Consider the following 55,872-nt stretch of genomic DNA (forward strand, 5'->3'; position numbering starts at 1 on the left):
CCCGCAGGGTCACGTGCTCGATCAGGTGCTCGGCGTAGACCCAGTCCACGGTGTCGTCGGCGACCGGCAGCGGGCCGGTGATGTCCATCTCGGCGAAGTACGCGCTGCCGTCCACGCGGTACACCTGGCCGGGCCCGGTCTTCGTGCCGTCGGCCGCGGTGAGCGAGACGAGGTCGGTGCCCAGCCCCTGCGGGTGGCTCGTCTTGAACGCGGCGAACTCGATGCCGGTCAGGCCGAGCCGGTCGAAGTGCGAGCGGTCGAGCACCTCGGCCTCGAGCTCGGGGGCGAGCTTCTCGACGCGGGCCAGGTCGTCGGTGAACGAGTCGACCGTGGCGGCCAGCTCCTGCGGGTCTTCCCAGTTCCAGGGGCGTAACGCGGCCTCAGACATGCGTCGATCTAAACACCTCGAACTCTTGCGGACAAGGGAAGATCCTTGTCCCGCAACGGGGTTTCGGGCGGCGGCGCGCGCAGCCCGAGCTCGTCGAGCCAGGCCACCAGCCGCTCGTGCACGGCGACCGGGCCGCGCAGCTCGGCCGAGGGCATCGGCCACTCGGCCGGGTGCACCAGGATCGCCTCGGTCTGCCAGCCGCCGATGCCGCCGTGCGAGCCGACCAGCTCCTCGAACGCGGCCACCTCGTCGGTGCCCGCGTCGACCCGGCTCACCACAACCAGGTCGCCGACGTGGGCCATGCCCTGGTGCTCGAGCAGGTCCGCGGCCGCGGCCGGGCCGTAGGGCAGCAGCGGGTCGTCGCCCTCGACGCGCCCGTCGCGCAGGTGGTGCCGGCCGGCCGGGCCGATCGCCACCGGGCCGTCCGCGGCCGCGGCGACGACGAGCCCGATGCCCGGGTGCTTGGCCAGCCCGTCGACCAGGCCGGGGCGCAGCGCCTCGACCGCGTCCAGGTCGGCGCGGCCGGGGACGCCGGTGAGGTACAGCATGGCCAGGTTCCCGGACGCGATCGTGATCACCTCGCCGCGCGGGCCGACGGTCACCGGGCCGCACGAGCGGGTCTGGTGCGACACGCCGGCGAGCAGGGTGTTGGCCCGGCCCCAGTCCTCGTCGTCGGGGCCGCTCATCGGCTCGGAGCCGTTGCCCGCGAGGTCGCCGACGAGCTGCTCGAGCGTCACGCCGTACCGCTGGCTGAAGGTGGCCCCCTGGCTCTGCCCGTGGTCGGAGAGCACGACGATGCGGTAGTCGCGGGCCGCGACCCGGGCGAGCTTGTGCAGCGTGCCCAGCACCCGGTCGAGCCCCTCCAGCGTCTGCAGGGCCTCCGGGCGCAGCGGCCCGGCGTGGTGGGCGACCTCGTCGTAGTCGACGAAGTCGCAGTAGACGACCGGGGCGCCCCGGCTCATCTGCTCGGCGATGAGCGAGACGTTCAGGTCGCGCAGCAGCACGTTGGTGACCGCGCGCAGCGCGACGTACGCGGCCGTGCGCGGCACCCGCGGGTACACGTTGCGGAACCGCTGGCGGCGCGCCTGCTGGATCTCCTTGAGCATCTCGCCGACGGAGAGCACGAGCGCCCGCGCGAAGCCGTAGGGGCTGGCGACGAAGGCGAGGTAGCCGCGCGCCGACCGGCCGGGCAGCGCGGCGTTGCTGAAGGTGAGCAGGCTCGTCGGCGCGTCGCCGGAGAAGACGTTGCTGATGCTGACCCCGTCGTCGGCGAGCAGGCCGCGGCCGGTGGAGATGCGGGCCTCGACGTCGGCGGCGTCGCGGGGCCGGTTGGTCACCACGAGCCGGGCGCCGTCCTTCTCGTACCACCGGAACGCCGGGATCTGCCCGAAGTCCCCGTGCATGATGCCCGCCTGGCTGGCCGGGGTGGTGGCCGGCAGGCCGGTGTGCCAGGCGCGCATCGAGTGGGTGCCGGTGCGCAGCCACCTGCCGAGGTTGGGCAGGTTGCCGGCCTTCACCGCCCACGACAGCAGCGGCGCGGAGAGCCCGTCGAGCTGCACGATGAGCACCCCCGGCTCGGTCGCCGGCGTGCCCCGGTGCCGGCGGGCCATCTGCCGCAGCGCCTGGCCGAGGAAGACGTCCTCGCTGCCGGCGTCGGCCAGCCAGTTGACCAGCGCGGTCAGCACGGCCGCCAGCCAGCTGGCGATCCAGGCGTCGGCGAAGGAGTCGACGCTCACCCCCTTCGCGAGGTGCAGCGCGGTGAACATGACCACGGCCTGGATGATCACGCCGACGGCGAGCACCCCGACGCCGCCGACGAGCACGGCCACGCCCAGCAGCGCCAGGCGCATGAGGGTGCCGATGGCGGCGAGCAGCACGGTGAGCTCGACCAGGGCCGCCGGGCCGCCGCTGGCGCGCACGCCGGGCAGCGCCCAGAAGGTGACGGCGAGGACGACGAAGCTCGTCACGCCGGAGCGCAGCAGCGACTTGCCCCACGCGACGGTCAGGCGCCAGTCGCGCAGCAGCCGCAGTGCGAAGCGAACACGCTGAGCGACGACCCCCACGGCGCCAAGATTACGGGCTTCTGCACCGGCGCGGGATCCATCAGCTCGGTGACCGCCTGCACATACCGGCCGGCGCTGCGCGTGGTCTCCCGGGCCGCGGCCCAGCGCGCGCCGGGGTGCACCGGGCGCGGCGCGGCGAGGACGTGACGCAGGGCGGTGAGCTCGGCCAGGTGCGCGTCGAGGAGCGCCAGCAAGTCGGGGTGCACCTCCTGTTTATCCCACGTTCATCTTCGCGAGGTGGGTCGCTCACTGCGACAATGGATGGCATGGCCGGAAAGCTTGAAGTCGAACGCAAGTACGAGCTGCCGGACGGTTTCGCCCTGCCGGACCTCACCGGGGTCGGCGGCGTCACTTCAATCGGCGAACCCGACGACCAGCAGCTCGACGCCGTGTACTACGACACCGAGGGGCTGCACCTGGCGCGGGGCCGGGTCACGCTGCGCCGGCGCACCGGCGGCAACGACGCCGGGTGGCACCTCAAGCGGCCCGCCGGCGGCGAGCGCAGCGAGCTGCAGCTGCCCGCCAACAACCGCCAGCGCACCCCGCCCCGCGCCGTGGCCGACCAGGTCCGCGCGCTCACCCGCGGCGCCGACCTCGCCCCCATCGCCCGCATCCGCACCCACCGCGTCGAGCGCGCGCTGCGGAGCGCCGACGGCAACACCGTCGCACTGCTCGCCGACGACCGCGTGAGCACCGAGTCGCTGCGCGACGGCGGCAGCGCCCGCCGCTGGCACGAGCTGGAGATCGAGCTCGTCGACGGCGACCCCAAGGCCCTCGAGCGCCTCGACGCGGCGCTGCGCAAGGCCGGCGCCCGCCCGGCGAAGAGCCCCTCGAAGCTCGCCCAGGCCCTCGGCCCCGACTACCCGCAGCCGATCGGCGCGCGGCTGCGCGGCCCCAAGGCCGGCCGGGCCCTGGCCGCTTACCTCGCCGCCCAGCGCGACGCCCTGATCGAGCAGGACCCCCACGTGCGCGGGGGCGACGCCGAGGCCGTGCACAAGATGCGGGTGGCGACCCGTCGCCTGCGCTCCACCCTGCGCTCGTTCGCCCCGCTGCTCGACGGCGACCTCGACCGCCTGCACGACGAGGTCAAGTGGGTCACCGGCCTGCTCGGCGAGGTCCGCGACTGCGACGTGATGAGCGAGCGCCTGGCCGGCCTCGTGCACGCCGAGCCGGTCGAGCTCGTCCTCGGCCCGGTCGCGGCCCGCATCACCTCGCTGCTCGCGGCACGGGCCGCCGAGGGCCGCCGGGCGCTCACCGCGGGGCTGGACAGCCGGCGGTACACCGACCTGCTCAACGAGATCGACTCGCTGGTCCTGCGCACGGCCCGGCCGGAGCGCATCTCCCGCCGGCGGCTCATGCGCCGAGCGCTCAAGGCCCTGCAGCGCGCCGACGGCCGCCTGGCCGGGGCCGAGAGCGACGAGCGGATGCACGAGGCGCGCAAGGCCTACAAGCGGGCCCGGTACGCCGCCGAGCTGGTCGTGCCCCTGGGCGGCAACGCCGCCACGCGCCTGGCCGACCGGGTCACCGACCTGCAGGACGCGCTCGGCAACCACCAGGACGCGCTGGTGACCGGCGAGCTGCTGCGGCAGTACGGCATCTCCGCGTACGGCGCCGGCGAGAACGCGTTCACCTACGGGCTGCTGCACGCCCGCGCCGACGAGCACGGCCGGCGCTCGCTGCGGGACGTGCCCAAGGCCCACCGCAAGGTCCGGAAGGCGGCGCGGGCCCTGTACGGGTGAGCGCCGGGTGACACGGGGTGCGTGGGTTCGATAAGGTTCGAAGTCCGCATCCCTCTCACCCCGGGTTGACCAGTGCAGCTGCAGATCCACCTCGAGCCCTTCGGGGACGGCCCCACGCCCGACGTCGACGAGCTGCTCAACCTCCAGCGGTGGCTGGTCGGCGAGCCCGGCATCGTGCAGTCCGAGATCGGGCTGTCGACCGCGACGGTCCCCGGCGAGCTCTCCGCCGCCGTGGAGATCATCAGCCTGGTGCTCGGCACCGGGCTGTCGGTCGGGCAGCTGCTGCTCGCGGTGTCGAACTGGCGGCGGACCCGGCCCGTGGCGCCGGCGATCGTGCTGACCCGCATCGACCCCGACGGGCGGTCGGTGCGCATCGAGTCCTCCGACCCGGCGGCCGTCGCCGCCGCGGCGCGGGCGCTCGACGGCTGAGCCGGGCCGGACGGTGGCGGAACTGGCTGACCCGCGCGTCTCGCGGGCCGTGCTCGTCGGCGGGGCGCGGTACGCGGCACTGCCCGAGGTGGCGGCGATCACGAGGAACCTCAACGGGCTCGCCGGGGTGCTCCAGGACCCCGACCTGTGGGGGCTGGCCCCCGAGCACTGCACGGTGCTGCACGACCCCGACGACGCCCGCGAGGTGTCCCGGGTGCTGCGCCGGGCCGCCGAGGACACCGCCCCCGAGGGGATGCTGGTCGTCTACTTCGCCGGCCACGGGCTGGTCGACCCCATCGACGGCAGTCTGGTGCTGGGGCTCCGGGACACGGATCCGGCGGTACCGTACGAGGCCGGTCTTCCCTTCGAGCTGATCCGCCGCGCGGTCGCCGGCAGCCGGGCCCGCCGCCGCCTGGTGATCCTCGACTGCTGCTACGCCGGGCGCGCCGTGGGCCACCTCGCGGGCGGGGAGTCGGGCAGCCAGGCGGTCGCGGACCAGGCCGGCACCGACGACACCTGCCTGCTGGTCTCCGCGCCCCGCAACCGCACCGCCCAGGCCCCGCCCGGCGAGCCGTACACCGCCTTCACCGGCGAGCTGCTGCGGGTGCTGCGCGGCGGGCTGCCCGACCGCCCGGCCGTGCTCGACGTGCGCACCGTGTGGCGGGAGGTGACGCTGCGGCTGCGCGAGCGCGGCTTCGAGCTGCCGGAGCTCCGCTCGGCCGGCGATGAGCTGCCCTTCGTGATGAACGGCGCCCGCCACCACCGCGACCTCGTCGGGCGGATCGTGGTCGCCACCGCCGCCGTCGAGGACCGCGACCTGCGCCAGGCCGCGGTGCTGATCCTGCGCCACGACCGGTCCCGGGGCGCCGTCGGCGTGCGGATCAACCGGCCCACCACCGACCCGCTGCCCGTCGACATCCCGCAGGGCTGGCGGCGGCTGCTGACCACGCCGGCGGTGCTCTTCGACGCCGGGCCGCTGAGCCGGTACGAGGGCTTCATCGCCGTCGCCCGGCTGCGTCCCGACGTCGAGCCGCCGCTGCGGTGGCGCCCCATCCGCGACCGCCTCGGCGTGATCGCCCTGTCCGCCGACCCGCAGCCGCTGGCGCCGGTGATCGCCGGGCTGCGGCTGTTCTCCGGCTACCTCGGCTGGGGCCCCGACCAGCTGGAGGCCGACATCGACGGGGGCCTGCTGCTGCTCAGCGACGCCGACGTGCGCGAGGCGCTGTCGAGCCGGCCGCGGGACCTGTGGACGACCCTGCACGCCCGGGCCGCGGGCGAGTAGAGCCCAGGAAGGTGGACATGGAGCTGAGGCTCATCGACGAGGTCGTGTCGGCGATCCGCCACGGCGGGACGGTGACGCTCATCCTCGGCGCCGGGATGACGATGCCGGCCGTGCCGGGCCTGGAGGAGCTCGTCGAGCTCGCGGACCGCTACGCGGCCGGCCTGGGCGACGACGGCGAGCTCACCCAGGCGCTGCGGCAGGCGCGGGAGGGGCTCGACCCGCACGCGCTGCCGATCGACGTGTACCTCGCGTACCGCCGCGTGTTCACCGCCCGCCGCTCCTCCGGCGAGTTCGACGTCGTGGCCCAGCAGGCGGTGCTCGCCGGCTACCGGGCACCCGACCTCAACTCCTCGCCGCTGGCCACGCACGGCATCTGGCAGCGCGTCGACCTGCGCCTCGGCGAGCGGGTCGAGAACAGCCTGGACTGGTGGGAGCTGCCGGCCGGGGTCCGCGCGGTCGGGCGGCTGCTGGCCGGGCGGCCCGACGAGTTCGGCAACAGCGTGCTCACCACGAACTTCGACCCGCTCTTCGAGGTGGCGGTCCGCCAGACCGGCCGGCAGGCGGTCAGCGTGCCGGTCGCGCCCGACGGCCGCCCGGACCGCCGCCCCGAGGGCGAGGGCGCGGTGCAGGTGTTCCACCTCCACGGGTTCTGGCGCCCGGTCAGCGAGGAGGTGCGCTCGCCGCTGCTGCACGACCCGGCGCCCGACGCCACCGCGTCCGAGGCCCACTCGCGGGCCCTCGCGGAGCTGGTCACCGGGGATCTCGTGCTCGTGGTGGGGTACAGCGGCTGGGACGACGTCGTCACCGGCGCCCTGCGGGCCGTCGCCGCGTCGCGGCCGGTCCGGGTGCTGTGGGCGCTGCACGACGCGGCCCCGCTGCTGCTGCCCGACCGCCTGGCCGGGCTTGTCGAGTTCTTCACCGACATCCACGGCGACGACCTGTTCACCGGCCTCGCCGACCGGCTGGAGGTGCCGCCCGCCGGCCCCCGCGTCGACCCCCGGCGCCGGGTCCGCCACCTGGAGTGGGAGCGCGAGCTGTTCTCCCAGCCCGGCAACACCGCCCCGGAAGGTGTGCTCCCCCTGCTGCGCCAGCTCGAACGGCGCTACGGCTGGGGCGTGGACTGGGCCGCCGACCCGCAGCGCCCGCGGCTGCTCTTCTGGCCGGTCCGGCTGCGCGCCCGGGCGTCGCTCATCAACGCCGTGCAGTCCCTGACCGCCGCGGCGCTGAGCGCGCGCGGCGTGCGCGTGGTCGTGTGCCTCGACGACTTCGGCATCACGGGGCGCGAGGAGCTCAGCGCCGCGTTCGCGGCCGACCTGACGCGCTGGATGCGCCGCGTGGACCCGGCCGCCGAGCCGCGGGTGGTCTCGCTGCAGGACTACGTGGCCACGGCGTCGGCGTCCCTGGAGCGCCCGACGGACCCGTGGTCGGTGGCGCGCGTCTTCTACGGCGAGCGCAACCCGTCGCTGTACAGCGTGCTGGCCGCGATCAAGGTCGTACCGCACCTGGCCCTGCACGATCTGGAGCGCAACGCGGGCGCGATCGTGCAGACGCTGCTGAGCAAGGACGCCAACCGCCTGCTGACCCCGCTGACCACCTGGTCCTACCTGCACCACCTGCTGGAGAACGAGCCGGCGGCGGGGGTGATGGCCTACGCGGGCAGCGACGAGCGGCTGCTGTGGGAGCAGTTCCGCGAGCACTTCGGCCTGGGCGGGACGCTGCTGTACAACCCGTACATCAAGCACCTCACGAACGAGTCGCGCATGGTGCGGTGGACCTCGCCGGAGGAACTGCGGGCCTACCTGTCCTCCACGCGCGGGCTGCCGGGGTGGGGCTCGGAGGGCGGCTACGTGCACTGGCTCGTGCAGAACGCGTTCCTCCTGCCGCGGTACCTGACGGGCTCCTCGTTCCCGGAGGCGGGCGGCTACAACCTGGACTCCTGGTCGGCGTTCGCGGCGGCCCTCTCGGCGGGCGTGCCGGTGCTGGACCTGCTCGCCGAGGACGTCTCGTCCTTCTACCTCGGCTAGTCATCCGATATGCCGGTTATGTCAGGGGGCCCTTCGTAGGGTCGCTGACCTGGCGTTGTGCAGGTAGCGTTTGGGGCATGACGGTGGGGGTCCTGTCGGCGAGCGGGATTGATCGCTGCGTTTCGTTACTCGGCGAAGAACTGACGGCGTACATTGCGGGCGCCGCCACGGTGAACGAGTTCCACCGGTGGCGGGGCGACCGGGGCCGCTGGGCGGAGTTCGGCGCCCGCATCCAGGGCGCGGTCGAGGTGGCCGACGCCTTCGCGCGGGCGAACCGGCTCGGCGCGGCGGCCGGCTGGCTGCGCGAGGTGGGGGCCGCGGGCATCGCGGGCCGCTCCCCGGCGCGCCTGCTGCGCGAGGCGACCGGCGACACCCTGAAGCGCGTGATCGACGCCGCCGAACGCTTCACGAGGCGCTGACGCCCCGGCGTCCGGCCGGAGCGGATGACGCTGTATACCTGATCTCGGAGTGGGTCTCGAACGTTTCCGCATCCGAAATTTCCGCTTTGTGCCAGGCTGCAGGTGTCAGCTTCACCGCGACCTAAGGACGCGCCGTGGGTAACACGTTGCTCCTCCAGCGCCTCGACGTCGGCGAGTTACTCGAGCGGCTGACCGCCGAGGTCCGCGCCGGCCGCGAACCGGCCGGCCGGCCGTACCGCCACGTCAACGGCTTCACGAAGATCGTTGCCGCCGAGTACGCCGACGGCAGCCGCCTCACCCTGCACTACTGGGCCGCCGACCGGGCCGAGCGCGAGCACGTCTCGCGCCCGCACGACCACCGCTTCCCCTTCAGCTCGATCCTCCTGGGCGGCCGCCAGCGCTTCATCGAGCTGGCCGAGCTCGAGGCCGCCCCCGCCTGGCGCCGCTTCGCCTACCGCCCGTACGCCGGCGGCCGCATCGCGTACGTCTCCTTCACCGGAAATGTCGGCCTCCAGCCCTTTCGCACCGTGGAGCGGGCGCCGCTGCAGGGCCACTACGAGACGACGTCGGCCATCGTCCACCAGGCGGTGACCGACCGCACCCAGCCGTGCGCGACCCTGGTGCTGCGCGGCCCCCGGGAGAAGCGCCGGTCCCAGGTGTACTACCGCCCGGACGAGCCGCCCCCGCGCGGCGGCGTGCAGCTGGGCCGGCGCCTGGACCGGGCCGAGGTGGTACGCCAGCTGGAGAACATCGCCGAGATGATCGCGTAGTCCTGCCGAAGGAGCGCCGGGGTGCTGTCGCCACGGTTCGAGGAGGCGCTGGCGTACGCCGCCCGCCGCCACGGCGGCCAGGTGCGCCACAACACCGGCACGCCGTACGTCTCGCACCTGCTGGCCACGTGCGCGATCGTGCTGGAGGAGGGCGGCGGCGAGACCGCGGCGATCGGCGCCCTGCTGCACGACGTGCTCGAGGACCAGCCCACCGGCCGCGGCGCGCTGCGGGCGGAGTTCGGCGACGACGTGTACCGCATCGTCCACGACTGCACCGACGCCGACGCCACCGAGCGGCGGAGCCTGACGTGGTGGGAGCGCAAGCGCGAGCACCTGGGCCGCATGAGCTCGGAGGCCGGCGTCGAGTCGCTGCTCGTCATCGCGGCCGACAAGGTGTGCAGCCTGCAGTCCCTTGTGGACGATCTGCACCGCTTCGGCCCGGCGCTGTTCGACCACAGCGCCCGCACCGCCGGCGAGCTGCTGTGGAACTACCGCGAGGTGCTGGGCGTCCTGGAGCGCAAGCTCGGCGACCGGCCGGTGGTGTCCCGCCTGCGCCGCCTGGTGGCCGAGTTCGACACCGCAGCGGGCAGTCCCGAGCCGCCGTGAGGGGTTCTGCCAGTACCTGGAACGACAGCCACTGCCACCGCGACCAGAACGTGGGTTGAATGGACCTCATGAAGCAGCGAACCCTCGGCACCGGCCTGACCGTCTCGGAGATCGGCTACGGCTGCATGAGTCTCACCGGCGCGTACGGCAACACCGGCGGACCCGCGCGGGAGGACGCCATCGCGCTGATCCGTCGCGCCGCCGACCTCGGCATCACCTTCTTCGACACCGCCGAGGTGTACGGGCCGTTCACCAACGAGGACATCGTGGGAGAGGCGCTGGAACCGCTGCGGGACCAGGTGCGGATCGCCACCAAGTTCGGGTTCGCCTTCGCCGAGAACGGGGCGGAGCCGGGCGGGCTCTGCAGCCGTCCGGACAGCATCCGGCGGGCGGTGGAGCACTCCCTGCGCCGGCTCCGCACCGACCACATCGACCTGTACTACCAGCACCGGGTCGATCCCGAGGTGCCGATCGAGGACGTCGCCGGCACCGTCAAGGAACTGGTGGAGGCCGGAAAGGTGCTGCACTTCGGCCTGTCGGAGGCCGCCGCCGCCACGGTCCGCCGGGCGCACGCGGTGCTGCCGGTCGCGGCGGTGCAGAGCGAGTACTCGATGTGGTGGCGCGACCGCGAGCAGGACACGATTCCCGTCCTGGCCGAGCTGGGCATCGGCCTGGTGCCGTACAGCCCGCTGGGCAAGGGCTTCCTGACCGGCACGATCGATGCCACGACCACGTTCGCCGACAGCGACTTCCGCGGCCGGACGCCACGCTTCCAGGGTGAGGCCCTGGCCGCCAACCTCGCCCTGGTCGACGTCCTCAACCGGCTCGCCGCCGAGGCCGGCGCCACCCCGGCCCAGCTGGCGCTGGCCTGGCTGCTGAACCAGCACCCCTGGATCGTGCCCATCCCCGGCACCAAGAGCCGGCACCGGCTGGAGGAGAACACGGCCGCCGCATCGGTGGAGCTCACCGCCGACCGGCTGGCCGAGCTGCGGGCCGCGGCCGATCAGATCAGCATCGTCGGAGCCCGTTACCCCGAGGCCCAGGAGGCCATGGCCAACCGCGACGCGCCCCTGCCGCCCACCTAGGCCGCGTCCCCGGCCCGTCCGGCGGTTGCCGTCGATCCGGGCCGATGACAAGATCTCCCCCGTGCGCTTGGACCTAACGCCCCTGGCGGGCTTTCACGGCGAGCTCCTCACGCCCTACGACCCCGCGTACGAAGGGGCCCGGGTGCTGTTCAACACCCGCATCCGGACCCGGCCCGCGCTCATCGCCCGCTGCGCCGACGCCACCGACGTCGCCGCCGCCGTGCGGTTCGCGCGGGACAACGGCCTGCCGATCGCCGTGCGCGGCGGCGGGCACCACGCCGGCGGGCTGTCCCTTGTGGAGGGTGGCGTCGTCGTCGACGTCGGGGGGATGGGCGCGATCGACTTCGACCCCGAGGGCCGGACGGTCACGGTCGGGCCCGGCGTCGGATGGCGCGAGATCGACCGGGTCACCTACGCGGGGCACAGCGAGACCGGCGCCGACGGGCTCGAGTACGGGCTCGCCGGGCCCGGCGGCGAGTGCCCCACGGTGAGCAACGCCGGGTACAGCCTCGGCGGCGGGTACGGGCCGCTCGGGCGCACGTACGGGCTCGGCTGTGACCATCTCGTGGAGGTCGAGCTCGTCGATGCGGACGGGGAGACGCTGAAGGGCACCGAGCACCCCGACCTGTTCTGGGCGCTCCGCGGCGCCGGCGGGGCCGGGTTCGGGGTCGTGACGAGCCTGACGTACCGGCTCAACCCGCTGCCCAAGACCGTCGTCGGCGGCGTCATCGCGTGGCCGCTCGCCCGGGCCCGCGAGGTCTTCGCCGCCTACCGCGACCTCTACCGGGACCGGGCCGACGAGAAGCTCGCGCTCTGCCTGCTGCTGACGACCGAGCCGTACCCGGACGGCGAGCCCGTCATCGCGATGTACGGCATGTACGTCGGCCCGCCCGCCGAGGCCGAGGCCGCCTTCGCCCCCGTGCACGCGCTCGGCGAGCCGCTCTTCAGCTCCATCGGCGAGACGGACTACCTAGACCTGATGACCGGCATGGGCGAGGAGATCGTGTACGGGCTGCAGTCGAAGTGGCTCGGCGGGTACTTCGGCGACGAGGGGTTCGACGAGGCCGCCTTCGAGGTGCTGACCGAGGGCTTCCGCAGCGCGCCGTCCGGGTTCTCCATAGTGCGCTTCGACCTGCTCGCGGGCGGGGCCGTCGCGCGGGTGCCGGCCGATGCGACCGCGTTCGTGCACCGCCGGGCGCTGCACTACGTCTCGGTGATCGCGCAGTGGCCGGGCGACGAGGAGACGGCCGCGAACGTCGCGTGGATCGACGGGTTCGCCCGGGCGTTGCGGCCGCACCTGACCGGGGAGGTGTACCAGAACTACGCCGACCGCGACCTGGAGGACTGGCCCGCGGCCTACTACGGCGCCAACTACCCGCGCCTGCAGTCGGTCAAGGCCGCGTACGACCCGCGGGACGTCTTCCACCACCCGCAGTCCATCAGACTGCCGTGACGGCCGCGTCCTCCAGGGCCAGGCTGAAGCGCTCGACGTCGGCCGGCGCGATGGCGTGGGTGTCGGCCCAGATGCCCAGCTGGACCGCGTCGCCCTCGGTGTCGGCCTGCACGTAGAGGGAGCCGTCGTAGGCCGGCAGCTCGCGCTCCCACCGCCCGGTCGTCCGCGCCAGCAGGGACCGGACCGCGGCGGCGCCCGGGACCGCGCCCGGCCGCGGGGCGGGGGCCCGGCGGTCGTTGACGAAGCAGGACAGGTCGACCGGGCCGCCGAGCGAGGCCAGCATCTCGGCGTGGCCGGACGGGTCGTAGTAGCCGTGCAGGTACGCCGCCGTGGCCGACCGCCACACGCGCGCCACGAGGTCGTCGAAGGGCGGCGACGGGTCGATGACGACCAGGCCGGGCTGGGTCAGGTGGCACACGGCATCGGCACAGCCGGGGCGGAACCGGTTGCTCACCAGCACCTGCACGACGACGGGGCGCAGGCCGGTCACGCGCTCGAGGGCGACGGCATACGCGGCCAGCAGCACGTGCCCGGTCTCGGCCCGGGTGCGCGCGGCGACCGCGCCGAGCGCCAGATGCAAGGCCGGGGACCGGAAGGTGTACTCCCGGAAGCGCGGCGTCCGCGGATCGTCCGAGCCGGCCAGGCGCGCGGCCGGTACCCCGGCGAGCAGACCCTTCCAGTGCCGCAGCGCCTTCGCGCTCTGCCGCTGCCCGGCCGGCGAGCCCTGCTGCGCGGCGAGCTCCAGCGGCCGCAGCCCCGGCACCGGCGGCGGGTCGGCGGCGTCCCGGTGGGCCAGGTCCCGCACGATCGCGTCGATGCCGAACCCGTCCACGGCCAGGTGGCTGTACTGCACGACGAGGTGCGACGGCCGTCCGGCGCGCGCGACCACGCCCATCCGCACCGGGTACTCCCGCGCGAGGTCGAACGGCGTGAACTCGTAGTGCCGGCGCAGCGCCTCGGCGTCGGCGTCCGTGTGCCCCTCGGCGACGTCCAGGTGCACGGTGCCGGCCGCGTCGACGACCTGGCGCACCGGGTCGCCCGCGGCGTCGAGCGCGAACCGGGTACGCAGGGCCTCGTGGCGGCTCACGACGTACGACAGCAGGCCCTCGTACTGCTCCACCGTCGCCGTCGCAGGCACCGGGATCGTCCCGCCGACGTTCAGCGTGCGCCCGGTGCGCCGCATCGTCTGCCAGATCTCGCGCTGACCCCATGTCAGCGGGCCCTCACCGCCGCCGGCCCCGCGGAAGGGCACCGCCACCCGCTCGCTGTCCACAATGGACCTCCAGGTTGAGAGTTAACTGAAAAAGCCAAGGTTGACACCCTTGCCGCGGCGGGACGATGCTCAACCCGAACGGCCCGGCAGCCGGGCGCGCAAGGCCTCGGCCGAGCGCGGTTCGGACCGGCCGCCGGCCGGAAAGCCGTAACTGCAACGCATCCCCGCGCTCCCTCGAGCGGCGGACGAACGGGCGGCCCCAGCGCGGGCCGCCCGTTTCGCATTCCCGCGCGTAGTCCAATATCCATTGGCATCCGTCTACGCAAATGAGGGTGAGAAAAAGGGTTGTCCGTTTGGACCCGAATGAACCGTTCTTTGCCCTGGGAAAAATACCCGCAACGAGTCGAACCACCACGAATGAACAGCATTGACATGGCATCTGAGCTGGGACGATGCTGTCCTGGTCATCCGCGAACGACAATGCAAGGAGGTGCCACCATGGCGAACGTGTCGGGCCGCAAGAACCTTTCTGGCCGGAGCATCTCGGGCTGATCCGGCGGGCGGCCCGAATATTCGGGCCGCCCATCTATTCTGGAAGGACACGGCGTGGAGACGTATCCGGCGACCGTCGGGCAGCTGTCGGTCTGGCACGACCTCGTGCGCATCCCGGCCGAGCGCCGGTGGGAGGCCAACCTGCAGTTCACCTGGGACCTCCCGGACGGCGCGGCCGAGCAACCGGTGTGGGACGCCCTGGCCCGGCTGGCGCGCCGGCACGGCTCGCTGCGCACCCGGTACGTCGTCGACGAGAACGGGCTCCCCCGGCAGTGGCTGAGCGAGGACACCGCGGCGGTGCACGAGCAGGTGCGGCAGGGCACCGCGGACGCGGCCGAGCGGGCCGAGGCCGAGCGGCGCGAGCTGCGCACCGCCATCGACGTGCGCACCGAGCTGCCCTGGCGGGCGCTGCTGCTGCTCGCCGGCGGGCGCCCGGCGGCGCTCGTGGTCACCCTGCACCACATGGCCGCCGACGGGGTCGCGGGTCTCATCATGCGCGACGACTTCCTGCGGCTGCTCGCCGGCGAGGAGCTGCCGGCCGCCCCGGGCCCGCGGGAGCTGGCCCTGGCCCAGCAGGGCGCGGACGGCGGGCGGCTGCGCACCGCGGAGCGCCACTGGCGCCGGACCCTGGCCGCCGCGCCCCGGGTGAGCAGCGCCGGGGGTGCGGGCGGCAACGAGCGCATCGGCGCCACCCTGCGCACCGGCATCCCGATGCCCCACGCGCACGCCATGGCCGCCACGACCGGGGTGAGCCTGTCCAGCGTGCTGCTCGCCGTCTACCACCGGGCGCTCTGCGCGGCCGGCGACGAGACCGCGCACCTGATGTTCTCGATGTCGAACAACCGGTACGACGACACCCAGGCGGCCATGGTGACCAGCCTGAACCAGTGGGTGCCGCTGCTGCTGGACGCCGGGACGTCCAAGCCCGCGGCGCCGCTGGCGACGGTCGCGGAGCGGGTGCACTGGAAGCACTTCGGGGCCCTCAAGCACGGCGTGTACTCCCCCGCCGCCGCCGCGGCGGCCCGCGCCGAGCAGCCGGACGTCGACCTCGGTTACCACTACAACCCGATGCTCACGCCGCCCGGCTTCCCGTCGGCCGACCGTGCGGCGCCCCCCGCCGTGGAGTACTACGAGCCCGCCCGGGCCACCGGCCCCGGCTTCTACGTCATCGCCCGGGGCCTGACGTCGCTGGAGCTCGACCTGCGGGTGGGCCGCCCCGGCTGGGACGGCCCCCGCGTCCGGACCTTCGTGGACCGGGTGACCGCGGAGCTGCACGCGCTCAGTCCCGCAGCGAGCGGCCCGTCTTGGTGAGGAACACGTCGTCGAGGGTCGGGCGGTGCAGCTCGATCGTCGTCAGCGAGAGCCCGGCCGCCTCGAGGGTCCGCATGATCTGCGGGATCGCGGTGTCGCCGGACTCGACGGTCAGGCGCAGCTCGCCGTCGTCGCGGACCTCCACGTCCCGGGCGAACGGCTGGCCCTTGAGGACGCCGGCCGCGTCCTCGGCCGAGGCGAAGCCGCCGACGGTCACCACGTCGCCGGAGATCTCGCGCTTGAGCGCGTCCGGCGTGCCCTCCGCCACGATCTCGCCGTGGTCGATGATGGCGATGCGGTCGCAGAGCGCGTCGGCCTCGTCGAGGTAGTGCGTGGTGATGAAGACCGTCATGCCCTCGGCGCGCAGGCGGCGCACCTCGTCCCACATGTGGGCGCGGCTCTGCGGGTCCAGGCCCGTGGTCGGCTCGTCGAGGAAGAGCACCTGCGGGCGGTGGATGACGCCGAGCGCGATGTCGAGACGGCGCCGCTGCCCGCCGGAGTAGGTCTTGCACTTGCGGTCGGCGAAGTCGCTCAGCTCGAACGACTCGATGACCTCGGCGGCGCGCGTGGTGGCCTCGGCGCGGCCCATGCCGTACATCCGCGCCTGCAGGATCAGCTCCTCCCGCGCGGTCACGTCGTCGGCGGTGCTGCCGCCCTGCGCGACGAAGCCGATCGCGCGGCGGACCGCGCCCTGCTCGGAGCGCAGGTTCGCGCCGGCGATGGTGGCCTCGCCGTCGTCGGGCGGGATCAGCGTGGCGAGCATCCGCAGGGTCGTGGTCTTGCCGGCGCCGTTGGGGCCGAGGAAGCCGAAGATCTCGCCCTCGGCGACGTCGAGGTCGATGCCCTTGACCGCCTCCACCTCGGTGACCTGCCGCTTCGCCTTGGTCTTGTAGGACTTCTTGAGGCCCTTGGTCTTGATCATCGCAGTCTCCCTACTCCTACTTGACCGGGCGCTACTTGACCGAGCGCGCGAAGAGGCTGGCCGACCACGCGACCGCGGCGACGACGAGCGCGCCGCAGAAGACGAGGGAGCCCCAGACGTGGGTGTCGCCGGGGTGCCCGGCGTAGAGGGCGCGCATGCCGGTCACGGCCCAGTTGAACGGGTTGTAGTCGGCGACCGTGCGCAGCCACAGCGGCGCGAGGGCGAGCGGCAGCAGCGTGCCGGACAGCAGCATCAGCGGCTGGGCCACGTTGTTGATGACCTGGCCGAGCACGTTGGGGTTGTTCACCTTGATGGCGATGCCGTAGGAGATCGCGGCGGCCGCGAGGCTGATCAGCGCCAGGATGCCGTAGCCGAGCAGGATGTTGCCCAGGTTGAGGATCAGCCCGAACGGCAGCGACAGCAGCGTGATGATGAGCGACTGCACGAGCACCGTGACGACGTCGCGCAGCGCCCGGCCGAGCAGCAGCGCGACGCGGCTGATGCTTGTCACCCGGGACCGCTCGATGGTGCCGTTGGCGAGGTCGCCGAGCAGGCCGAAGCCGACGTACAGGCCACCGCCGATGGCCAGCGCGACGAGCATGCCGGGCACGTACACCCGGTAGGCGTCGAGCATCGTGGAGGCGCCCAGGGCCGGCTTGAGCAGCGGGGCGAACAGGATGAGGTACACCACCGGCTGCGCGATGCCGAGGAAGACCCACAGCGGCGAGCGGACCATGAGCAGCATGTGGCGCTGGAAGATGAGCCAGGTGTCGCGCAGTACTTTCACGGGGAAACCGCCTCAATCGTTGGATGTGCCGCGAGGATGTCGGCCGCGGCCCCGGCGCCCCCGCCGGCCAGCAGCCGGTCGCCCTCCGCCCGCGCGGCCGCGGCGAAGGCCGGCTCGTCGAGCAGGCGCAGCAGGTGTTCGCGCAGCGCCTCGGGCCGGATGTGGTCGAAGGAGACCCGCACGCCGGCGCCGGCCGAGCGGACCGCCTCGGCGTTGAGCGCCTGATCGCCCTTGATCGGCGCGACGACGAGCGGTACGCCGTGCACGAGCGCCTCGGACACCGTGTTGAGCCCGCCGTGCGAGACGACGGCGTGCAGGCGCGGCAGCAGGTCGAGCACGGGCACGCGGCGGCGGACGAGCACGTGGCCGGCGGTCGTCTCGAGCGAGCCGTCGGGCGCCACGACGATCGCCTGGAGCCGGTCGCCCAGCGGGGCCAGGGCCTCGGCGACGCGGCGGTAGAAGTCCTTGGCCAGGTCCATCGACAATGTGCCCACGGTGACCAGCACGTGCCGGCGGCCGGGGTCGAGCCAGTCGTCCGGGAAGTCCGGGTCCGGCGCCCGCGCGGCCAGGGCCGGCCCGACGAGCTCCACATTGGACGGCCGGTGGGCCGGGTCGCCGGCGAGGGCGCCCGCCGTGAAGGCGATCGTCCCGTGCGGGGAGAAGCGCAGGTCGTGCGGCGGCTCCCCGGGCCGCCCGGTGGCGGTCCAGGCCGCGGCGATCTGCCCGAGGATCCAGTCCTCGACGCGGGGCAGGCCACGGCGGAACGGGCGGGTGAGCTCCATGGTGGTCGGCGCGACGGACACCCAGGGCAGCCCGTGCGCGTGGGCGGCGATGGCGCCCGCGATCGCGTGCTGGTCGACGACGAGCACGTCGGGCCGGAACGCCGCGATCGCCGCCTCGACGCCCTTCCGGGTGACCTTCGCGTGCGGGACGATGTAGCCCTCCCACCGCGAGCGGGTCGCGTCGAGGCCGCGCTCGGCCTGGCCGCGGTGCGCGCGCAGCGGGATCGGGTGGATGCGGGCCTCCGCGCCGGCCAGCGGGCGCAGGAAGGACTCCGAGCCCGCCCACAGCACCTCGTGGCCGCGCCGGGTCAGGGCGGCCGCGACCGCCGCCATCGGGTGGACGTGCCCGAACAACGGCAGGGACAAGAACAGGAAACGCTTCATGTCGTACCGCGGGTGCTGTCCACATAGGACACGACGTCGGCCACGCTCAGGGTGAGCAGCGCCTCCAGCTCCAGCCCGGCGACGTACCCGGCCAGATCGACGGCGGCCCCGTAGGCGGCGGCCAGCCGCCCGGCGAGCGCGGCCAGCTCGAGACTGTCCAGGAACAGGTCGCCGTCGAGCCGGGTCGCGGGGCCGATCGCGGCCGCCCACGCCTCGTCCTCCCCGGTGACCTCGCGCAGCAACCGCGTGACCGCGAGCTGCGTCGGCGTCGGCACGGCTCAGTCCCCGGCCGGCTTCGTCGCGCGGACGGCCCCGTAGGTCACGGCGCCGGTGCTGAAGCCCTTGAGCATGAGCGGCCCGGCGTAGAAGAAGCCGAGCACGTCGACGCCCCGGTCGCGGGCCAGGTCGCGCATCAGGGCGCGGCCGTTGTCCAGCTCCCGCACCTGCGCGAAGGTCGGCTCCCACGAGTTGGCGACGTTCGCGCTCCAGTCCACCGAGGACACCTCGGCGAAGCCGGCCGCGCGGGCCAGCCGCTCGTGCTCCTCCAGCGAGGAGAAGCTCGGCATCACCTGGTGGCGCAGGATCTGGTCGACGACGCGGTGCTCCTCGGGGCTCAGCTCGCCGTCGCGCACCGACCAGGTGGCGATGGCCAGGATGCCGCCCGGGCGCAGCAGCCGCATCGCCTCGGCGAAGAAGGCCGCGCGGTCCGCGATGTGCATGAGGCTCTCCACGGCCCACAGCGCGTCGAAGGACGCGTCGGGGTAGCCGTTGTCGAGCGCGTCGCGCTGGTGGAAGCGGGCCCGCTCCCCCAGCCCGGCCGCGGCCGCCTTCTCGTTGGCCCGGGCCGCCTGCGCGGCGCTGAGGGTGACGCCCTCGACGGCGCAGCCGTGCGGGCCGGCCAGGTGCAGCGCCGGGCCGCCGATGCCGCAGCCGACGTCGAGCACCCGCGCGCCGGCCGGGATGCCGGCGAACGCGACGAGCTCGCGGACCAGGCGGTCGGTGGCGGCGTGGCGCTCGTCGTCGCTGCCGGGGCGCTCGCCCGCGTCCCAGAAGCCGTGGTGGACGTGCTCGCCCCACAGGTCCTCGTACAGGTCGAGGGTGGTGTCGTAATAGCGCTCGACCGCGGCGTTGAGCCCGGGTCCGGCGGGGGCGGACGGGTATGCGGATCCGATTTCGGCTTTCACAGTCGCAAATCTCCGAAACAACTGTACCGGGAAAGAGAGCCCGAAACCCAAAGCGGCGCGAGCCCGGCCATTGTATGAACGTGACGATGTCGCTTGTCAATGACCGTGTAACTTCCACGAGCCGTTGTACTCGGCCCGGGCGAATACCTGTACAGGCCATATATCCGCGAATGCCCGCGTGGCCGCCGCCACAATTGCTGGCGAAACACCTCGGCTCGACCCGAAGCGGGTGAACATGCGAGCTAATGTCCGATTGAGCACGGGTCGCATGTGGCCGCCACCGATCCTGACCAGCGGCGCGTCCGAAATGGCGTTCGTATCGATCCAAACGAGTTTTCCCGGGATCGGGTGTGACAGAACGGACATCCCGTCACATGCTCAGGCTGCGCACTCTTGTAAAACGACTTCGATTGCGTATGGTCTATCCGTAAGTCGGGGTGCCCAATTCCTTGCGCAATGCGGCGGGCACTTGAGTCCGGACAACGGTGACGGACGTCAGGCGCCACTTGCCCCCGACCTTCTCGCAGTGTGTTCATCCGGGGGTGTGCACGCTGACCGGCGGCCAATGCGGTCCGGCCCGGTCAGCCGCTTCACCCTGCGCGCGGAGTGCCTCAGCGGCCCCGGCGCGCCGCCCGCCCGTTCGCGGCGAATCGCGGCGCCTCCGGCCGCCGGATCGCCGTGCCGAAATGACAGAAGAAGGTGGTGTGCGGTGACCGCACCGGCCCTCGACCCGGGCTGGGTCGACGACGTGCTGCTGGCCGGGCCCTCGCGCCCCGGGGCGGCGCCGGCGCTGGTCCTCGACGCCCCGGTGACCCGCGCCGCGCTGCGCGAGCTCGTCGAGCAGCGGCAGGCGGTGCTGGCCGCGGCCGGCATCGGCGCGCACGGCCCCGGCGACTCGGTCGCCATCTGCCTGGCCCCGTCGCTGGCCTTCGTCGCGAACCTGCTCGCCTGCTGGCGCCTCGGCGCGCGGGCGGCCCTGCTCGACCACCGGCTCACCCCGTTCGAGGTCGACGCCGCCCTGCAGCGGCTGGCCCCGCAGGCGGTCGTGTCCGCCAAGCACGCCACCGGCGGCCCGCTGCGCGGCTTCCAGGACGTCCAGGAGCGCGTCGCCACCTTCCCCGGCCGCCGCGCCGACACCCCGCACGCGCTCGTCCAGCTCAGCTCCGGCTCGACCGGGCCGTCGAAGGTCATCGCCCGGACCGCGGCGAACCTCGTCGAGGAGCTGGAGCGGTACGTGGCCATCGGCGCCGGCGTGCCCCAGCCCGGCGAGCGCATCGTCTGCCTGGCCTCGATGGTGCACGTGCTCGGCCTCGTCGGCGGCCTCCTGTACGGCCTGCACGCCGGGGCCCAGGTGATCGTTCCGGCCCGAATGACCGCGGACGGCATCCTGGCCGCGGTCGCCGCCGGCCCCGAGCCCACCACGATCCTCGGCGTGCCGTTCCACATCGAGCTGCTCGCCTCCGGGCCGACGCCGCCGCGGCTGCCCCAGCTGGCCGGGATGACCACCGGCGGCGAGCTCGTCCGCGCCGCCGTGCACGAGACGTTCACGGACCGCTTCGGCGTGCGCCTGGGCAACATGTACGGCATGACCGAGGTCGGCGTCATCGCCACCGACCTCTTCGGCGAGCACCGCCCGGCCCTGACCCCCGCGCCCGGCCTGCGGGTCCGGGAGGAGGGGGGCGAGCTGCTCGTGTCGCTGGCCGAGTCGCCGTACCTGGGCCTGTCCGACCCGACCCGCTGGGCCGGCGGCTGGCTGCACACCCGCGACGCGGGCACCGTCGACCCCGGCACCGGCCGGCTGCGCATCCACGGCCGCAACGACTCCCAGGTCTCCGTCGGCGGGCTGAAGGTCGACCTCACCGAGGTCGAGCACACCCTCGCCGCGCTGCCCGGCGTCGCCGCCGCCGTCGTGACGTTCGACCAGGCGTCGAAAAGGGTCGAGGGCTACGTGATGCTGCGCGAGGACGCCACCGCGGAGCAGGTGCAGGCCGAGCTCGCCCGGCGGCTGGCCGCCTTCAAGCGCCCCCGCGTGCTGCGGGTCGTCGAGCAGCTGCCCCGCACGGCCACCGGCAAGCTCGTCCGCGACCGCGCCCTGCTGGTCGCGGCGTCCGTGAAGGAAGGAAACACCGAGGCATGAGCGACGAGACGAACCAGATCCGCCAGTTCTTCCTGGACTCGCTGACCGAGATGAACTACAGCACCGACGACATCGACGACGACACCGCACTCGGGCCGGCCGGCGCCGACCTCGAGTCGCTGTCGCTCGCCGAGCTCGCGGTCCGCGTGGAGGACCGCTTCGGGGTGCGCTTCGACGACGACGAGGCCGAGAAGCTCGCCGGCATGACGGTCGGCGAGTTCGTCGCCGCCGTCGCCGAGCGCCGGGCCGCCGCGGCGACCGCGGGCAGCTGACGTGGCACCTTCGGCACCGAGCGGCGCCACCGATCCGCAGCCACCCACCCGGACGCAGGTCGTCGCGATGCTGGCCACCTACGGCGACCGGCGCGACGAGGACGTCGCCGAGGGGATCGACTCCCTCGAGCTGGCGTGGCTGATCCACCAGCTCGAGCAGCACTACGGCGCCGTGCTGGACCTCTCCGACGAGGAGCTGGCCCGCATGTCCACCGTGGACGGTGCCGTCGCGGTCCTGGCCGGGCTGAGTGCGCAGACGGGCGCCCGGTGACGCCGTGAACAGCAAGGGCAGGACCGACGTGCTGATCACCGGCGTGGCCGTGCTCAGCGCGTTCGGCCGGGGCATGGGCGCGCTCGCCGCCGGCCTGGACGCCGGCCGGCCGGCGTTCGCGCCCGTCACCCGCTTCGACGTGGCCGGCCGCCGGGTCGGCGTCGCCGCGACCCTGCCGGGCGACCCGGACCTCGACGACGAGCTGTGGTGGCTGGTCGACGAGGCCTGCGACGAGGCCAAGCTCGGCCCGGCCGAGCGGGCCGCCGCGCCGCTGTTCCTGGCGGTGCACGGCGACCCGCGGCTGGCCCGCTCGGCCCCGGCGGAGCGGCCCCGCCACGGCGGCCACGCCTTCGCGGCCGCCCTCGCCCGCAACACCGGCCTCGGCCCGTCCCGCGCCTACACCTCCGCCTGCGTCGCGGCGAGCACCGCGATCGCCGACGCCGCCGGGATCATCGCCCGCGGCGAGGCCGAGCGGATCGTGGTCGCGGGCGGCTACCTCGTCGAGGCCGACCAGTACGCCCTCTTCGACGCCGGCCGCGCCCTCGCCGCCGACGGGCAGGTCCGCCCGTTCAGCGCGGACCGGCACGGCCTGCTGCTCGGCGACGGCGCCGGGGCCGTCGTGCTGGAGTCCGCGGCCGCGGCCGAGGCCCGCGCCGCCGACCCGCTCGCCCGCCTGGCCGGCTGGGGCCGCGCCGGGGACGCCCACCACCCGTGCCGGCCGCACCCGCAGGGCCGCGGCCTGGCCCGGGCCGTCGCCGGCGCCCTGCGCCGGGCCGGGATCGGGCCCGGCGACGTCGGGTACGTCAACGCCCACGGCTCCGGCACCGCCCCGAGCGACGCCGCGGAGACCCTCGCCCTGCACGCCGCCCTGGGCGAGCACGCGGCCGCGGTGCCGGTGTCGTCGACCAAGGCCCTGCACGGCCAGGCCCTCGAGGCCTCCGGCGTGCTCGAGCTCGCCGTGACTCTGCACGCGCTGCGGGGCGGGCGGCTGCCGGTCAACGCCGGGTACCTCGGCCCCGACGAGGAGTGCGCGCTCGACCTGGTGCTCGAGCCCCGCGCGGCCGCCCCCGCCTACGCGCTGAGCCTCAACGCCGCGTTCGGCGGGGCCAACACCGCGCTGCTGCTGGGCGCCGCGCCGTGAACGGCTTAGGGGCTGCCGGACTGCGCGTGCTGGCCACGGCCGAGTGGCCGGCGGACGCCGCACCGCCGCGCCTGGCCGGGTTCGTGCACTCCGAGTTCAACCCGCTCGTGGCCGCCGTCGCCGGCCGCTGCCTGGAGGCGGCGCCCGGCCCGGAGCCCGACACCGCGCTGGTGCTCGTCAGCGACGTCGGCGACGTCGACAGCGCCGCCCACGTCGCCCGGGCGGTGGACCAGGGCGCGCGGGTCGGCCCGCTGTTCTTCTTCCAGTCGGTGCCCAACGCGGTGCTCGGCCACATCGCCGCCAGATGGGGGCTGACCGGGCCGGTCAGCTGCCTGTGCGACACCGCCGCGGGCCTGGACGCCGCGCGCGGCCTGGTCGCCGACGGGGACGCGCGCCGGGTCCTGCTCATCGACGTCAGCGGCGGCACCGCCACCGCGGTGCTCCTATCGGGAGGTACAGCATGAACGCGCACGCGGCCGTCACCGGCATCGGGCTCGTCACGCCCGTCGGGGGTACCGCCGCCGAGGTCTTCGACGCGATGTGCGAGGGCCGTTCGGGGCTGTCCGGCCCGCCGCCGGACCATCCGCTGGCCGGGTCCGTGGAGGTGGCCGCGTTCGGGCCGCCGATCGACCCGCTCTCGGTGCTGCCCGGCCCCGACGCGCGGCTCGTCGACCGGTACATCGTGATGGCCCTCGCCGCCGCCGAGGCCGCGCTCGCCGACGCCGGGATCGTCGCCGGGCGCGACGTCGACCCCTACCGCGTCGCCGTCATCCTCTCCGGCACCGGCGGCCTCGCCACCCTCGACGCGCAGGCGGTCCAGCGCGACAAGCGCGGCCGGGCCGGGGTCAGCCCGTACCTGCTGCCGGGGATGCTGCCGAACATGGGCGCGGCCCGGGTGGCGATGAAGTACGGCCTGCAGGGCTTCAGCTCCTCGGTCGGCACCGCGTGCGCCGCCGGCGCCCAGTCCATCGGCGAGGGCCTGCGGCTGCTGCGCTGCGGCGAGGCCGACGTGGTCGTGTGCGGCTGCAGCGAGGCCCCGCTGTTCCCGACCCTGGCCGACACCTTCGGCAACGCCCGCGCCCTGGCCCGCGGCTGGGCCGACCCGACGCAGGCGAGCCGCCCGTTCGACCGGCGCCGCAACGGCCTCGTGCTCGGCGAGGGCGCCGGGGTGGTCGTCCTGGAGCGCCCCGAGCACGCCGACGCCCGCCGCGCCGCCCGCCACGCCGACCTGCTCGGCTGGGGCGCGACGAACGACGCGCACCATCCGACGACGCCGCGCCCCGACGGCTCCGCCGCCGCCGAGTGCATGCGCCGCGCCGTCGCGGACGCCGGGCTCACGCCCGCCGACATCGGGTACGTCAACGCGCACGGCACCTCGACGAAGCTCGGCGACGTCGCCGAGTCCCTCGCGATCCGCGCCGTGTTCGGCCCGTACACCCCGCCGGTCAGCTCGACCAAGGGCGTCACCGGGCACATGCTCGGCGCCTCGGGGGTGGCCGAGGCGGCGGTGACGGTGGAGGCCCTGCGCCGCGGCGTGCTGCCGCCGACGCACAACCTCGACGAGCCCGACCCGGCCTGCGACCTGGACCACCTGCGCACGCCCCGCACCGCGCCGGTGACCCACGCGCTGTCCAACTCCTTCGGCTTCGGCGGCCACAACGTGAGTCTCGTGTTCGGGCCGCCGGGCTCGCAGTGGTCGAAAGCCTGAAAGGGACCGCACATGGAAATCCTCGATACCGACCACGTCGAACTGTACGTGGGCGACGCCCGCGCGGCGGCGGCCCAGCTCTGCGCGCAGTACGGCTTCCACGTCTTCGGGCACGGCGGCCCGGAGACCGGCCTCGCCGGCCAGCGCAGCGTGCTGCTCGGCCAGCGCGACATCCGGATCCTGCTCACGTCCGGCCTCAGCGGCGGGCACCGGGCGAGCCGGTACGTGGCCCAGCACGGCGACGGCGTCGCGATCGTCGCGTTCGGGTGCACCGACGCCCGGGCGGCCTTCGCGGAGGCGGTCGCGGCCGGCGCGACCCCCGTGTCGGCGCCGCAGGCGGTGACGCGCGGCGGCTCGACCGTGGTGGTCGCGGAGGTGTCCGGCTTCGGCGACGTGACGCACCGGCTCGTCCAGCGCGACCGCGCCGACCCGCAGTTCCTGCCGGGCCTGGTCGACATGTCGGCGGCCCCGGCCGGGCCGGGCGAGGGCGACCTGCTGCACGCCGTCGACCACGCCGCCGTGTGCCTGCCGGCCGGCGAGCTCGAGAGCACCGTCGCCTACTACGAGCGCGTCTTCGGCTTCGGGATGATCTTCCAGGAGTACATCGAGGTCGGCGAGCAGGGCATGCACTCCAAGGTGGTGCAGAGCCCGTCCGGCGGGGTGACGTTCACGCTCATCCAGCCCGACATCAGCCGCCGCGCGGGGCAGATCGACGACTTCCTGGCCTGGCACGAGGGCGCCGGCGTGCAGCACCTCGCGCTGAGCACGCACGACATCGTCACCGCGGTGCGCACGCTGGGCGAGCGGGGCGTCGAGTTCGCGCAGACGCCGGGCAGCTACTACGACATGCTCTCCGCCCGCCTCGGCGAGACCGACGTGGCCGTGGCCGACCTGCGGCCGCTGGGCATTCTCGTCGACCGCGACCACTGGGGCCAGATGTACCAGATCTTCGCGAAGTCGACGCACATCCGGCGCACGTACTTCAACGAGCTCATCGACCGCCACGGCGCCCGGACGTTCGGCACGAGCAACATCCCCGCGCTGTACGCGGCGAAGGAGCGCGAGCTCGCGGCGGTCCGCGACACCACACTCTCGGAAGGGACCGTCCTGTGACCGTTTCCGTCTCACGCGACTCTGCGCTGCCGGAGGAGGACCTCACGCTGCTGCCGAGCGACGAGGAGGTCGCGGCGTATGCGCGCAACGGGTGGTACCTCACCCGCAAGCTCTTCACCGACGAGGAGGTCGACGAGCTCGTCGCGGCGAGCGAGCGGTTCTACGCCGGGGAGCGCTCGCGCGTCTTACCCTCCCGCCCGCCGCGGCTGGCCTACTGGCGGCCCGAGGACGGGCCGGTGCAGCGGCACAACGACTACATCCACTACGAGAGCGCCGACATCGCGCGTATCCTGCGCAAGCCGATCGTCGGCGCGGTCGCGGCGCGGCTGGCCCGGGCCGCGGAGATCCGCGTGTTCCAGTCGACGCTCATCTACAAGCCGCCGATCGCCGGGGAGCCCTCCAACCTCGTGCCGTGGCACTTCGACCGGCACTACTGGCAGTCGTGCACGTCCGACGACATGCTCACCGCGTTCATCCCGTTCCACGACTGCGGCGTGGAGATGGGCACCATCACCATGGTCGAGGGCAGCCACCGCTGGGAGGAGATCGGCGCGAACGACTCGACGGCGCGGCACTTCGCCGACCGCGACAACGACGACCTGGAGCGGATGCTCGAGCGCAACGCCGAGCACAACCGCGCCGTGGTCCGCAAGGTGCCGATGGTCATCCCCAAGGGGCACATGAGCTTCCACCACTGCCGCACCTACCACGGCAGCGGTGCGAACGTGAGCGCCCGCCCGCGCCGCGCGATCTCGTTCCACCTGCAGCCGGGCGCGAACGAGTACCGCCCCTTCCGCCTCTCCAACGGCGATCTCGTGCAGTACAACCACGATGTCCTGGTCCGCCGCACCGCCGACGGCCGGCCCGACTACGCGGACCCGGAGTTCTGCCCGGTCCTGTGGCACAACGCCTGAACCCCGAAGGAGCGAACATGTCCCGTTACGACTGGGGCCGTCGGCACCCCGGCATCGACCGGCTCGAGGAGCTCATCGCGAGCGCCCGCACCGACGTCGTCACCCACCCGATCTACGCCCGCCTGACCGGCCTGCCGGCCGTGCGCACGTTCCTGGAGCACCACGTCTTCGCCGTGTGGGACTTCATGTCGCTGCTCAAGTCGCTGCAGCGCAACCTCACGTGCGTCGAGGTGCCGTGGATCCCGACCGGGCCGACGGGCAGCCGCCGGCTCATCAACGACATCGTGCTGGTCGAGGAGAGCGACGAGCTGCGCGGCGGGTTCATCAGCCATTTCGAGCTGTACCTCGAGGGCATGACCGAGGCCGGCGCCGACCGCACCGCCATCGACGACTTCATCGGCCTGCTCCGCGCGGGGACCCCGGTGCCGGCCGCGATGGAGCGGGCCGCGGTGCCGGCCCCGGCGGCCGAGTTCGTCGCGCTCACCTGGCACCTCATCGACACCGCGCCGGTGCACTGCCAGGCGGCCGCGTTCGCCTTCGGCCGCGAGGACCTGATCCCCGACATGTTCCAGCAGGTCGTGAAGGTCAACGAGCAGGTCGGGCGGCTCGACACGTTCGTGGACTACCTGGCCCGGCACATCGAGGTCGACGGCGAGCAGCACACGCCGATGGCCATGCAGATGGTCACCGACCTGTGCGGCGACGACGAGACCAAGTGGAGCGAGTGCGCCGAGACGGTCAACCTCGCGCTCGCCGCGCGGACGAGGCTGTGGAGCGGCATCCTCGCGCAGATCGAGGCCCTGGCGCCGGACGCCGCCGCGGCCGAGACCGTCGCGGCGTAAGGGGACGCCGACGTGACCGACGACGCCGGGCTGTACCGGACCGTCCGCCTGATCCGCCGGTTCGAGGAGCGGGCCATCGAGCTCGTCCGCGACGGCACGATCGTCGGCGGCATCCACCCGTACCTCGGGCAGGAGGCCATCGCGGCCGGCACGTGCGCCGCCCTGCGGCCCGGCGACGTCATCACCAGCACCCACCGCGGCCACGGGCACGTGCTGGCCAAGGGTGCGGACCCGGCACGGATGATGGCCGAGCTGGCCGGCCGGGCCACGGGGCTCAACCGCGGCCGCGGCGGGTCCATGCACGCGGCCGACTTCTCGCTGGGCATCCTCGGCGCCAACGCGATCGTCGGCGCCGCCGTACCGATCGCCACCGGGGCCGCCTGGGCCGCCCGCCGTGCCGGGCTGGACCGCGTCGCGCTGACCTACTTCGGCGACGGCGCGGTGAGCCAGGGCGTGGTGCTGGAGACGTTCAACCTCGCCGCGCTGTGGAAGCTGCCGGTCGTGCTGGTCTGCGAGAACAACGGCTTCGCCACCACCACCCGCTTCGCCGAGGCGGTGGCCGGCACCGTCGCCGGGCGCGCGGCGGCCTTCGGCATCCCGGCGTCGACGGTGGACGGTACCGATCCCCGGGCCGTCCTGGCCGCGACCGCCGCGGCCGTCGAGCGCGCCCGGGCCGGGGAGGGGCCGTCGCTTGTCGAGTGCGTCGCGTACCGGTTCGACGCGCACCACACCTGGGAGCACGCGGCCCGGCCCCGCTACCGCACCGACGCCGAGGTCGCCGCGGGCACGGCCCGCGACCCGGTGGAGATCCAGGGCGCGCGGCTCGACCCGGCCGGACGGGCGCGCATCGACGCCGGGATCGAGGACGTGCTGGAGGCGGCCGTGCGCTTCGCCCGGCAGAGCCCGCCGCCGGACCCGGCCGGGGCGCTCGAGCACCTCTACGCCGACGGCCTGCGGGTGCGGGCGGGTGCGGCGTGACGATTCTGTCGTACCTCAAGGCGCTCAACCGGGCGATCGCCGCCGAGATGGAGCGCGACCCGGCGGTGTGCGTGTTCGGCGAGGACGTGCGCGTCGCGGTCAGCAACGTGACCACCGGGCTGCACAGGAAGTTCGGCTCCGACCGGGTCGTGGACATGCCCATCTCCGAGCAGGCGTTCACGAGCTTCGCCACCGGCGCGGCCCTGGCCGGGCAGCGGCCGCTGATCGAGTTCCAGATCCCGGCGCTGCTGTTCCTGGCCTTCGAGCAGATCGCCAACCAGGCGCACAAGTTCTCGCTCATGACCGGCGGGCAGACGCGGGTGCCGGTGACGTACCTGCTGCCCAGCTCCGGCTCGCGGGGCGGCTGGGCGGGCCAGCACTCCGACCACCCGTACAGCCTCTTCGCCCACGTCGGCGTGAAGACCGTGGTGCCCGCGACCCCCGCCGACGCCTACGGGCTGCTGGTGAGCGCGATCCGCGACGACGACCCGGTGGTGGTCTTCGCCCCCGCGGGCGCGATCGGCGTGCGCGCCGACGTCGACCCGGCCGCGCTGGAGCCGATCCCGCTCGGCGTCGGCCGCGTCCACCGCGCCGGCGACGACGTGACGGTGGTCGCCGTCGGCCACCTCGTCCACGACGCCCTCGCGGTCGCCGACGAGCTCGCCGGTACCGTCTCCGTCGAGGTCTTCGACCCCCGCACGCTGCACCCCTTCGACTGGGCCGGCCTGGCCGCGTCGCTGGAGCGCACCGGGCGGCTCGTGGTCGCCGACGACTCCAACCGCTCCTGCGGCATCGCCGGGGAGATCCTCGCCTCGGCGGCGGAGGGGATGCGCCTCGTCGCGCCGCCGCGCCGTGTGACCCGCCCGGACGGGGCGGTACTGCCGTTCGCCCGCGAGCTCGACCTGGCGCTGCAACCCAGCCGGGCGCAGCTGCGCGCCGCGGTCGAGGACGTCGCGAAACTTGGACAGAGATGAGGAGACCTCCATGGCGTCTGTGAACATCCGGGCCGCGCTCGCCGCCGACCCGAGCGTCGGGGCGGGCAACGTGCTGCACAAGCTCATCGAGCACGGCGCGCCGCTGGACGGGCCCGGCATGGCGTTCGACACGCCGGTCGACGGGTTCCCGGCGTGGCACGGGCTGACCCTCGGCGAGCTGTACACCCGCGCCGCCGCCCGCGCCGCCTGGCTGCACGCGGCCGGCATCCGCCGCCGCGACCCGGTCGCGATCTACGTGAGCGGCGCCGCCGACTGCTTCCTGAACTGGATGGGCCTGACCTGGCTCGGCGCCGTTCCGGCGCTGATGAACCCGAACATCCCCGGGGAGATCGCGGCCGAGTACATCCGCAAGCTGCGGGGCGTGGCCCTGCTGGCCGACGAGGCCCACCGCGACCGGCTCGCGGGCCAGGATCTCGGCGGTATCGCCGTGCACGACGTCGCGGAGACCGGCACCGGCGACCCCGCGGACGCGCCGGTGGCGTTCCGCCACCACGACGACGACCCGATCGCGATCACGCACTCGTCCGGCACCACCCGGATGCCGACCGCGGTCGTGCACTCGCACGCGAGCCTGTTCCACGCCACGCGCCGCATCCGGCTCAGCGGCCCCCGGGCGCAGGGCACCGAGCGCATCCTCAGCGCCCTGCCGGCCCCGCACGCGGCCGGCATCATGACCATCAACCACGCCCTGAGCAACCGCTCGGAGCTGCTGTTCCTGTCGCGGCAGGACGACGGCGCGCAGGTGCTGGCGGCGATCGAGCGGTGGCGGCCGACCGGCGTGTTCGGCTTCGCCGTGACCTGGGCCGAGCTGGCCCGCTACGACCTGGACGCGCACGAGGTCGGCTCGGTGTCGCTGTGGTTCAACACCGGCGACTGCGCGCACGAGCCGCACATCCGCCACCTCGTCGCCGCCGGCAGCCGCAACGTCGTCACCCGCGAGGGCGTGCGGCGGGTCAAGGGCTCCAGCTTCGTTGACGGCCTCGGCTCGACCGAGATGGGCCACTCCGCCTTCCACATCACGCACCACACCGACACCGAGCGGTACGGCCGCTGCGTCGGCGTCCCGCACGTGTTCGCCGACGTAGCGCTGCTGGACACCGCGACGGGCGCCGAGGTGCCGGTCGGGACGGTCGGGCACTTCGGGCTCAAGGCGCCGACGCTCGCCCCCGGCTACTGGAACGACCACGTCAACACCTACCGCAACCGCCTCGCCGGCTACTACCTGACCGGCGACCTCATGTACCGCGACGAGGAGGGCTACTACTACCACGTCGACCGGGCCGTGGACTCCGTCGACCTCGGCGGCGGCGAGTGGCTCTACACCGCCATGTCGGAGGAGCGGATCCTGCGCGCCGTGCCCGAGGTGCGCGACTGCACCGTGGTCTCGGCCCGCACGCCCGCGGGCCCGGTCGTCACCGACGTGCTGCTGTCCCTGCACGCCGGGGCCGACCCGGCGGCCGACCACACCGCGGCGGTCCGCGCGGCGCTGACCCCGGCGGCGGCCGCGACGCTGCGCAAGGTCGTCGTGTCCCCCGACGACGACCTCGTCCTCGGCCCGACCGGCAAGGTGCGCAAGTTCCTCATGCGCCAGCGCCACCTGGCCGCGATGACCCATGCCTGACCTGGCCACCCCGGCCCGGCCGCTGGTGCCGGCCCGGCGGGTCCCGGTGCGGTTCGCCGGCGACGGGGCCGGGCTCGGCGAGCTGTCCTGGGGCCAGCGCGAGATCTGGCTGACCATGCGCCGGCAGCGCTCCTGGCTGCCGATCGGCGGCTGGTCGCGGCTGGCCCCGGGCACCACCCTCGGCGACGTCGAGGCCGAACTGCGCTGGATCATGCGGCGGTACCAGCCGATGCGCACCCGGCTGCGCAACGCCGGCGGCCGCCCGCTGCAGAGCGTCGCCGACCGCGGCACCGTCGGGCTGGACGTGTACGACTGCCCGGACGGCGACGATCCCGAGGCGTTCGTGGCCGCCCTCGACGCCCGCGACCGGGCCCGCCCGTTCGACCTCGTCGAGGAGTGGCCGATCCGCATGGGCGTGGTCCGCCACCGCGGCGCCCCCTCGCACCTGTCCACCGTCATGCCGCACCTGGTCACCGACGGGCTGGGCGGGCGCATCTTCCTGGCCGAGGTCGCCGCCCGCGCGGACGCCCCGGCGGAGACCGGCACCCCGCCGCTGGAACAGGCGCGGTGGCAGGCCGGCGAGGCCGGGCGGCGGCAGAACGCGTCCGCGCTGCGGCACTGGGAGCGCACCATCGCCCGCCTGCCGCGCGCGGCCGCGGTGGGCTCCGGGCCGCACCTGCGCGGGGAGTTCCGCAGCACCGCGCTGCCCCTCGCCGTGCACGCGCTGTCGGAGCGGGCCGGCGCCGATTCCTCGCAGGTCCTCATGACGCTGCTCGCCCAGGCGCTGCCCGGCGACGGGCCGGCCGTGCTGCGGCCGATGGTGAGCAACCGGTTCCGGCGCGGCTTCGAGCGGGTCGTGGCGATGGTGGCCCAGCGCGGCCTGTGCGCGGTCGACGTCCGGGTGCCGTTCGCCGAGGCGCTGCGCCGGGTCGGGGGTGCCGCGATGTCCGCCTACAAGTACGCGTACCTCGACCCGGACGCCGTCGCCGCCGCCTTCGCCCGGGCCGGCGCCGATCCGGACGCGGGCCTGTGGTGCAACGACCGCCGGGTCGCCAGCCGCCAGGGCTTCGCCGGGCCGGTGCCGTCCGCGGAGACGGTGCGCGCCGCGCCGCCCGGCTCGTTCCGCTGGACGGTCGCCCAGGACGACCCGTTCGACCCGCTCAGCGTCGACATCGACGACGAGGGCGACGGGCTGCTGCTGACCGTGTTCACCGACGCCGCCCGGCTGCCCGCGGCCGCGGCCGAGGCCCTGGTGCGCCGCGTCGAGACCCTGGCCGTGCGGGCCCTGGAGGAGGCGGCATGACCGCGCTCGCGGCGGTTGGCACCTTCGTGCCGGAGCAACGGGTCACCATCGAGTCGTACGCCGAGGCGTTCGACCTCACGCCGATGCAGGTGCGGGTGTTCCGCCGCTACCACAAGCTCGGCGCCGCGGCCCGCTCCGGCGAGCCGCTGACCGCGCTGCTGGGGCTGGCCCTGGCCGACCTGGCGCTCACCGCGCAGCAGCGGGCCCGGGTCCGCTACGTGCTCTACGCGCGCACGTTCCCGGTCGTCGTGCCGTTCCCCCGCAACCCGCTGCACGACGCGCTCGCCGCCGCGGGCCTCGGCCACGCGCAGGCGTTCGCGGTCGGCCAGCAGGCGTGCGCGTCGGGCCTGCTCGCGATCGACCTCGCCGGGCGCCTGCTCGCGGCCGACGGCGACGACGGGCTCGCCGTGGTGCTGGCCGGGGAGAAGGCGTTCACCGGGGAGGCCCGGTTCGTGCCGGAGACCTCGATGTTCGGCGAGGGCGCGGCGGCCTGCCTGATCGCGGCGGGCGGCGGGCGCGACCGGCTGCTGTCCTACGTGGCCCGGCTGCGCGGGGAGTTCGACGGCGACCTCGAGGAGGTGGCCGGGGAGTTCCAGCGCATCTACCACGACGCGCTCGGCGAGGCGGTCACCGCGGCCGTCGGCAAGGCCGGGCTCGCGCTCACCGACATCGCGGTGATCCTGCCGCACAACGTGAACCAGGTCGCCTGGCAGCGCACCTGCAAGCGGATCGGCTTCCCGCTCGACCGGGTCCTGCTCGAGCACGTCGCCGACTACGGGCACGTGTTCTGCGCCGACGCGTTCATCAACCACCGGACCGCGGTCGAGCGCGGCCTGCTGCGGCCCGGGGACCGCTACGTGATCGCCGCCGCCGGGGCCGGGCGGGGCGCCACGTTCTCCGCCATGGTCTTCGAGCACTGACCCGTCGAGAGGAACTACCGTGTCCGACACCGCGACAATCGACCCGGCGCTGCGCGAGCACGTCGTGGAGACGATCTGCGCCCTGCTGCCCCGCGTGCTCAAGCGGGAGGTGCCCGACGCGTCGGAGGGCACCACGCTCATGGACGACCTGGGGATGAGCTCGACCACCGGCCTGGAGCTGGTGCTGGAGCTGGAGGACCGCCTGGAGCGGGAGATCAGCGTCGAGGACCTGGGCCGCGACGACTTCGAGACGGTCGGCACCCTCGCCAGCTACGTCGCCGGCAACCTGCTCGACGAGGAGGAGTAGGCGTTGCCGTGGGGTCTGCACCGCGCGGCGGCACGGCGGTTCCCGGAGCCGGCACGGCGGGCGGCCGACCCGGCCCACGCGGCGCGCCTGGCCACCTACCTCGGCGACCTGCTGGAGCCCTACGAGCTGGGCGCACCGCGCGGCATGGCGGGCGGGCACTCGTACGGCGAGATGGCCGCGGCGCTGCTGCCCGACGAGCCGGTGGACACGCTGGTGCTCGCCTACGACATCCCGGACATCGAGCCGGGCCGGGCCACGGCGACGTACCTGAGCCACCTCTGCCCCGGCGGCCCGGCGGCGTTCGCGGTGTCGGACCAGGGCCGCGCGGGCGCGCACACGGCGCTGCGGCTGCTGCGCGACCTCGCCGGGCCGGCGCTGCTCGTGGTCGCCGAGCAGTCGGTGCTGCCGTACGACCCGGGCGTGCCCGCCGAGGTGCCGGCCGCCCACTGCGCGGTGGCGCTGCACCTGGGGCCGTCCGCGATGCCGGCGCGGGCGCCCCGGATCGTGCGCGGCGCCGAGCCGCACGACGTCGTGGAGCTGCTGGGCGAGGTGGACGGGGCGACGGTGGTCCTGGGCGGGCACCTGGCGGGCGTCGGCGTGAAGGCCGACCGGGTCGTGCTCGCCGATCCCGCGCAGCCGATGACGGGCGTCTGGGAGGCCCTCGCGGCGGTGGACGGGCCCGCGATGGTCGCCGACTTCGATCCGGCGCTGGGGTACCTGTGCGTCAGTGCGTTCGGATGCTGAACGGCTCCGGGCCGGCCAGCGCGACCGCGGCCCGGAACCCCTCCGGCGCGGCCAGGTCGGCGAGCGCGTAGCGGACGCCGGCGTGGGTGACGGGCGGCGGCGGGTCCCCGGCCACCGGCAGCAGCAGGCCGCGGGTCAGCCGATCGCCGGCCGCCTTCACCACCGCCTCCTTGCGCGCCCACAGCAGCGCGAAGACCTCGGCCCCGTGCGCCGCGACGAGGTCGGCCTCGGCGGGCGGGAAGAACCGGCGGGCCAGCGCCGCGGGGTCGAGGCCGGCCACCGCGTCCTGCAGGTCCACCCCGACGGGCCGGGTGTCCGTGACCGCGATGGCCGCCCACTCCCCCGCGTGGGACAGGTTCACCTGGAGCGGCTCGCCCAGCAGGTGCGGCTTGCCGTTGGCGCCCCGGACGAAGCGCGCGCCCGGCGTCAGGACCCGGCGCAGGGCCGAGTGGGCGGCGTCGAAGCGGCGGCGGTCGTCCGGCGAGCGCAGCGCGTCCCGGCGCCGCCGCTCCTGCGCGTCCAGTGTGGACACGAACGGCGCCCGGGTGTCGACCAGCCAGACGTCGACGACCGCGCTCACCGCAGCAGCGCGGCCAGGCGGCGGACGCCCTCCTCGATGCGGTCCGGCTCCAGGGCGCTGCACGACAGGCGCAGCGCGTGCGTGCCGCCGGCGCCGACGTAGAAGAAGCGCATCGGGGTCCACAGCACGCCGTACTCGCGGGCCGAGACCTCCAGCAGCTCCTCGGACGCGTCGACCGGCACGTCGCACACGACGAAGAAGCCGCCGCGGGGGCTGTTCCAGCGCACCGCGGTACCGCCGAAATGGCGCTGAAGGGCGGCCAGCAGCGTGGCCAGGTTGTGCCGGTAGAAGGCGATCTTGGCCTGGTTCACGGCCCGCAGGCTGAACCCGGCGTCGATGAGCATGCCGCCGACGACCGCCTGGGACAGCGCCGACGTGTTCACCGTCAGCATGCTCTTGATCGTGGACAGCTCCTCGGCCAGCAGCGTGCGCCGGCCGGACGCGTCGACGACGGGCTGGTCGGCGACGAGGTAGCCGAGGCGGGCGCCGGGGAAGTACGACTTGGCGAACGAGCCGAGGTAGATGACGCGCTGGTCGTTGTCGAGGCTCTTGAGCGTGGGCCGCGGCTCGTCGTCGAGGCCGAAGAGGCCGTACGGGTCGTCCTCGAGGATCAGCAGGTCCTCGTCGGCGGCCGCGGTGAGCAGGGCCCGGCGCACGGGCACCGGCAGCGAGACGCCGGAGGGGTTGGCGAAGTTCGGCACGAGGTACAGCGCCCGGGGGGTCTTGCCGCGGGCCCGGGTGGCGGCCGCGACCGCGCGGACGGTCTCGGGGCGCAGGCCGTCGGCGGACTCCGGCACGCCGACGACCTCGACGCCGAGGATGCGCGCGGCGCCGGTCAGCCCGACGTAGCAGGGCTCGGCCGCGAGCACCACGTCGTCCGGGCCCGCGCAGAGCCCGCGCAGCGCGATGACCATCGCCTCCTGGCAGCCGGTGGTGACCATCACCGCCGCGGCCGGGACCTGGATGTTCTCGTCGACCTCGAGCATCCGGGCGATGAGGTCGCCGATGTGGCCGTTCGTCCGCCCGTACTGCATGAGCACCGGCCGGTTGGCCCGGAACGCCTGCAGGTGCTTGTCGATGACCGACGCCGTGTGGAACTCGTCGAACGGGCGCCCGGCGGCGAGGGAGATCGCCTCCGGATACCGGCCGGCGATCTCGTTGAGGAAGTTCATCGACGCGGACACCGGGTCGATGACGGACGTGTGCAGCTGCTCGCGGGACAACACCACCATCAGGCATCAGCTCCAGACAACGACGACGGGCGGACGGCGCTGCGGTCGAGTGCGGCCAGCGCCGGCCGCCCGGCCAGCACCATGGCGTGGGCGAGCTCGCCGGTCGCGGCGCGCAGCACGCCGGCGACCCCGTCGGCGCCCCCGGTCGCGAGGCCCCACAGCGGCGGGCGGCCCAGCAGCACCATCCGGGCCCCGAGGGCGATCGCGGCGAGGGCGTCGGCGCCGCGGCGCACGCCCCCGTCGAAGAGCACGGGGAGCCGGTCGCCGACGGCCTCGACGACCTCGGCGAGCGCGTCGAGGCTCGCGACGGCGCCGTCGAGCTGGCGGCCGCCGTGGTTGGACACCACTACCGCGTCGGCGCCGTGCGCGGCGGCCAGGGCCGCGTCCTCGGCGGTGAGGATGCCCTTGAGCACCAGCGGCAACCGGGTGCACGAGCGCAGCCAGGCCAGGTCGGCCCAGGCCAGCGTCGGGTCGAACGCGTCGGCGGTGTGCCGGGCGATCGCCGAGCGGCCCTCGTCGCGCTCGTGCGCGGAGGCCATCACGGCCGGGTCGATGTTTACCGCGGCGACCCCGCCGCCGATCGTGAACCCGTTGCGCATGTCGCGCCAGCGCCGCCCCATGCGGGGCACGTCGACGGTGAGCATGATGGCGCCGTACCCGGCCCGCTCGGCCCGCTCGGCCAGGGTGCGCATGACGTCGCGGCGCCGGAGCCAGTACAGCTGCAGCCACAGCCCGGAGGTGGCCGCCGCGGCGACGTCCTCGATGGTGCGGCTGGCGAACATGCCCACGACGAAGAGCGCCCCGGCCGCGCCCGCCCCGCGCGCGGTGGCGACCTCGCCCTCGGCGTCCACGAGCCGGTGGTAGGCGGTGGGCGCGACGCCGATCGGGGTCGCGTAGCCGGTCCCGAACAGCGAGACGGTGGTGTCGGCATCCGAGACCCCGGCGAGCACGCGGGGGCGCAGCCGGACCCGGTCGAAGGCGCGCAGGTTGGCCGCCAGGGTGCGCTCGTCCTCGGCGCCGCCCTCGATGAAGTCCCACACGTCCGGTTCGACGAGCCGCTGGGCGCTGTGCCGGTAGTCCGATGCGGTGAGCATTGTCGTCACCGGCGGGCCCTCATAGGCGCTAGCCTATCCGTACCGTGTCCGCTCCATCTATGAGCCGAAAGGCCTACATGGCACCGGAATATGCGCTCCCGCCGCCGTGGCGGCGCTACTGCGCGGTCGGTGACAGCGTGGTTCAGGAGCCCGGGGGGTTCGCCGAGCTGGTCCGGGACGCGCTGGCCCCGGACGCGTTCGTCAACCTGGGCGTGCGCAACCTGCGCGCGGCCGAGGTCCGCGACACGCAGCTCGCGGCGGCGCTGGCGTTCCGGCCCGACCTCGCGATGGTGGTGTGCGGGGCGAACGACGCGATGCGGCCCGGGTACGAGTCGCGCGCGGACGCGGTCGACGCGGCGCTCACCGACATCATCGGCGCCTTGCTGGGCACGGGCGCGACGGTGGTGACGGTCTCAGTGTTCGTCATGCGCGAATATCCGCAGATGCCGCCCTGGCTGGGCGCCGGCTTCGCGCGCCGGATGGGGCTGCTGGCCGCGCGCACGAACGCGCTGGCGGCCCGGCTCGGCACCGTGCACGCGGACCTGTCGCGGCACCCTTCGATCGCCGCCGGAGAGGTGCTCACGGGCCCGGACGGGCTGCACGGAAACGCGCTGAGTCATAGGATCGCGGCGGCGGCCGTGCTCGACCGCCTGGGCTTTCAGTGGGGGGATTCCGTCGATGCCGCTCGACCCGCAGGTGCAGGCCATGCGCGACGCCAAGGAGCGCGATGAGGTCGCCCCGCTCTACACGATGACCCTCGACGCCGCCCGCGCCGCGGACCTCGCCTCGATCCGGGCCGCCGGCGGCAGCCCCGAGCAGGTGCACGAGGTGACCGAGCACTGGCTGGACGACCCCCGGATCCCGATCCGGGTCTACCGCCCGAACGCCGCCCCCAACCTGCCGGTGCTGATGTACTTCTTCGGCGGCGGCTGGGTTCTCGGCACCATCGACACCGCCGACGCCATCGCGCGCAGCCTCGCCAACGCGGCCGGCTGCCTCGTCGCGGTGCCCGGCTACCGGCTCGCCCCCGAGCACCCGTTCCCGGCCGCGATCGAGGACTGCTGGGCCGCCACCGAGTGGGTGATCGCCAACGCGGCCGCCCTCGGCGCCGACCCGTCCCGCGTGGCCGTCGGCGGCGACAGCGCGGGCGGCAACCTCGCCGCGGGCATCACCCTCATGGCCCAGGAGGCGGGCGGCCCGGCGCTGACGGGACAGCTGCTGGTGTACCCGAACACCGACCAGACCGCCGACGACGAGTCGATGCGCACGATCGACGACCCGTACCTGTTCAACCATCACTCGGTGGCCTGGTACCGCTCGCACTACCTGCCCGACCTGGACGACGCGTACAACCCCCTCGCCTCGCCGCTGCAGGCCGAGAGCCTCGCCGGCCTGCCGCCCGCGCTGGTCATCACCGCCGAGTACGACCCGCTGCGCGACCAGGGCGAGCGCTACGCGGCACGGCTGTCGCAGGAGGGCGTGCCGGTCGCGGCGACCCGCTACGAGGGCATGATCCACGGGTTCTTCGCGATGGCCGGCTCGCTCGAGGCCGGCAAGGTCGCGCAGGCCCAGGCCGCGAAGCAGCTGCGGGTGTGGTTCGACGGGTGACCCGGGTCCCCGGCACGCTGCCCGAGGCGGTCCGGCTCTGCCGCCGGGCCGCGCCCCGGCTGACGTCGGCCGCGGTGGCGGTCCCGCTGGCGCAGTCCGTCCTGGTCGGCGCCCAGCTGCTGGTGCTGCAGCGCCTCGCCGGTGCGCTCCTCGCGGCGCCGCTGCGGCTCACCGCCGTCGCCGGGCCCGCGCTGCTCCTCGTGGCCACGCTCGCGGTCCTGGCCGTGCTCGACAACGTGTCGACGATCGTGCGGGAGCTGCTGACCGAGCGGGTCCGGCAGGACGCGGCGCGGCGCATCCACGCCGCGATCGGCGCGCTCGACCTCGTCGAGTTCGACCGGCCGGAGACCCACGACCGGGTGCTGCGCGCCTCGAGCACCGACTTCCGCCCGGCCCAGGTCGTGCGGGCCTTGACGACGCTGGCCACGATGACGCTGCGCGGGCTCGTGCTGGCCGGGTTCGTCGTCTCGCTCGTGCCCCTGCTGGTGCCGCTGCTGCTGGTGCCGGCCGTCCCGGTGCTGCTGGTGGCCCGGGCCCTGGCCGGCGAGCGCTACTCGATGGCCAACCGGCTGACCCCGCTGGAGCGGCGCCGGGTGTACTACCACCGCCTGCTCACCGCCCGCGAGCCCGCCGCCGAGGTGCGTTCGTTCGGCCTCGGCGCGCACCTCGCGGCGCGGTACGAGGAGCTGTCCCGGGCCCGGGAGACGGAGCTGCGCACGCTGCTGCGGCGGCAGTTCCGGCGGATGCTGCTCGGCCAGGCCGCGTTCGCGGTCGCGGTGCTCGCCGTGCTCGGGCTCCTGGGGTGGCTGTTCGCGTCGGGCCGGGCCCCGGCGGCGGCCCTGATCGCGGCGGCGATCGGGGTGGCCCAGATCGCCGCCCTGCTCGGCGGCCTCGGGTACCCCGTGGGCGAGCTGGCCGAGGCGGCCCTGTTCCTGGGCGACCAGCAGGCGCTCGTCGCTCCCCCGCCGCACCCGGGCTCCGGACCGGTCGCGGCCCTGTCCAGCCTGGCCTTCGACGCGGTGTCGTTCTCGTACCCGACCGGGTCGCGGCCCGCCGTCGACGGGGTGAGCCTGACCGTCGGGCACGGTCGGATCGTGGCGTTCGTCGGGGCCAACGGCTCGGGCAAGACCACCCTGGCCAAGCTGGCGGCGACGCTGTTCGACCCGTCCTCGGGGGCCGTGCGGTGGAACGGGACGGACGTGCGGGAGCTGGACCGCGACGTCCTGCGGGCCCGGATCGGGGTGGTGTTCCAGGACTTCCAGACGTACAGCGACACCATCGCCGGCAACGTCGCGCCGCTGCCCGGGGCGGACCCGGCGCGGGTCGGCGCGGCCCTGCGCGCCGCCGGCTTCCGGCCCGGCGAGGTGGACCCCGGGGCGCTGATCGGCCCGGAGCACGAGGGCGGCACGGCGCTGTCCGGCGGCCAGGAGCAGCGGGTGGCTGTCGCGCGGGCGCTGTACCGCGCGCCGGACCTGCTGATCCTCGACGAGCCGGCGTCGTCGCTGGACGCGCGGGCCGAGCACGGCCTCCTGGCCCACCTGCGCGCGGCCGGCGGCACGACGATCCTCATCTCGCACCGCCTGGCCAACGTCGCCGAGGCCGACCACATCTACGTCCTGGACGGCGGCCGCGTCATCGAGCACGGCCGCCACCCGGAGCTGATGGCGGCCGGCGGGGTCTACCACGAGCTGTTCACCCTGCAGGCCGCCCTCTACACCGACGGCGGCTTCTCGTTCGGCCCTACGTCATAGACCGGTGATGGCCGGCGCCGCGAAGACCAGGACGGCCACGGCGACGGCGATCTGGAGTACGCCGACGTCCGATCGCCGCCGGAACGCCCCGGCGAGGGCGATCGCCGCCATCACCAGACCCCAGCCGGCGAGGACGGCCAATTGTGTGTGAATCCGGGTTATCGCGAGGAACAGCGCCCCGGCCAGCAGTGCGTCGGCGAGGAGCACCACCCCGATGGCTCGTGCGTGCATACCCCTGACGGTAGGGGCCGGGCGGCCGGGTGCCATCCGTACACATACTCAGTTCGGCGTGTGTACTTGGCGCAGCGCCGGGTAGCGGACCGCTCATGACGATCACCACGCTCCAGGAAGTCGAGCCCCCGCGCATCCCCGACGGCGCGCACGTCATGACCATCGTCGTCGAGCACCCGCCGGGCTCACCCGGCACGCCCCCGCACCGCCATTCGGGCCCCGCCTTCGGCTACGTCCTGCAGGGCGAGATGGTCTTCGAGCTCGAGGGCGAGCCCCCGCGTATCCTGCACGAGGGCGAGGCCTTCTGGGAACCGGGCGGCGACGTGATCCACTACCAGGACGGCAACCACCGCACCGACATGCCGGTCCGCTTCACCGTGACGATGCTGTGCGAGCCCGGCCGGCCCATGCTCACCCTGGTCGACGAGGAGGAGCTGGCCCAGCGCGCGTACCGCCGCGGGCAGGTGCCGTCCCGGCCCTGAACCGAAGCGCGCCCGTTACCGCGGGAGCGGCGAGCCGGGAGCACCGTCCGTAGTTGTGGTCGCGTCGAGGTCCGGTCGATGTCGCGCCGATAGCGTCGGGCCGTGCGCGTCTCAGTGATCATTCCGAACTTCGACAAGGGCCGCTCGCTCGCGGCCTGTCTCGACGCGGTGTTCGCGCAGGCGCCGGCGCCGGACGAGGTCATCGTCGTCGACGACGCCAGCACCGACGGGTCGGCCGGGCTTGCCTCACGGTACGACATCCGGCTTCTGCGCAATGCGGTGAACCGCGGCGTCTCGCACGCGCGCAACCGGGGCGCCGCCGCGGCGACCGGGGACGTGCTCGTGTTCGTCGACTCCGACGTCGCCCTCGCCCCCGGTGCGCTGGCGAACGCGGTCGCGGAGCTCGAGCGGCACCCCTCCTGCGGGGTTGTGCAGGGCATCTACGCGGACCGGCCGATGTTCCCCGGGGGCGGGGCGGTCGCGGCCTACAAGACGCGCGCCGAGCACCATTGGCGGAGCCGGCGCGCGGGGGTCGTCGACGCGACGCTGTTCGCGCTGACCGCGGTGCGGCGCGAGGCGTGGGAGGCCGTCGGCGGCTTCGACGAGACGCTGCGCGACGCCGAGGACGTCGAGTGGGGCACCCGGCTGCCCGACGCGTGGGAGATCCGGATGAGCGCGGACGTGCTCGGCCACCACGACGACGCCGACCGATTGCGGCCGTACCTGCGCGAGGTGTTCCGGCGCGCCCGCACGTACGCCACGACCCTGACGGCCCGCCCGGTCCGCCGGCGCCGCGGGATCGACGTCGCCGCGGTCGCCACGATGACCTCGGCCGCGGCCGTGCTGCCCGGGGTGGCGCTGGCGGTGTGGCGGCCGTGGCTCGCGTTCGTGCCGGTCCTCGCCCTGCTGGGCTTCCTGGTGCTGGACCGCGCCGTGCTGCGCTACGGGCCGTCGTTCGTCGTCATCCGGTACCTCACCCACGTCGTCGAGTTCGCCGGCATGGCCCTCGGCTCGCGCCGCCTCCAGCAGGCCTTCGCGGCGCTGTTCGCGGTCGCGCTCGCGACCGGCCTGGTGCTGTTTCTCGGTGCGCAGGACTGGACCCCGGCCCGTGACCTGGCCGCGCACCTGGGCTCCGGGCGCGTCGCGGGCATCCTCGGCCTGGCCGCGCTGATCAACGCGGCCGGCCTGGTGCTCGGCCTGATCTCCTGGCGCGCGCTCTTCGCCGACCTGGGGGCCCGGGTCAGCGGCTGGACCTCGAGCCGCCTGTTCTTCGTGGGCTTCCTGACCAAGTTCCTGCCGGGCCGGTTCATCGCCCTGCCGGTACTGCTGCGCATGGGCCGCGAGGTCGACGTCGGCCCGGTGCGGCTGGCCGGGCTGTTCGCCCTGAGCTGGGGCGTGGTCGCGCTGACCGGCCTGACCGTGGGCATCGCCGCGGGGCCGGGCCTGGCCGGGGCGCGCTTCGGCTGGCTGCTGCTGGCGGCGCTGCCGGTGGTGGCCCTGCTGATCCGCCCGGCCCTGTTCAACTCGGCGCTGGCGCTCGCCCTGCGGGTGCTGCGCCGCCCGCCGCCCGCGGTGTCGGCGTCGGACCGCGGCATGCGGGGCGCCCTGGCCGCGCAGACGCTCTCGTGGGTCGTGTCGGGCCACCACCTGTGGCTGCTGGCCGTGGTCGCGGGCGCGCCGCCGGTCGCGTCGTACGCGGTGTGCATCGGCGGGTTCGCCGCCGGCGCGGTCGCGGGGGTGGTCGTGCTGGTGGCCCCCGACGGCCTCGGGGTGCGCGAGGCCGTGGTGATGGTCGGCCTGGTGACGGTGCTGCCGTTCTCGGTGGCCACGTCCGTGGTCCTGGCCAGCCGCCTGGTCTGCTCCCTGAGCGAGATGGCGGTCGGCGCCGGCGGGCTGCTGACCGCGGAACTGATGCACCGCCGCCGCCCCGCTCCCGTCGCGCTCGGAGGTCCCCGATGATGAACGCCCTGCTCGCCCGGCTGTCCCGCGTCCTGCGCGCCCCGGTCGAGCGCTACGTGCGCCCCAACCCGCGGCTCAACTCGATCGTGTGGGACCTGCAGTACAAGCTCGGCTTCTGGCGGTACCTGGACCGCCTCAGCGACGGCGAGATGCCCCTGGCGCTGGTGGAGACGTGGGCCCCGCGGCCGGCGATCCTCGACCTCGGCTGCGGCAGCAGCGCGAACATGCCGCTGCCGGCCGGCCGCTACCGCCACTACCACGGCGTCGACGTGAGCCGGGCGGCGATCGCGCAGGCCCGCCGCCTGGGCCGCCCGCACACGTCGTTCGAGGTCGCGGACATCCGCACGTTCACGACCGCCGAGCGCTACGACGCGATCCTGCTGCGCGAGGTGCTCTACTACCTGACCCCGGGCGAGGCCCGCGACCTGCTCCTGCGCCTGCCGGGCCTGCTCGGCCCGCGCGGCCGGATCGTGGTGCAGATCCACTCGGTCGAGCAGGCCCGCGACGTGGTCGAGCTCGTGCGCGGCTGCGGCGTGCCGATCGACCGCGAGGTCCCGGCCCGCCTCGGCGACGGCCCGTCGGGCGCGTTCCTGGTGCTGCGGGCCCCCGCGGTCGCGGCCTGACGGGCGTCTAGGACGGGGCCTGGAGGAAGGGCCGCACCTCGATCTTGCGGTTGCAGGCCTTCGACCCCTCGGCGGCGAGCTTCAGCGCCACGTCGAGGTCGGGGGCCTCGATGATCCAGAAGCCGGCGAGGTACTCCTTCGACTCCACGAAGGGCCCGTCGGTGAAGATCGGCTCCCCGCCCCGGCTGTCGACGACGGTGGCGGGGTCCGGCGCGCCGAGGCCGCCGGCGAACACCCAGTGGCCCTCCGCCTTGAGCCGGTCGTTGAACACGTCGATCGCCGCGGCCTCGTCGTCGGTGGCGAGGCCGGCTGTTTCGTCGATCACGGACACCAGGTACTGCATATCGGATCGTCTCCCGTGGTTCGGACCGCCCCGGGCGGGCGGCCGCTCGCCCCGGCTACGAACGCGGCGGCCCGGATCCGACACCACCCTACGCGGGAATTCGGCCGTTCCACCACGGGCGCACGCCCACCGGCTCGCTGCGCAGCAGGCGGCGGTGCAGGTCCTGCAGCTGGTGGCCGGGCTCCACGCCGAGCCGGTCGGCCAGCGTCACGCGCGCGTCCTGGAAGGCGGTGAGCGCCTCCGCGCGCCGCGACGACTGGCCCAGCGCCACCAGCAGCAGCTCCCACAGCCGTTCCCGCATCGGCTGCTCGGCCAGCATCCAGCGCAGCTCCGACACCAGGTTCTCGTCGTCGCCCAGCAGCAGGCGGACGCCGGCGATCTCCTCGAGCACGTCCTGGTGCAGCTCCACCAGCCGGGTCCGCTCGGCCTCGGCCAGCGGGCCCGTGGCCTCGTGCAGGGGCGGGCCGATCCAGCGCGCCGCCGCGGCCTGGAACAGGGCGAGGGCGTCGGGCAGGCGGCCGACCGCGCGGGCCGCGCGGGCGCGGCGGATGCCCTGCTCGAAGAGGTTCACGTCGACGGCGGTGGGCGGCAGGACGAGGGTGTACCCGGGCCGCGTCGAGCACAGCACCGTGGCCCGCGACGGCTTCTCCCGCACCGGCTCCAGGGCCCGGCGCAGGCGGCCGATGTACGTGTGGACCATGTTCTCCACGGACGTGGGCCGCCGCGGGCCCCAGACGGCGTCGACGATCTGCGCCACCGACAGCACCAGGCCGGAGCGCAGGGCCAGCACGGCCAGCACCTCCCGCTGCCGCGGCGTGCCCAGGTAGAGCGCGGCCGGGCCGCGCCGGGCCCGGACCGGGCCTAACAAGCAGACCGAGAGTTCATGTTCGGACACGGGGCCTCACTTCCGGGGTCGCGAAGGTCAGCCCCCGGGCGAGCAGGCGCGGGAGCGCTTGGGCGAGCGCGGCGACGGTCTGGGACCGGTCCCCGCCCCCGTCGTGGCAGAGCATGATGCGCCCCGGGCGGGTGCGGGACAGCACCCGCGCGATGTGCCCGGTGCCGGGGCGGCGCCAGTCGCTGGGGTTGACGGCCCAGTCGACGGGGGTGAGGCCGTGCCGGGCCGCGGCCCGCAGGACCGCCGGCGACCAGTTCCCCGAGGGGGCGCGGAACACCTCCGGCAGCACCCCTGTGGCCTTCTGGATCGCCTCCTGGGTACCGCCGACCTCCGCCTCGAGCCCGGCGGCGCCGAGCGCGGCGAACGGGTGCGGGTGCGTCATCGAGTGGTTGCCGAGCAGGTGCCCCGCCCCGGCGATGCGGCGCGCGAGGTCGGGACGCTCCCGCACCCGGTCGCCGATGAGGAAGAACGTGGCCCGGATGTCGTGGCGGGCCAGGAGGTCCAGCAGCGGCGGGGTCCACTCGGGGTGGGGCCCGTCGTCGACGGTGAGCGCGACCGCACGCCCCTCGACGCCGAAGACCGGGCCGACACGCGGCCGGAGGACCCCCAGGGCCCGCACGGCGAACCACGCGTAGTGCAGCACCAGCGCGGGCCTCATGCCGGCTCCGCGAACGGCGAGGGCCGCAGCGCTCCGGTCAGGGCCCCGGCCAGCACGGCCCAGGACACCAGCAGGTGTACCGCGAAGAAGAACACCGCGAACCCGGGCCCCCGGTGCCGCAGCACGAAGCGCAGCAGCCCCGGATCGGCCCCGGCGAACCCGAGGAACGCCACCGCCGGCGCCCACCACCACAGCGCGCCCAGCGGCAGGGCCAGCGCGGTCAGGGCGGCGAAGCCCACCGTGGCCACCGAGTTCGCCCGGATGCCGGCCGGACCGCGCTCGTGCGCGGCCACCGGCAGGAGCAGCTGCGAGCGGCGGAACTGCTTGCGCAGCAGGGCGAAGAGGCGGCTGTCGTCGTCGTGGCGGCAGACCATCGCGGGGCTGAGCACGATCCCGAGCCGGGCCGGCATCCGGTCGCCGACCTCCACGTCCTCGGATGCGCGCAGCCGCTCGTCGAAGCCGCCGACCTCGTCGAAGACCGAGCGGCGGATCGCGCACACCGCGAACAGCGTCGTGCGGACCCGCCCGGCGTGCTTGCGCCGCCAGTAGTGCCCGTGCAGGAGCCGGTAGGCCTCGACCGGCCCGTCGTCGAACAGCGGGCGCAGCGAGTAGATGCCGTGCACGCAGGCGACGTCGGGCTCGTCGCGCAGGATGCGCAGCGCGACGGCGAGCGCGTCGGGCTCGGGGGCGCAGTCGGCGTCGAGGAAGAACAGGATGTCGCCGCGGCTGGCCCGGATGCCGGCGTTGCGCGCGGCGGCCGGGCCGCGGTTCTCGGGCTGCTCGATGACGGTGGCGCCGAAGGCCCGGGCGATCTCGCGGGTGCCGTCGGTGCTGGCGTCGTCGACGACGATCACCTCGGCGACCGGCTCCCGCTGGGCGCGGACGGCGGCGAGGCAGGCCCCGAGTGTCTGCGCGCTGTCGAAGGCCGGGACGATGACCGACACGTCCGGTCGCATGATCGGAAGCTCCTTTTAAATTAATAGACATTCACGCTCGTGGCTTCGGCGCCGCAAGCAAAATATCGGCTCCGTCGCGGGCCGGGCAAGCGTTGCGGTGGGTAGTCCAGACCGTGTACAGGGTCGATTCAGGAACGATTCCGATCCCGTCGAGGTGCCGTCAGTACGTTCGCCGCATGTCCAACCTGATAGGTCTGCGGGAGTGTGAGCGGCTCACCGTCCGCGAGACGCACGAGCTCTACCGCCGCTACGTGAACGCCAGCCAGGTGAGCCTGATGACGTCGTTCGGGTTCGGCCGCGAATTGGTCGACCGGGCCGAGGGCGCATACCTCGAGCAGCGCGACGGCCGCCGCATCCTCGACCTCACCGGGGGCGTCGGCGTGCTCAACCACGGGCACAACCACCCGCGCATTCTCGCGGCCCGGCGGCACTTCGCCGAACAGCGGCGCATGGAGGTGCACAAGACGTACTTCTCGCCGTATCTGGCCGCGCTCGGGCACAACCTCGCCCAGCTCCTGCCCGGGGACCTGAACATGTCCTTTCTGCCGAACTCCGGGGCGGAGGCGGTGGAAGGCGCGGTGAAGCTGGCGTACAAATACCACGGCGGGCGGCGCGGCACCATCCTGCGCGCGGATCTCGGATTTCACGGAAAACTCCTCGGCTCCGGCGGGCTCACCGGGCAGCCGCACTTCGATTTTCCGACAATCCCGGGAATCGCGACATTCACCTACGGCGACATCGATTCGGTCCGCGCCGCGATTGCCGGGCACGCCGGCGACGTCTACGCGCTCATCGTCGAACCGTTCAGCGCCTCCACGGTGTCGTGGTGCGGCGAGGAGTTCCTGCGCGAGGTGCGCCGGTTGTGCACCGAGCACGACATCGTCCTGATCTTCGACGAGATCTATACCGGCTGGGGAAAAACCGGCGAACTGTTCTATTTCATGCGGTACGACGGACTGATCCCGGACGTGCTGACCACCTCGAAGGCGTTCGGCGGCGGCAAGTCCTCGATCTCCGCGTTCGTCGCCCGCGAGAAGGTGTTCCGGCGCGCCTACGACAACCTCGGCGACGCCCTGCTGCAGTCGACCAGCACGACGTACTACGGCTTCGGCGAGGAGTGCGCGACCGCGATCGAGGCGATAAGCATCGTGGTCGAGGACGACTACCCGGCCCGGGCCCGGGCGATCGAGCGGGTCCTGGAGCCCGCGCTGCAGCGGCTGGCCAAGCAGTACCCCGATGCGGTGAGCCACGTGGCCGGCGCGGGCGCGCTGTGGGGCGTGTTCATCGACGGCGGCCCGGCGTTGCTGGACCTCGTGGCCCGCCTCGCGCCCGGCGGCATGGGCAAGGACCCCCGGTTCAAGACCAAGCTCGTCACGTGCGCGGTGATCAACGCGCTGTACCGCGACCACGACATCTTCACCTACTACACCCTCAACGGCCGCAACCCGCTCGTCATCGGCCCGTCGCTGGTCACCGACCTCGACGACGTCCAGCGCGGCGCCGACGCCCTCGGCGAGGTGCTCGGCCAGGGGCTGACCCGGCTGGTGACGCGGTTCGTCGCGCAGAAGGCCGGGAACCTGTGGTGATCACCGTGACCGGCGCCGCCGGCATGCTCGGGTCCCGGCTCGTGGAGCGCCTGCGCGCCGACGGGCACGACGTGCGCGGCGTCGACATCCGGCCCGCCCCGACCGTCACGCTCCTCGGCGACGTGCGCGACCCGGCCGCCATGGCCGCCGCGGCCACCGGCGCCGGCGCGCTGGTGCACTGCGCCGCGGCCCTGCCCAGCTACCCGGCCGACGAGATCCGCTCGATCATCGTCGGCGGCACCACCACCGTGCTGGGGGCCGCCGCCGGGGCGGGCGTGCCGCGGGTCGTGCACGTCTCCTCGACCGCCGTCTACGGGCTGCCGGCGGTCGTGCCGACGCCGGAGGAGTACCCGCGCCGCCCCGTCGACACGTACAGCCGGGCCAAGGCCGCCGCCGAGGAGGTCGCCGAGCGCCACCGCGCCGACGGCACGTGCCTCACGATCCTGCGCCCCAAGACGTTCCTCGGGCCGGGCCGCATGGGCCTGTTCGCGATGCTCTTCGAGTGGGCCGAGGAGGGGCGCAACTTCCCGGTCCTGGGCCGCGGCGACGTGCGCATCCAGATGTTCGCCGTCGAGGACCTCGTCGACGCGGTGGTGACCGTGCTCGGCGCCGGGCCGGACGTCGCGAACGACACCTACAACCTCGCCGCCGCCGAGTTCGGCACGCTGCGCGAGGACTTCCAGGCGGTGCTCGACGCGGCCGGGCACGGCAAGCGGGTCGTGTCCGTCCCGGCGCGGCCGGCGCTGCTCGCCCTGCGGGCGCTGGAGACCCTGAAACTCTCCCCGGTGTACGGTCGCCTGCTGCACAAGCTCAGGGCCGACTCGTACGTCAGCGTCGACAAGGCCCGGCGGCGCCTCGGCTTCGCGCCCCGCCGGTCGAACCGCGACGCCATCCTCGCCACCTACGCCTGGTGGCGTGGCCGCACCCCGGAGACGGGCACGGGCACGGGCCGGACGAGCCGCGAGCCGTGGCGGCAGGGCGCCCTGTCCGCCGCGAAGATCTTCTTCTAGGCCGGGGGACCGCGATGTCCGCGGAAAGCGTCGCCGAGCTCCCCGCCGCCCCGGCGCTCGCCTGGCAGCTGGTGCGGCTGGCCCGGCCGCGCCAATGGGCCAAGAACCTGCTGGCCGTCCCGCTCGCCCTGCTCGACGCCGGCCCGACCTGGGCCGGGGCGGCCCGGGCCGGCTGGGCCGTCGCCGTGTTCACGTGCGCCGCCGTGCTCGTCTACGTCGGCAACGACATCAGCGACCGCCACGCCGACCGGCTGCACCCGGCCAAGCGGCACCGGCCGATCGCCGCCGGGCGGGTGTCGGTGCCGGTCGCGGCCGGGTTCGGGGCTCTGGTCGCGGTAGTGCTGGCCGGTCTGCTGCTGCTCGGCCCGCCCGTGCCGCCGTGGCCGGTCGCGGCGTACCTGCTCGTCAACGTCGCCTACAGCCGGTGGCTCAAGCACACCGCGCCGCTGGACATCTGCGTGGTGGCGTCCGGGTTCGTCCTGCGGGTGTTGTACGGCTACGGCGCGGTCGCCGCCCCCGTGTCCCTGCCCCTGCTCAGCGCGGTGTTCACCGGCTGCCTGGTGCTCGTGCTCGGCAAGCGCCGCCACGAGCTCGGCACCGCCGGGCCTGCGCACCGCCCGGCCCTGGCCGGGTACACGCTGCCGCTCACCGACCAGCTGCTCGGGCTCAACCTCGCGCTCACCGCCGGCGCCTTCCTGCTGTACCTCGCCACCGACGCGCCCGTCGACCCGCACCGCCCCGCGGTCCTCGTCGTCGCCGCGCCCGCCGGGCTCTTCGCGGCGTTCCGCTACCTGCAGGCGATCCACGTCCACCGGGCCGGCGGCGACCCGGTCCGGGCGATCCTGCACGACCGGCTCATCGTGGCCAGCGCCGCGGTCGTCGGCCTCGTGCTGGCCGCCGCCATCGCCGCCCACCACCACCCGACCCTGCTGACCTGGATGGGACCATGACCCTCGACCACCCGCTGGTTTCCGTCATCGTGCCGAACTACAACTACGCGGGCGCCCTGCCGCTCTGCCTGCAGGCGCTGCGCGAGCAGACGTACCCCAACCTCGAGGTCATCGTCGTCGACGACTGCTCCACCGACGACTCGCCCGAGGTCGCGGCCGGGTTCGGCTTCCGCGTGCTGCGCACCCCGCGCAACGGCGGGCCGGCGGCCGCGCGCAACCTCGGCGCCGAGCACGCGAACGGCGAGATCCTGTTCTTCGTCGACTCCGACGTGGCCGCCAAGCCCGACGCGGTCGCCAACGCCGTCGAGCTGCTGCGCTCCGACCCGGCGATCGGCGCGGTGTGCGGCAACTACGACCCGGTGCCGCTGATCCGCGACAGCCTGCTGGAGGAGTACCGCTGCCTGCAGCAGTCGTACTGGCTGATCGCCGACGAGGGCCGCATCGCCACCCTGTACACGGCGCTGCTGGCGATCCCGGTCGCCGTGTTCCGCGAGATCGGGCCGTTCAACCCGCGGCTGCGCGAGACCGAGAACGCCGACTACGGGCGGCGGCTGGCCCAGCGGTACGAGATCTGGCTCTCCCCCCGGGTCCGGGGCGTGCACGACCACGACCACGACCTCGGGGTGCTGGTGCGCAAGGTCTTCGTGCGCACCGCCCTGCACATCCCGATGTTCATCCGCAGACCCACGTTCCCCGGCGGCATCACCAGCGGCCCGCGCGCCTGGGTCAGCATCGCCGCGCCGCTGGCCCTGCTGGCGATCGCGCTGCCGGTGCTGCTCGGCCCGGTGCTGTGGCTCGTGCCCCTGGCGCTGCTCGGGCTGTTCGTCGCCGGGGACCTGCCGATGCACCGGTTCGTGGCGCGCTTGCGATCGCCGTTGTTCCTGCTGTACTTCGTGACGATGCACTTCCTGCTGAACCTCGTGATCGCGGCGGCGGCGCTCTGCGGCGTGCTCGCCTGGCTCTGGTCGGGCCGGTTCCGCAACCTCTACGAGGTGCCGGAGATGGCCCGATGAACCTGCCCCTCGTCTCGGTCATCGTGCCCAACTACAACTACGCCGAGTCCCTCGACCTGTGCCTGCGCTCGGTGCTCGACCAGACGTACCCCCACCTCGAGGTGCTCGTCGTCGACGACTGCTCCACCGACGACTCCGTCGCCGTCGCCGAGGGCCTCGGCGTGCGGGTGCTCAGCACCGGCGCCAACGGCGGCTGCGGCAACGCCCGCAACGTCGGCGTCGCCGCGACCACGGGCTCCGTGCTGTACTTCGTGGACTCCGACGTCAGCCTCGCCCCCGACGCCGTCGCCACCGCCGTGCGCATCCTCGGCTCCGACCCGGCGATCGGCTGCGTCTGCGGCATCGAGGACCCGGAGCCGCTGCTGCACGACACCATCACGGCGCGCTACCGCGGGCTGCAGTACCACTACTGGTCGGTCACCGCCGAGGGCGACATCACGTTCCTCTTCCCGGCCCTGTGCGCGCTGCGCCGCGACGTCTTCGACGACGTCGGCCCGTTCAACCCGGAGCTGCGCCAGACCGAGGAGGTCGACTACGGCTACCGGCTCACCCGCCGCTGGCGGATGGTGCTCACGCGCGAGGTCCGCGGCCGCCACGACCACGACCACGCGCTGCGGGGCCTGCTGCGCAAGCTCTTCCACCGCGGCCGGCTACGGGTGCCGCTCTACCTGCGCGCCCGGCGCTTCGCGTCGGGCTTCGAGACGCAGTCGCGCGCGTGGGGCAGCCTCGCCGCGGCCGCGTCCCTGGCGACCCTGCCGCTGGGCCTCGCGCATTCGCTGCTCCTGGTCGTGCCGGCCGCGTTCCTGCTGCTCTCGCTGGCCTGCGACGCCGGCATGTACGCGTTCGTGCTGCGCCGCAACGGCCCGGCGTTCCTCGGGCTCTTCACGGCCGTGCATTTCGTCGTCAACGTCACCATCACCGCGGGGGTCGCGGCCGGGGCCGTGCAGTGGCTCGGCTCGCGGGCCTTCCGCCGCCTCTACGACCGCACCTTCCCGGCCGGGGCCGCGGCGTGACCGGTCGCTGGCTGTACCGGACCCTGGTCGCCCTGGCCGCCGCGTGGCTCGCGTTCGTGGTCGCCCAGCTGGTCCTCAGTGGACAGTGGTGGCTGTGGCTCGTCCCCGACATCGTCCCGCCGCTGGTGTTCACCGCCGTCCCGGTCGTGCTCGCGGCCGGGGCGGCGGCCGTGCCCCGGTCCCGCCGCCCGGTCGCCCTGCTGTGCCTGGCCGCGCTGCTGCTGGGCTACTCGCTGTCGGGGTGGAACGCCGGTGCACTGTGGACGTCGCCGGAGCCGGCGCCGGCCGGGGCCCTGCGCGTGTTCAGCTGGAACACCGAGTACTGGGACAGCGACGGCGGCCCGTTCTACCCCTTCCTGCAGGCCCGCCAGGCCGACGTCTACCTGCTGCAGGAGTACCTCAACGACGGCGACATCCCCACCCCGGTGCACGACCTGGACCGCCTGCAGGCGGCGTTCCCGGGCTACCACATCGCGATCGCCGGCGAGCTCGTGACGGTCTCGCGCCTGCCGATCCTGCGGGCGTACCCGCTGCCGGCCGACGTGCCCATCACGGACACGGGCTGGGTGGCCGAGTTCGTGCGCGACAAGGTCCTGCGCACCGACCTCGACCTGGGCGGCGGCCGGGCGCTCTCGGTGTACAACCTGCACCTGCCGGTCCAGGTGTCGCCGGGCCTGAGCGTGTTCGGCGGCGCCTTCTGGCGCACGGTGCGCGACCAGCACGCCCAGCGCGAGCCGCAGTGGCGCGCCCTGGCGTCCGACGTGGACGCGAACCGCAACCCGATCCTGGTGGCCGGCGACTTCAACACGTCCCCGGCCATGGGCGACCTGCGCAAGGTCCCGGCCCGCCTCCACGACGCGGGCGCGCTGCTGCCGTCGCTGTACCCGGCCTCGTGGCGCGACCGCGACGGCCTGCCGCGCTGGTGGCGCCTGGACTGGGCGTACACGACGGCGGACGTGCGCGTCCACTCGTACGAGTTCGGCCGCACCGACGGCCAGTCCGACCACAGCTTCCAGCTGCTACGGCTCTCCGTCCCCTAGCTCGAGCCGGTGCCCCCGCCACAGGGCCGCGCGGCGGTCGTCCCCCAGCCTTCGGAAGCGCTCCTCGGCCTCCCCGAACGCCCGCCGCGCCGCCTCCCCGTCCCCGCGCCGATCCGCGACCACGCCCAGCGACGCGACCGCCGACGCCACGCCGGACTCGACGCGCAGCTCGCGGAACAGCTCCAGCATGGCGCCGAACTCGTCCTCGGCCCGGTCGTACTCCCCGGCGGCGACGGCGACCCAGCCGGAGTCCTGATGGCAGTACCCGAGCAGGTACCGGTCCCCGATCTCGCGCGCGAGCGCCTTGGCCTGCGCGGCCAGCTCCCGCGCCGCCTCGAGCTCGCCCGCGGCCCGGTAGGCGTAGGCCAGCGACGCCAGCACCCACCCCCGCCGCGAGTCCCTGACCTCGTCGGGCAGCCGCTCGAGGGCGCGCCGCAGCAGCGGGAGGCTCTCCCCGGTCCGCCCGTCGTTGTTGTAGAGCACCGCGAGCGCCGAGCTGACCTCCACCTCCTCCTCGACCGGCCCGGCCGCGGCGAAGTACGCGAGCGCCCGCCGCAGCGCCGCCTCGGCCTCGTCGGACCGTTCGAGGTCCCGCAGCGCCTCCCCGAGCCGCCGCGCGCACTGGGCGACCTCGCGCGCATCCCCGGCGGCCTCGGCGAGCGCGAGCGCCTCCCGCGCGCCCAGGTGGGCCCGCTGCACCTGCCCGACGAACGTCCAGGAGTGCGAAACCCACCGCACCGCCCGCGCGAGCCCCGCCCCGCCCTCTTCCCGCCGGGCCTCGACGGCCGCCTGCCAGGCCGCGAGCCGATCGAACGGGTCGGCCAGACGATGCGCCACCCGGTCGGCCGCCGCTCGTACCTCACCGAGCAGCCCGGCCGCGACCCCTTCCCACAGCACCGCGGCCCCCACGTCGGTCTCGCGCGCGAGCAGCGCCCGGCGCACAACGTCCCGCCGCTCCCCGGCCGCCTCCACCATCTCGATGGCGAACAGCCGAAGCAGATCGTGCCGCCGATACCGATCGGGCGCGGGCGACTCCAGCAGGAACAGATCCGCGAGCCGCTCCAGCGCCGCCGAGGTCTCCCCCGCGGCCAGCCCGGCCCGGGCCGCCGCCGCGGCGAGCCCGAACTCCGGCCCCGGATGCGACCCGGCCCGCCGGAACACGACCTGCTCGACGCCGGACAGCCCGTCGTACGCCCCCCGGAACGCGGCCCGGACGGCCAGCTCCCCTTGCCGCAGCTCGTCGAGCCGCCCCCGCTCGTCGGCGAGCCGCCCGGCCAGCTGCCCCGGCGTCCAGCCCACCCGAGCGCGCAACCGCCCGCCCACGATCCGCACCGCGAGCGGCAACCCACCACAGGCCGCCACGAGCGCTGACGCCCCTTCGGGGTCCCCGGCCAGGCGCCCCGCCCCGACGACGTCGGCGAGCAGCTCCAGCCCGGCGTCGTCGTCGATCGCCCCGAGCCCGACGACCCGGGCCCCGGGCACCTCGACGAGCGGCACGCGGCTGGTGACAAGGGTCGCGCACCGCCCCCCGCCGGGGAGCAACGGCACGACCTGCGCGGCGTCGCGGGCATCATCGAGCACGACGAGCACCGCGCGGTCGGCCACAGCGGACCGGAACCGCGCCGCAAGCTCCTCCACCTGCCCGCGCCCCGCACCACCCACGCCCCGGTCCACGTGGTGCTCAACCGCCGCGGGCCCGAACGCTGCGGCCTCCTCCATCCGCCCATCGCCGGCCGGATGCCCCAGCGCCCCGAGGAACCGGGTGAGCACCGCCTCGGCCGGCACCGCCGCCCCGGCCCCGCCGAGCAGCGCCGCGTACAACTGCCCGTCGGGAAACCTCTCCCGCACGTCATGCGCGACCCGCAGCGCAAGCGCCGTCTTCCCGGTCCCGGGCGCTGCGGCGATCACAACGACGGCCGCCCCGGTAAGCATCTGCCCAACCTCACGAGCGATGTGGTCCCGCCCGAACAACGCCGGCGCCGCGGGCAGCTCGGCCGGCACCGGCAACGCATCGACGGACGCCTCCACCGGTGCGGCCGGGGCGTTCGCCAGGTGCTGCTGCCAGATCGCCAGACCGATCCCGATGAGCCCGAGCAGCCCGACGGCGGGCCAGGCCAGCCAGGCGACCGAGGCCAGCCCCCCGGGCAGCGACCCCCCGGTGGCCACGTTCACGGCGACGGCGAGCAGCA

The 55,872-nt window shown here is 74.4% G+C and carries 56 protein-coding genes (2 of these 56 cut by a window edge); 38 read left to right on the forward strand and 18 right to left on the reverse strand.

Annotated features, from left to right (window positions below):
- The 3 genes in view from AB0B76_RS19305 to AB0B76_RS19315 are tightly spaced (at most 8 nt apart) and all read right to left on the reverse strand, a layout consistent with a single transcriptional unit that may run on beyond the window.
- Positions 1-388: the 5' portion of a methyltransferase domain-containing protein gene (locus AB0B76_RS19305; protein WP_360376602.1), read on the reverse strand. The gene continues 392 nt to the left of window position 1, outside the view; the window shows 388 of its 780 coding nt (coding positions 1-388); the start codon lies at positions 386-388; its stop codon lies off the left edge, out of view.
- A gap of 8 nt (positions 389-396) precedes the next feature.
- Complete coding sequence (locus tag AB0B76_RS19310) at positions 397-2,451, reverse strand: alkaline phosphatase family protein (RefSeq protein ID WP_360376605.1); 2,055 nt, start codon at positions 2,449-2,451, stop codon at positions 397-399.
- Entirely contained in the window at positions 2,391-2,657 is a 267-nt protein-coding gene (locus AB0B76_RS19315; protein ID WP_360376608.1) for a hypothetical protein, read from the reverse strand. The genes AB0B76_RS19310 and AB0B76_RS19315 overlap by 61 nt, the downstream gene beginning before the upstream one ends.
- A 60-nt stretch (positions 2,658-2,717) precedes the next feature.
- Between AB0B76_RS19315 and AB0B76_RS19320 the strand changes: the two genes are divergently transcribed.
- The 9 genes from AB0B76_RS19320 (at position 2,718) to AB0B76_RS19360 (ending at position 12,258) form a co-directional block, all read left to right on the forward strand.
- A complete protein-coding gene (locus AB0B76_RS19320; RefSeq protein WP_360376610.1) occupies positions 2,718-4,190 on the forward strand; it encodes a CYTH and CHAD domain-containing protein in 1,473 nt (490 codons plus the stop codon).
- 72 nt (positions 4,191-4,262) lie between these two features.
- Complete coding sequence (locus tag AB0B76_RS19325; RefSeq protein ID WP_360376613.1) at positions 4,263-4,619, forward strand: hypothetical protein; 357 nt, start codon at positions 4,263-4,265, stop codon at positions 4,617-4,619.
- A gap of 13 nt (positions 4,620-4,632) precedes the next feature.
- Positions 4,633-5,901: a YqgE/AlgH family protein gene (locus AB0B76_RS19330; protein ID WP_360376615.1), complete on the forward strand. Its 1,269-nt coding sequence runs from the start codon at positions 4,633-4,635 to the stop codon at positions 5,899-5,901.
- Positions 5,902-5,918: 17 nt separating this feature from the next.
- Complete coding sequence (locus AB0B76_RS19335; RefSeq protein WP_360376618.1) at positions 5,919-7,925, forward strand: SIR2 family protein; 2,007 nt, start codon at positions 5,919-5,921, stop codon at positions 7,923-7,925.
- A gap of 77 nt (positions 7,926-8,002) precedes the next feature.
- A complete protein-coding gene (locus AB0B76_RS19340; protein ID WP_360376621.1) occupies positions 8,003-8,344 on the forward strand; it encodes a hypothetical protein in 342 nt (113 codons plus the stop codon).
- A 134-nt stretch (positions 8,345-8,478) separates the two neighbouring features.
- Positions 8,479-9,114, forward strand: coding sequence for a hypothetical protein (locus AB0B76_RS19345; RefSeq protein WP_360376623.1), 636 nt, complete (start codon positions 8,479-8,481; stop codon positions 9,112-9,114).
- 21 nt (positions 9,115-9,135) lie between these two features.
- Positions 9,136-9,720 (forward strand): HD domain-containing protein, encoded by a 585-nt coding sequence (locus AB0B76_RS19350; protein ID WP_360376626.1) that lies wholly within the window; start codon positions 9,136-9,138, stop codon positions 9,718-9,720.
- A 68-nt stretch (positions 9,721-9,788) separates the two neighbouring features.
- The gene (locus tag AB0B76_RS19355) at positions 9,789-10,805 is read left to right on the forward strand and encodes an aldo/keto reductase (protein ID WP_360376628.1); all 1,017 of its coding nucleotides are present in this window, start codon (positions 9,789-9,791) and stop codon (positions 10,803-10,805) included.
- A 61-nt stretch (positions 10,806-10,866) separates the two neighbouring features.
- Positions 10,867-12,258: an FAD-binding oxidoreductase gene (locus AB0B76_RS19360; RefSeq protein WP_360376631.1), complete on the forward strand. Its 1,392-nt coding sequence runs from the start codon at positions 10,867-10,869 to the stop codon at positions 12,256-12,258.
- On the opposite strand, the gene AB0B76_RS19365 is transcribed toward AB0B76_RS19360, so the two are convergent.
- Positions 12,245-13,531, reverse strand: a complete 1,287-nt coding sequence (locus tag AB0B76_RS19365) for a condensation domain-containing protein (RefSeq protein ID WP_360376633.1) — start codon at positions 13,529-13,531, stop codon at positions 12,245-12,247. The genes AB0B76_RS19360 and AB0B76_RS19365 overlap by 14 nt on opposite strands.
- A gap of 546 nt (positions 13,532-14,077) precedes the next feature.
- On the opposite strand from AB0B76_RS19365, the gene AB0B76_RS19370 reads away from it, so the two are divergent.
- A complete protein-coding gene (locus AB0B76_RS19370) occupies positions 14,078-15,334 on the forward strand; it encodes a condensation domain-containing protein (protein WP_360376636.1) in 1,257 nt (418 codons plus the stop codon).
- Here AB0B76_RS19370 and AB0B76_RS19375 read toward each other — a convergent pair.
- Genes AB0B76_RS19375 through AB0B76_RS19395 form a run of 5 tightly spaced genes read right to left on the reverse strand, consistent with a single transcriptional unit; the run spans position 15,303 to position 19,393 of the window.
- Positions 15,303-16,256 carry an ATP-binding cassette domain-containing protein gene (locus AB0B76_RS19375; RefSeq protein ID WP_360376638.1) on the reverse strand — a complete coding sequence of 318 codons (954 nt, stop codon included), beginning with the start codon at positions 16,254-16,256 and terminating at the stop codon, positions 15,303-15,305. The genes AB0B76_RS19370 and AB0B76_RS19375 overlap by 32 nt on opposite strands.
- Positions 16,257-16,287: 31 nt before the next feature.
- The gene (locus tag AB0B76_RS19380; protein WP_360376641.1) at positions 16,288-17,043 is read right to left on the reverse strand and encodes an ABC transporter permease; all 756 of its coding nucleotides are present in this window, start codon (positions 17,041-17,043) and stop codon (positions 16,288-16,290) included.
- Positions 17,040-18,209 carry a glycosyltransferase gene (locus tag AB0B76_RS19385; protein ID WP_360376644.1) on the reverse strand — a complete coding sequence of 390 codons (1,170 nt, stop codon included), beginning with the start codon at positions 18,207-18,209 and terminating at the stop codon, positions 17,040-17,042. The genes AB0B76_RS19380 and AB0B76_RS19385 overlap by 4 nt, the downstream gene beginning before the upstream one ends.
- Positions 18,206-18,484, reverse strand: coding sequence for a hypothetical protein (locus tag AB0B76_RS19390; protein ID WP_360376646.1), 279 nt, complete (start codon positions 18,482-18,484; stop codon positions 18,206-18,208). Before AB0B76_RS19390 ends, AB0B76_RS19385 begins: the two co-directional genes overlap by 4 nt.
- 3 nt (positions 18,485-18,487) lie before the next feature.
- Positions 18,488-19,393, reverse strand: a complete 906-nt coding sequence (locus tag AB0B76_RS19395) for a methyltransferase domain-containing protein (protein ID WP_360376649.1) — start codon at positions 19,391-19,393, stop codon at positions 18,488-18,490.
- A gap of 748 nt (positions 19,394-20,141) precedes the next feature.
- Between AB0B76_RS19395 and AB0B76_RS19400 the strand changes: the two genes are divergently transcribed.
- The 16 genes from AB0B76_RS19400 (at position 20,142) to AB0B76_RS19475 (ending at position 34,659) form a co-directional block, all read left to right on the forward strand.
- The gene (locus AB0B76_RS19400; RefSeq protein ID WP_360376771.1) at positions 20,142-21,530 is read left to right on the forward strand and encodes a class I adenylate-forming enzyme family protein; all 1,389 of its coding nucleotides are present in this window, start codon (positions 20,142-20,144) and stop codon (positions 21,528-21,530) included.
- A complete protein-coding gene (locus AB0B76_RS19405; protein ID WP_360376651.1) occupies positions 21,527-21,802 on the forward strand; it encodes a phosphopantetheine-binding protein in 276 nt (91 codons plus the stop codon). Before AB0B76_RS19400 ends, AB0B76_RS19405 begins: the two co-directional genes overlap by 4 nt.
- Before the next feature lie 67 nt (positions 21,803-21,869).
- Positions 21,870-22,073, forward strand: coding sequence for a hypothetical protein (locus AB0B76_RS19410; RefSeq protein ID WP_360376773.1), 204 nt, complete (start codon positions 21,870-21,872; stop codon positions 22,071-22,073).
- A 73-nt stretch (positions 22,074-22,146) separates the two neighbouring features.
- Positions 22,147-23,214 carry a beta-ketoacyl synthase N-terminal-like domain-containing protein gene (locus AB0B76_RS19415; protein WP_360376775.1) on the forward strand — a complete coding sequence of 356 codons (1,068 nt, stop codon included), beginning with the start codon at positions 22,147-22,149 and terminating at the stop codon, positions 23,212-23,214.
- A 20-nt stretch (positions 23,215-23,234) separates the two neighbouring features.
- A complete protein-coding gene (locus tag AB0B76_RS19420; RefSeq protein ID WP_360376778.1) occupies positions 23,235-23,678 on the forward strand; it encodes a beta-ketoacyl synthase chain length factor in 444 nt (147 codons plus the stop codon).
- Positions 23,675-24,922, forward strand: a complete 1,248-nt coding sequence (locus AB0B76_RS19425; RefSeq protein WP_360376653.1) for a beta-ketoacyl-[acyl-carrier-protein] synthase family protein — start codon at positions 23,675-23,677, stop codon at positions 24,920-24,922. Before AB0B76_RS19420 ends, AB0B76_RS19425 begins: the two co-directional genes overlap by 4 nt.
- Positions 24,923-24,934: 12 nt before the next feature.
- Positions 24,935-26,035, forward strand: a complete 1,101-nt coding sequence (hppD, locus tag AB0B76_RS19430; protein WP_360376655.1) for a 4-hydroxyphenylpyruvate dioxygenase — start codon at positions 24,935-24,937, stop codon at positions 26,033-26,035.
- Entirely contained in the window at positions 26,032-26,949 is a 918-nt protein-coding gene (locus AB0B76_RS19435; RefSeq protein WP_360376658.1) for a phytanoyl-CoA dioxygenase family protein, read from the forward strand. Before hppD ends, AB0B76_RS19435 begins: the two co-directional genes overlap by 4 nt.
- 17 nt (positions 26,950-26,966) lie before the next feature.
- Entirely contained in the window at positions 26,967-27,791 is an 825-nt protein-coding gene (locus tag AB0B76_RS19440) for a DUF3050 domain-containing protein (protein WP_360376661.1), read from the forward strand.
- 12 nt (positions 27,792-27,803) lie between these two features.
- Positions 27,804-28,769, forward strand: coding sequence for a thiamine pyrophosphate-dependent dehydrogenase E1 component subunit alpha (locus tag AB0B76_RS19445; RefSeq protein WP_360376664.1), 966 nt, complete (start codon positions 27,804-27,806; stop codon positions 28,767-28,769).
- Complete coding sequence (locus AB0B76_RS19450; RefSeq protein WP_360376666.1) at positions 28,766-29,743, forward strand: transketolase C-terminal domain-containing protein; 978 nt, start codon at positions 28,766-28,768, stop codon at positions 29,741-29,743. The genes AB0B76_RS19445 and AB0B76_RS19450 overlap by 4 nt, the downstream gene beginning before the upstream one ends.
- 10 nt (positions 29,744-29,753) lie before the next feature.
- Positions 29,754-31,385 carry a class I adenylate-forming enzyme family protein gene (locus AB0B76_RS19455; RefSeq protein ID WP_360376669.1) on the forward strand — a complete coding sequence of 544 codons (1,632 nt, stop codon included), beginning with the start codon at positions 29,754-29,756 and terminating at the stop codon, positions 31,383-31,385.
- On the forward strand, positions 31,378-32,688 hold the full coding sequence (locus AB0B76_RS19460; RefSeq protein WP_360376672.1) for a condensation domain-containing protein: 1,311 nt from the start codon (positions 31,378-31,380) through the stop codon (positions 32,686-32,688). Before AB0B76_RS19455 ends, AB0B76_RS19460 begins: the two co-directional genes overlap by 8 nt.
- The gene (locus AB0B76_RS19465; protein ID WP_360376675.1) at positions 32,685-33,608 is read left to right on the forward strand and encodes a 3-oxoacyl-[acyl-carrier-protein] synthase III C-terminal domain-containing protein; all 924 of its coding nucleotides are present in this window, start codon (positions 32,685-32,687) and stop codon (positions 33,606-33,608) included. Before AB0B76_RS19460 ends, AB0B76_RS19465 begins: the two co-directional genes overlap by 4 nt.
- A 19-nt stretch (positions 33,609-33,627) precedes the next feature.
- Entirely contained in the window at positions 33,628-33,915 is a 288-nt protein-coding gene (locus AB0B76_RS19470; protein WP_360376677.1) for a phosphopantetheine-binding protein, read from the forward strand.
- Between the two features lie 3 nt (positions 33,916-33,918).
- On the forward strand, positions 33,919-34,659 hold the full coding sequence (locus AB0B76_RS19475; protein ID WP_360376680.1) for a 2-hydroxy-acid oxidase: 741 nt from the start codon (positions 33,919-33,921) through the stop codon (positions 34,657-34,659).
- Here the strand turns inward: AB0B76_RS19475 and AB0B76_RS19480 are convergent.
- Genes AB0B76_RS19480 through AB0B76_RS19490 form a run of 3 tightly spaced genes read right to left on the reverse strand, consistent with a single transcriptional unit; the run spans position 34,640 to position 37,565 of the window.
- A complete protein-coding gene (locus AB0B76_RS19480; RefSeq protein WP_360376683.1) occupies positions 34,640-35,239 on the reverse strand; it encodes a 4'-phosphopantetheinyl transferase superfamily protein in 600 nt (199 codons plus the stop codon). The two genes, AB0B76_RS19475 and AB0B76_RS19480, sit on opposite strands and share 20 nt — an antisense overlap.
- Positions 35,236-36,471, reverse strand: a complete 1,236-nt coding sequence (locus AB0B76_RS19485) for a PLP-dependent aminotransferase family protein (RefSeq protein WP_360376685.1) — start codon at positions 36,469-36,471, stop codon at positions 35,236-35,238. The genes AB0B76_RS19480 and AB0B76_RS19485 overlap by 4 nt, the downstream gene beginning before the upstream one ends.
- A complete protein-coding gene (locus AB0B76_RS19490) occupies positions 36,471-37,565 on the reverse strand; it encodes an alpha-hydroxy acid oxidase (protein WP_360376688.1) in 1,095 nt (364 codons plus the stop codon). The genes AB0B76_RS19485 and AB0B76_RS19490 overlap by 1 nt, the downstream gene beginning before the upstream one ends.
- Positions 37,566-37,624: 59 nt before the next feature.
- Between AB0B76_RS19490 and AB0B76_RS19495 the strand changes: the two genes are divergently transcribed.
- Genes AB0B76_RS19495 through AB0B76_RS19505 form a run of 3 tightly spaced genes read left to right on the forward strand, consistent with a single transcriptional unit; the run spans position 37,625 to position 40,924 of the window.
- Complete coding sequence (locus AB0B76_RS19495; RefSeq protein ID WP_360376691.1) at positions 37,625-38,296, forward strand: GDSL-type esterase/lipase family protein; 672 nt, start codon at positions 37,625-37,627, stop codon at positions 38,294-38,296.
- Positions 38,244-39,173, forward strand: coding sequence for an alpha/beta hydrolase (locus AB0B76_RS19500; protein ID WP_360376693.1), 930 nt, complete (start codon positions 38,244-38,246; stop codon positions 39,171-39,173). Before AB0B76_RS19495 ends, AB0B76_RS19500 begins: the two co-directional genes overlap by 53 nt.
- The gene (locus AB0B76_RS19505; RefSeq protein WP_360376696.1) at positions 39,170-40,924 is read left to right on the forward strand and encodes an ATP-binding cassette domain-containing protein; all 1,755 of its coding nucleotides are present in this window, start codon (positions 39,170-39,172) and stop codon (positions 40,922-40,924) included. The genes AB0B76_RS19500 and AB0B76_RS19505 overlap by 4 nt, the downstream gene beginning before the upstream one ends.
- Here AB0B76_RS19505 and AB0B76_RS19510 read toward each other — a convergent pair.
- Positions 40,919-41,155 (reverse strand): hypothetical protein, encoded by a 237-nt coding sequence (locus tag AB0B76_RS19510; RefSeq protein WP_360376699.1) that lies wholly within the window; start codon positions 41,153-41,155, stop codon positions 40,919-40,921. The two genes, AB0B76_RS19505 and AB0B76_RS19510, sit on opposite strands and share 6 nt — an antisense overlap.
- A gap of 95 nt (positions 41,156-41,250) precedes the next feature.
- On the opposite strand from AB0B76_RS19510, the gene AB0B76_RS19515 reads away from it, so the two are divergent.
- The 3 genes from AB0B76_RS19515 (at position 41,251) to AB0B76_RS19525 (ending at position 44,219) form a co-directional block, all read left to right on the forward strand.
- Positions 41,251-41,637, forward strand: a complete 387-nt coding sequence (locus AB0B76_RS19515; protein ID WP_360376702.1) for a cupin domain-containing protein — start codon at positions 41,251-41,253, stop codon at positions 41,635-41,637.
- A gap of 102 nt (positions 41,638-41,739) precedes the next feature.
- A complete protein-coding gene (locus tag AB0B76_RS19520; RefSeq protein ID WP_360376704.1) occupies positions 41,740-43,596 on the forward strand; it encodes a glycosyltransferase in 1,857 nt (618 codons plus the stop codon).
- Entirely contained in the window at positions 43,593-44,219 is a 627-nt protein-coding gene (locus tag AB0B76_RS19525) for a class I SAM-dependent methyltransferase (RefSeq protein WP_360376707.1), read from the forward strand. Before AB0B76_RS19520 ends, AB0B76_RS19525 begins: the two co-directional genes overlap by 4 nt.
- 7 nt (positions 44,220-44,226) lie before the next feature.
- Here AB0B76_RS19525 and AB0B76_RS19530 read toward each other — a convergent pair whose 3' ends face one another.
- The 4 genes from AB0B76_RS19530 to AB0B76_RS19545 all read right to left on the reverse strand — a co-directional run bounded on the left by AB0B76_RS19530 (position 44,227) and on the right by AB0B76_RS19545 (position 47,071).
- Positions 44,227-44,562, reverse strand: coding sequence for a YciI family protein (locus tag AB0B76_RS19530; RefSeq protein WP_360376709.1), 336 nt, complete (start codon positions 44,560-44,562; stop codon positions 44,227-44,229).
- Positions 44,563-44,650: 88 nt separating this feature from the next.
- Positions 44,651-45,457: a BTAD domain-containing putative transcriptional regulator gene (locus tag AB0B76_RS19535; protein WP_360376711.1), complete on the reverse strand. Its 807-nt coding sequence runs from the start codon at positions 45,455-45,457 to the stop codon at positions 44,651-44,653.
- Complete coding sequence (locus tag AB0B76_RS19540) at positions 45,444-46,115, reverse strand: polysaccharide deacetylase family protein (protein ID WP_360376713.1); 672 nt, start codon at positions 46,113-46,115, stop codon at positions 45,444-45,446. The genes AB0B76_RS19535 and AB0B76_RS19540 overlap by 14 nt, the downstream gene beginning before the upstream one ends.
- Positions 46,112-47,071, reverse strand: a complete 960-nt coding sequence (locus AB0B76_RS19545) for a glycosyltransferase family 2 protein (protein WP_360376716.1) — start codon at positions 47,069-47,071, stop codon at positions 46,112-46,114. The genes AB0B76_RS19540 and AB0B76_RS19545 overlap by 4 nt, the downstream gene beginning before the upstream one ends.
- Before the next feature lie 275 nt (positions 47,072-47,346).
- Here AB0B76_RS19545 and AB0B76_RS19550 point away from each other — a divergent pair, with 275 nt between their 5' ends.
- Genes AB0B76_RS19550 through AB0B76_RS19575 form a run of 6 tightly spaced genes read left to right on the forward strand, consistent with a single transcriptional unit; the run spans position 47,347 to position 53,683 of the window.
- Positions 47,347-48,657: an aminotransferase class III-fold pyridoxal phosphate-dependent enzyme gene (locus tag AB0B76_RS19550; RefSeq protein WP_360376781.1), complete on the forward strand. Its 1,311-nt coding sequence runs from the start codon at positions 47,347-47,349 to the stop codon at positions 48,655-48,657.
- On the forward strand, positions 48,651-49,667 hold the full coding sequence (locus tag AB0B76_RS19555; protein WP_360376719.1) for an NAD-dependent epimerase/dehydratase family protein: 1,017 nt from the start codon (positions 48,651-48,653) through the stop codon (positions 49,665-49,667). The genes AB0B76_RS19550 and AB0B76_RS19555 overlap by 7 nt, the downstream gene beginning before the upstream one ends.
- Before the next feature lie 14 nt (positions 49,668-49,681).
- Entirely contained in the window at positions 49,682-50,617 is a 936-nt protein-coding gene (locus tag AB0B76_RS19560; protein WP_360376722.1) for a UbiA prenyltransferase family protein, read from the forward strand.
- On the forward strand, positions 50,614-51,630 hold the full coding sequence (locus AB0B76_RS19565) for a glycosyltransferase family 2 protein (protein WP_360376725.1): 1,017 nt from the start codon (positions 50,614-50,616) through the stop codon (positions 51,628-51,630). The genes AB0B76_RS19560 and AB0B76_RS19565 overlap by 4 nt, the downstream gene beginning before the upstream one ends.
- Complete coding sequence (locus tag AB0B76_RS19570; protein ID WP_360376727.1) at positions 51,627-52,643, forward strand: glycosyltransferase family 2 protein; 1,017 nt, start codon at positions 51,627-51,629, stop codon at positions 52,641-52,643. Before AB0B76_RS19565 ends, AB0B76_RS19570 begins: the two co-directional genes overlap by 4 nt.
- A complete protein-coding gene (locus tag AB0B76_RS19575) occupies positions 52,640-53,683 on the forward strand; it encodes an endonuclease/exonuclease/phosphatase family protein (protein ID WP_360376730.1) in 1,044 nt (347 codons plus the stop codon). Before AB0B76_RS19570 ends, AB0B76_RS19575 begins: the two co-directional genes overlap by 4 nt.
- Here AB0B76_RS19575 and AB0B76_RS19580 read toward each other — a convergent pair.
- Positions 53,663-55,872: the 3' portion of an NB-ARC domain-containing protein gene (locus tag AB0B76_RS19580; protein ID WP_360376732.1), read on the reverse strand. The gene runs 55 nt beyond the window's last position; only the last 2,210 of its 2,265 coding nucleotides appear in the window; the start codon falls outside the window, past its right edge; it ends in the stop codon at positions 53,663-53,665. The two genes, AB0B76_RS19575 and AB0B76_RS19580, sit on opposite strands and share 21 nt — an antisense overlap.

The sequence above is a fragment of the Dactylosporangium sp. NPDC049140 genome (assembly GCF_040648435.1).

Excerpts from the sequence above, each read along its gene's own strand:
- AB0B76_RS19320 (WP_360376610.1), top strand. The coding sequence starts at position 2,718 with ATGGCCGGAAAGCTTGAAGTCGAACGCAAGTACGAGCTGCCGGACGGT.
- AB0B76_RS19335 (WP_360376618.1), top strand. The coding sequence starts at position 5,919 with ATGGAGCTGAGGCTCATCGACGAGGTCGTGTCGGCGATCCGCCACGGC.
- AB0B76_RS19340 (WP_360376621.1), top strand. The coding sequence starts at position 8,003 with ATGACGGTGGGGGTCCTGTCGGCGAGCGGGATTGATCGCTGCGTTTCG.
- AB0B76_RS19355 (WP_360376628.1), top strand. The coding sequence starts at position 9,789 with ATGAAGCAGCGAACCCTCGGCACCGGCCTGACCGTCTCGGAGATCGGC.
- AB0B76_RS19375 (WP_360376638.1), bottom strand. The coding sequence starts at position 16,256 with ATGATCAAGACCAAGGGCCTCAAGAAGTCCTACAAGACCAAGGCGAAG.
- AB0B76_RS19385 (WP_360376644.1), bottom strand. The coding sequence starts at position 18,209 with ATGAAGCGTTTCCTGTTCTTGTCCCTGCCGTTGTTCGGGCACGTCCAC.
- AB0B76_RS19405 (WP_360376651.1), top strand. The coding sequence starts at position 21,527 with ATGAGCGACGAGACGAACCAGATCCGCCAGTTCTTCCTGGACTCGCTG.
- AB0B76_RS19410 (WP_360376773.1), top strand. The coding sequence starts at position 21,870 with ATGCTGGCCACCTACGGCGACCGGCGCGACGAGGACGTCGCCGAGGGG.
- AB0B76_RS19415 (WP_360376775.1), top strand. The coding sequence starts at position 22,147 with ATGGGCGCGCTCGCCGCCGGCCTGGACGCCGGCCGGCCGGCGTTCGCG.
- AB0B76_RS19425 (WP_360376653.1), top strand. The coding sequence starts at position 23,675 with ATGAACGCGCACGCGGCCGTCACCGGCATCGGGCTCGTCACGCCCGTC.
- hppD (WP_360376655.1), top strand. The coding sequence starts at position 24,935 with ATGGAAATCCTCGATACCGACCACGTCGAACTGTACGTGGGCGACGCC.
- AB0B76_RS19440 (WP_360376661.1), top strand. The coding sequence starts at position 26,967 with ATGTCCCGTTACGACTGGGGCCGTCGGCACCCCGGCATCGACCGGCTC.
- AB0B76_RS19455 (WP_360376669.1), top strand. The coding sequence starts at position 29,754 with ATGGCGTCTGTGAACATCCGGGCCGCGCTCGCCGCCGACCCGAGCGTC.
- AB0B76_RS19460 (WP_360376672.1), top strand. The coding sequence starts at position 31,378 with ATGCCTGACCTGGCCACCCCGGCCCGGCCGCTGGTGCCGGCCCGGCGG.
- AB0B76_RS19465 (WP_360376675.1), top strand. The coding sequence starts at position 32,685 with ATGACCGCGCTCGCGGCGGTTGGCACCTTCGTGCCGGAGCAACGGGTC.
- AB0B76_RS19485 (WP_360376685.1), bottom strand. The coding sequence starts at position 36,471 with ATGGTGGTGTTGTCCCGCGAGCAGCTGCACACGTCCGTCATCGACCCG.
- AB0B76_RS19490 (WP_360376688.1), bottom strand. The coding sequence starts at position 37,565 with ATGCTCACCGCATCGGACTACCGGCACAGCGCCCAGCGGCTCGTCGAA.
- AB0B76_RS19495 (WP_360376691.1), top strand. The coding sequence starts at position 37,625 with ATGAGCCGAAAGGCCTACATGGCACCGGAATATGCGCTCCCGCCGCCG.
- AB0B76_RS19500 (WP_360376693.1), top strand. The coding sequence starts at position 38,244 with ATGCCGCTCGACCCGCAGGTGCAGGCCATGCGCGACGCCAAGGAGCGC.
- AB0B76_RS19510 (WP_360376699.1), bottom strand. The coding sequence starts at position 41,155 with ATGCACGCACGAGCCATCGGGGTGGTGCTCCTCGCCGACGCACTGCTG.
- AB0B76_RS19515 (WP_360376702.1), top strand. The coding sequence starts at position 41,251 with ATGACGATCACCACGCTCCAGGAAGTCGAGCCCCCGCGCATCCCCGAC.
- AB0B76_RS19525 (WP_360376707.1), top strand. The coding sequence starts at position 43,593 with ATGATGAACGCCCTGCTCGCCCGGCTGTCCCGCGTCCTGCGCGCCCCG.
- AB0B76_RS19530 (WP_360376709.1), bottom strand. The coding sequence starts at position 44,562 with ATGCAGTACCTGGTGTCCGTGATCGACGAAACAGCCGGCCTCGCCACC.
- AB0B76_RS19540 (WP_360376713.1), bottom strand. The coding sequence starts at position 46,115 with ATGAGGCCCGCGCTGGTGCTGCACTACGCGTGGTTCGCCGTGCGGGCC.
- AB0B76_RS19545 (WP_360376716.1), bottom strand. The coding sequence starts at position 47,071 with ATGCGACCGGACGTGTCGGTCATCGTCCCGGCCTTCGACAGCGCGCAG.
- AB0B76_RS19550 (WP_360376781.1), top strand. The coding sequence starts at position 47,347 with ATGACGTCGTTCGGGTTCGGCCGCGAATTGGTCGACCGGGCCGAGGGC.
- AB0B76_RS19560 (WP_360376722.1), top strand. The coding sequence starts at position 49,682 with ATGTCCGCGGAAAGCGTCGCCGAGCTCCCCGCCGCCCCGGCGCTCGCC.
- AB0B76_RS19565 (WP_360376725.1), top strand. The coding sequence starts at position 50,614 with ATGACCCTCGACCACCCGCTGGTTTCCGTCATCGTGCCGAACTACAAC.
- AB0B76_RS19570 (WP_360376727.1), top strand. The coding sequence starts at position 51,627 with ATGAACCTGCCCCTCGTCTCGGTCATCGTGCCCAACTACAACTACGCC.